General features: G+C 68.2%; 53 protein-coding genes (2 of these 53 running past the window's edge). 27 read left to right on the top strand and 26 right to left on the bottom strand.

Annotation, left to right across the window (positions count from 1 at the left end; translation table 11 throughout):
* Positions 1–22, top strand: partial view of a caspase family protein gene (locus tag ACQY9S_RS21180; RefSeq protein WP_428422499.1) — the end only. The gene continues 1,769 nt to the left of window position 1, outside the view; 22 of the gene's 1,791 nt are visible here — the last part of the coding sequence; its start codon lies beyond the left edge, outside the window; the stop codon is at positions 20–22.
* On the top strand, positions 19–909 hold the full coding sequence (locus ACQY9S_RS21175) for a hypothetical protein (RefSeq protein WP_428422498.1): 891 nt from the start codon (positions 19–21) through the stop codon (positions 907–909). The genes ACQY9S_RS21180 and ACQY9S_RS21175 overlap by 4 nt, the downstream gene beginning before the upstream one ends.
* A gap of 15 nt (positions 910–924) precedes the next feature.
* Here the strand turns inward: ACQY9S_RS21175 and ACQY9S_RS21170 are convergent, their stop codons facing one another.
* Entirely contained in the window at positions 925–1,467 is a 543-nt protein-coding gene (locus ACQY9S_RS21170) for a hemerythrin domain-containing protein (protein WP_428422497.1), read from the bottom strand.
* Between the two features lie 495 nt (positions 1,468–1,962).
* Between ACQY9S_RS21170 and ACQY9S_RS21165 the strand changes: the two genes are divergently transcribed.
* Genes ACQY9S_RS21165 through ACQY9S_RS21155 form a run of 3 tightly spaced genes read left to right on the top strand, consistent with a single transcriptional unit; the run spans position 1,963 to position 3,092 of the window.
* Positions 1,963–2,544, top strand: coding sequence for a hypothetical protein (locus tag ACQY9S_RS21165; RefSeq protein WP_428422496.1), 582 nt, complete (start codon positions 1,963–1,965; stop codon positions 2,542–2,544).
* A 48-nt stretch (positions 2,545–2,592) separates the two neighbouring features.
* Complete coding sequence (locus tag ACQY9S_RS21160; RefSeq protein WP_428422495.1) at positions 2,593–2,874, top strand: BrnT family toxin; 282 nt, start codon at positions 2,593–2,595, stop codon at positions 2,872–2,874.
* An 8-nt stretch (positions 2,875–2,882) separates the two neighbouring features.
* On the top strand, positions 2,883–3,092 hold the full coding sequence (locus tag ACQY9S_RS21155) for a BrnA antitoxin family protein (RefSeq protein ID WP_428422494.1): 210 nt from the start codon (positions 2,883–2,885) through the stop codon (positions 3,090–3,092).
* A gap of 60 nt (positions 3,093–3,152) precedes the next feature.
* On the opposite strand, the gene ACQY9S_RS21150 is transcribed toward ACQY9S_RS21155, so the two are convergent.
* The 3 genes from ACQY9S_RS21150 to ACQY9S_RS21140 all read right to left on the bottom strand — a co-directional run bounded on the left by ACQY9S_RS21150 (position 3,153) and on the right by ACQY9S_RS21140 (position 6,847).
* Positions 3,153–6,092, bottom strand: a complete 2,940-nt coding sequence (locus ACQY9S_RS21150) for an adenosylcobalamin-dependent ribonucleoside-diphosphate reductase (RefSeq protein ID WP_428422493.1) — start codon at positions 6,090–6,092, stop codon at positions 3,153–3,155.
* Between the two features lie 195 nt (positions 6,093–6,287).
* Positions 6,288–6,671: a SirB2 family protein gene (locus tag ACQY9S_RS21145; RefSeq protein ID WP_428422492.1), complete on the bottom strand. Its 384-nt coding sequence runs from the start codon at positions 6,669–6,671 to the stop codon at positions 6,288–6,290.
* A gap of 41 nt (positions 6,672–6,712) precedes the next feature.
* Positions 6,713–6,847 (bottom strand): hypothetical protein, encoded by a 135-nt coding sequence (locus ACQY9S_RS21140; RefSeq protein WP_428422491.1) that lies wholly within the window; start codon positions 6,845–6,847, stop codon positions 6,713–6,715.
* On the opposite strand from ACQY9S_RS21140, the gene ACQY9S_RS21135 reads away from it, so the two are divergent.
* Complete coding sequence (locus tag ACQY9S_RS21135; protein WP_428422490.1) at positions 6,846–7,457, top strand: nitroreductase family protein; 612 nt, start codon at positions 6,846–6,848, stop codon at positions 7,455–7,457. The two genes, ACQY9S_RS21140 and ACQY9S_RS21135, sit on opposite strands and share 2 nt — an antisense overlap.
* Positions 7,458–7,495: 38 nt before the next feature.
* On the opposite strand, the gene ACQY9S_RS21130 is transcribed toward ACQY9S_RS21135, so the two are convergent.
* The 3 genes from ACQY9S_RS21130 to ACQY9S_RS21120 are packed head-to-tail and all read right to left on the bottom strand — an operon-like array spanning position 7,496 to position 11,166.
* Complete coding sequence (locus ACQY9S_RS21130) at positions 7,496–9,271, bottom strand: ATP-binding protein (protein ID WP_428422489.1); 1,776 nt, start codon at positions 9,269–9,271, stop codon at positions 7,496–7,498.
* A 17-nt stretch (positions 9,272–9,288) separates the two neighbouring features.
* Positions 9,289–9,687, bottom strand: coding sequence for a response regulator (locus ACQY9S_RS21125; RefSeq protein ID WP_428422488.1), 399 nt, complete (start codon positions 9,685–9,687; stop codon positions 9,289–9,291).
* Positions 9,688–9,690: 3 nt separating this feature from the next.
* Positions 9,691–11,166 (bottom strand): PAS domain-containing sensor histidine kinase, encoded by a 1,476-nt coding sequence (locus tag ACQY9S_RS21120; protein ID WP_428422487.1) that lies wholly within the window; start codon positions 11,164–11,166, stop codon positions 9,691–9,693.
* 151 nt (positions 11,167–11,317) lie between these two features.
* On the opposite strand from ACQY9S_RS21120, the gene ACQY9S_RS21115 reads away from it, so the two are divergent.
* Positions 11,318–11,632, top strand: coding sequence for a hypothetical protein (locus ACQY9S_RS21115; protein ID WP_428422486.1), 315 nt, complete (start codon positions 11,318–11,320; stop codon positions 11,630–11,632).
* Positions 11,633–11,770: 138 nt separating this feature from the next.
* Here ACQY9S_RS21115 and ACQY9S_RS21110 read toward each other — a convergent pair whose 3' ends face one another.
* Both ACQY9S_RS21110 and icmF read right to left on the bottom strand, forming a co-directional pair.
* On the bottom strand, positions 11,771–12,616 hold the full coding sequence (locus tag ACQY9S_RS21110; protein ID WP_428422485.1) for a cobalamin-binding protein: 846 nt from the start codon (positions 12,614–12,616) through the stop codon (positions 11,771–11,773).
* A 402-nt stretch (positions 12,617–13,018) separates the two neighbouring features.
* Positions 13,019–16,393: a fused isobutyryl-CoA mutase/GTPase IcmF gene (icmF, locus tag ACQY9S_RS21105; RefSeq protein ID WP_428422484.1), complete on the bottom strand. Its 3,375-nt coding sequence runs from the start codon at positions 16,391–16,393 to the stop codon at positions 13,019–13,021.
* A gap of 158 nt (positions 16,394–16,551) precedes the next feature.
* Here icmF and ACQY9S_RS21100 point away from each other — a divergent pair, with 158 nt between their 5' ends.
* Complete coding sequence (locus ACQY9S_RS21100; protein WP_428422483.1) at positions 16,552–17,643, top strand: AraC family transcriptional regulator; 1,092 nt, start codon at positions 16,552–16,554, stop codon at positions 17,641–17,643.
* On the opposite strand, the gene ACQY9S_RS21095 is transcribed toward ACQY9S_RS21100, so the two are convergent.
* Together ACQY9S_RS21095 and ACQY9S_RS21090 are read right to left on the bottom strand one after the other, a co-directional pair.
* Positions 17,633–18,616 (bottom strand): MDR family oxidoreductase, encoded by a 984-nt coding sequence (locus ACQY9S_RS21095; RefSeq protein ID WP_428422482.1) that lies wholly within the window; start codon positions 18,614–18,616, stop codon positions 17,633–17,635. The two genes, ACQY9S_RS21100 and ACQY9S_RS21095, sit on opposite strands and share 11 nt — an antisense overlap.
* 10 nt (positions 18,617–18,626) lie before the next feature.
* A complete protein-coding gene (locus ACQY9S_RS21090) occupies positions 18,627–19,478 on the bottom strand; it encodes a 3-hydroxybutyryl-CoA dehydrogenase (RefSeq protein WP_428422481.1) in 852 nt (283 codons plus the stop codon).
* A 197-nt stretch (positions 19,479–19,675) separates the two neighbouring features.
* Between ACQY9S_RS21090 and ACQY9S_RS21085 the strand changes: the two genes are divergently transcribed.
* On the top strand, positions 19,676–20,662 hold the full coding sequence (locus tag ACQY9S_RS21085) for an NADPH:quinone reductase (protein ID WP_428422480.1): 987 nt from the start codon (positions 19,676–19,678) through the stop codon (positions 20,660–20,662).
* Positions 20,663–20,684: 22 nt separating this feature from the next.
* On the opposite strand, the gene hmgA is transcribed toward ACQY9S_RS21085, so the two are convergent.
* Positions 20,685–21,989 (bottom strand): homogentisate 1,2-dioxygenase, encoded by a 1,305-nt coding sequence (gene hmgA / locus ACQY9S_RS21080; protein WP_428422479.1) that lies wholly within the window; start codon positions 21,987–21,989, stop codon positions 20,685–20,687.
* A 292-nt stretch (positions 21,990–22,281) separates the two neighbouring features.
* On the opposite strand from hmgA, the gene ACQY9S_RS21075 reads away from it, so the two are divergent.
* Complete coding sequence (locus tag ACQY9S_RS21075; protein WP_428422478.1) at positions 22,282–22,719, top strand: DUF4148 domain-containing protein; 438 nt, start codon at positions 22,282–22,284, stop codon at positions 22,717–22,719.
* Positions 22,720–22,784: 65 nt separating this feature from the next.
* Here the strand turns inward: ACQY9S_RS21075 and ACQY9S_RS21070 are convergent, their stop codons facing one another.
* Positions 22,785–23,390 (bottom strand): TetR/AcrR family transcriptional regulator, encoded by a 606-nt coding sequence (locus ACQY9S_RS21070; protein ID WP_428422477.1) that lies wholly within the window; start codon positions 23,388–23,390, stop codon positions 22,785–22,787.
* Between the two features lie 151 nt (positions 23,391–23,541).
* Here ACQY9S_RS21070 and ACQY9S_RS21065 point away from each other — a divergent pair, with 151 nt between their 5' ends.
* Positions 23,542–24,468: a ketopantoate reductase family protein gene (locus ACQY9S_RS21065; protein ID WP_428422476.1), complete on the top strand. Its 927-nt coding sequence runs from the start codon at positions 23,542–23,544 to the stop codon at positions 24,466–24,468.
* A gap of 41 nt (positions 24,469–24,509) precedes the next feature.
* Here the strand turns inward: ACQY9S_RS21065 and ACQY9S_RS21060 are convergent, their stop codons facing one another.
* Positions 24,510–25,499, bottom strand: coding sequence for a virginiamycin B lyase family protein (locus ACQY9S_RS21060; RefSeq protein ID WP_428422475.1), 990 nt, complete (start codon positions 25,497–25,499; stop codon positions 24,510–24,512).
* Between the two features lie 190 nt (positions 25,500–25,689).
* Here ACQY9S_RS21060 and ACQY9S_RS21055 point away from each other — a divergent pair, with 190 nt between their 5' ends.
* On the top strand, positions 25,690–26,376 hold the full coding sequence (locus ACQY9S_RS21055) for a glutathione S-transferase family protein (protein WP_428422474.1): 687 nt from the start codon (positions 25,690–25,692) through the stop codon (positions 26,374–26,376).
* A 51-nt stretch (positions 26,377–26,427) separates the two neighbouring features.
* Entirely contained in the window at positions 26,428–27,141 is a 714-nt protein-coding gene (locus tag ACQY9S_RS21050; protein ID WP_428422473.1) for an SDR family NAD(P)-dependent oxidoreductase, read from the top strand.
* A gap of 82 nt (positions 27,142–27,223) precedes the next feature.
* Here ACQY9S_RS21050 and ACQY9S_RS21045 read toward each other — a convergent pair whose 3' ends face one another.
* Positions 27,224–28,165, bottom strand: coding sequence for a LysR family transcriptional regulator (locus tag ACQY9S_RS21045; RefSeq protein ID WP_428422472.1), 942 nt, complete (start codon positions 28,163–28,165; stop codon positions 27,224–27,226).
* A 119-nt stretch (positions 28,166–28,284) separates the two neighbouring features.
* Between ACQY9S_RS21045 and ACQY9S_RS21040 the strand changes: the two genes are divergently transcribed.
* Positions 28,285–29,037 (top strand): SDR family NAD(P)-dependent oxidoreductase, encoded by a 753-nt coding sequence (locus ACQY9S_RS21040; protein ID WP_428422471.1) that lies wholly within the window; start codon positions 28,285–28,287, stop codon positions 29,035–29,037.
* 63 nt (positions 29,038–29,100) lie between these two features.
* Here ACQY9S_RS21040 and ACQY9S_RS21035 read toward each other — a convergent pair whose 3' ends face one another.
* The gene (locus tag ACQY9S_RS21035) at positions 29,101–29,988 is read right to left on the bottom strand and encodes an alpha/beta fold hydrolase (protein WP_428422470.1); all 888 of its coding nucleotides are present in this window, start codon (positions 29,986–29,988) and stop codon (positions 29,101–29,103) included.
* Between the two features lie 401 nt (positions 29,989–30,389).
* Here ACQY9S_RS21035 and ACQY9S_RS21030 point away from each other — a divergent pair, with 401 nt between their 5' ends.
* The gene (locus ACQY9S_RS21030) at positions 30,390–30,854 is read left to right on the top strand and encodes a winged helix-turn-helix transcriptional regulator (protein WP_428422469.1); all 465 of its coding nucleotides are present in this window, start codon (positions 30,390–30,392) and stop codon (positions 30,852–30,854) included.
* A 57-nt stretch (positions 30,855–30,911) separates the two neighbouring features.
* Here the strand turns inward: ACQY9S_RS21030 and ACQY9S_RS21025 are convergent, their stop codons facing one another.
* Complete coding sequence (locus ACQY9S_RS21025; RefSeq protein ID WP_428422468.1) at positions 30,912–31,850, bottom strand: haloacid dehalogenase type II; 939 nt, start codon at positions 31,848–31,850, stop codon at positions 30,912–30,914.
* A 61-nt stretch (positions 31,851–31,911) separates the two neighbouring features.
* Positions 31,912–32,922 carry a LysR family transcriptional regulator gene (locus ACQY9S_RS21020; protein WP_428422467.1) on the bottom strand — a complete coding sequence of 337 codons (1,011 nt, stop codon included), beginning with the start codon at positions 32,920–32,922 and terminating at the stop codon, positions 31,912–31,914.
* Positions 32,923–32,952: 30 nt separating this feature from the next.
* Between ACQY9S_RS21020 and ACQY9S_RS21015 the strand changes: the two genes are divergently transcribed.
* From ACQY9S_RS21015 to ACQY9S_RS20995, 5 genes are all read left to right on the top strand, one after another.
* Positions 32,953–33,498 carry a carboxymuconolactone decarboxylase family protein gene (locus tag ACQY9S_RS21015; RefSeq protein ID WP_428422466.1) on the top strand — a complete coding sequence of 182 codons (546 nt, stop codon included), beginning with the start codon at positions 32,953–32,955 and terminating at the stop codon, positions 33,496–33,498.
* Between the two features lie 75 nt (positions 33,499–33,573).
* Positions 33,574–34,212, top strand: a complete 639-nt coding sequence (locus tag ACQY9S_RS21010; RefSeq protein ID WP_428422465.1) for a pyridoxamine 5'-phosphate oxidase family protein — start codon at positions 33,574–33,576, stop codon at positions 34,210–34,212.
* 472 nt (positions 34,213–34,684) lie between these two features.
* Positions 34,685–35,875 (top strand): hypothetical protein, encoded by a 1,191-nt coding sequence (locus ACQY9S_RS21005; protein ID WP_428422464.1) that lies wholly within the window; start codon positions 34,685–34,687, stop codon positions 35,873–35,875.
* A 38-nt stretch (positions 35,876–35,913) separates the two neighbouring features.
* A complete protein-coding gene (locus ACQY9S_RS21000) occupies positions 35,914–37,194 on the top strand; it encodes a hypothetical protein (protein WP_428422463.1) in 1,281 nt (426 codons plus the stop codon).
* Between the two features lie 159 nt (positions 37,195–37,353).
* Positions 37,354–38,286: a class I SAM-dependent methyltransferase gene (locus ACQY9S_RS20995; RefSeq protein WP_428422462.1), complete on the top strand. Its 933-nt coding sequence runs from the start codon at positions 37,354–37,356 to the stop codon at positions 38,284–38,286.
* 130 nt (positions 38,287–38,416) lie between these two features.
* Here ACQY9S_RS20995 and ACQY9S_RS20990 read toward each other — a convergent pair whose 3' ends face one another.
* The 3 genes from ACQY9S_RS20990 to ACQY9S_RS20980 form a co-directional block, all read right to left on the bottom strand.
* Entirely contained in the window at positions 38,417–38,953 is a 537-nt protein-coding gene (locus ACQY9S_RS20990) for a DUF4148 domain-containing protein (RefSeq protein WP_428422461.1), read from the bottom strand.
* Positions 38,954–39,296: 343 nt separating this feature from the next.
* A complete protein-coding gene (locus tag ACQY9S_RS20985; RefSeq protein ID WP_428422460.1) occupies positions 39,297–40,184 on the bottom strand; it encodes a metallophosphoesterase family protein in 888 nt (295 codons plus the stop codon).
* Positions 40,185–40,299: 115 nt separating this feature from the next.
* Positions 40,300–40,677, bottom strand: a complete 378-nt coding sequence (locus ACQY9S_RS20980) for a c-type cytochrome (RefSeq protein WP_428422459.1) — start codon at positions 40,675–40,677, stop codon at positions 40,300–40,302.
* A gap of 191 nt (positions 40,678–40,868) precedes the next feature.
* Between ACQY9S_RS20980 and ACQY9S_RS20975 the strand changes: the two genes are divergently transcribed.
* The 3 genes from ACQY9S_RS20975 (at position 40,869) to ACQY9S_RS20965 (ending at position 42,963) form a co-directional block, all read left to right on the top strand.
* Positions 40,869–41,447, top strand: a complete 579-nt coding sequence (locus tag ACQY9S_RS20975) for a sigma-70 family RNA polymerase sigma factor (protein ID WP_428422458.1) — start codon at positions 40,869–40,871, stop codon at positions 41,445–41,447.
* Positions 41,448–41,449: 2 nt separating this feature from the next.
* Positions 41,450–42,238, top strand: a complete 789-nt coding sequence (locus tag ACQY9S_RS20970; RefSeq protein ID WP_428422457.1) for an anti-sigma factor family protein — start codon at positions 41,450–41,452, stop codon at positions 42,236–42,238.
* A 131-nt stretch (positions 42,239–42,369) separates the two neighbouring features.
* Positions 42,370–42,963 carry a CGNR zinc finger domain-containing protein gene (locus ACQY9S_RS20965; protein WP_428422456.1) on the top strand — a complete coding sequence of 198 codons (594 nt, stop codon included), beginning with the start codon at positions 42,370–42,372 and terminating at the stop codon, positions 42,961–42,963.
* A gap of 203 nt (positions 42,964–43,166) precedes the next feature.
* Here the strand turns inward: ACQY9S_RS20965 and ACQY9S_RS20960 are convergent, their stop codons facing one another.
* Positions 43,167–44,123: a LysR substrate-binding domain-containing protein gene (locus ACQY9S_RS20960; protein ID WP_428422455.1), complete on the bottom strand. Its 957-nt coding sequence runs from the start codon at positions 44,121–44,123 to the stop codon at positions 43,167–43,169.
* A gap of 162 nt (positions 44,124–44,285) precedes the next feature.
* Here ACQY9S_RS20960 and ACQY9S_RS20955 point away from each other — a divergent pair, with 162 nt between their 5' ends.
* From ACQY9S_RS20955 to ACQY9S_RS20940, 4 genes are read left to right on the top strand one after another with little or no spacing between them, the layout of a single operon-like run.
* Positions 44,286–45,176, top strand: a complete 891-nt coding sequence (locus ACQY9S_RS20955) for an alpha/beta hydrolase (RefSeq protein ID WP_428422454.1) — start codon at positions 44,286–44,288, stop codon at positions 45,174–45,176.
* On the top strand, positions 45,173–46,411 hold the full coding sequence (locus ACQY9S_RS20950) for an efflux RND transporter periplasmic adaptor subunit (protein WP_428422453.1): 1,239 nt from the start codon (positions 45,173–45,175) through the stop codon (positions 46,409–46,411). Before ACQY9S_RS20955 ends, ACQY9S_RS20950 begins: the two co-directional genes overlap by 4 nt.
* 45 nt (positions 46,412–46,456) lie before the next feature.
* A complete protein-coding gene (locus ACQY9S_RS20945; protein WP_428422452.1) occupies positions 46,457–49,699 on the top strand; it encodes an efflux RND transporter permease subunit in 3,243 nt (1,080 codons plus the stop codon).
* A 41-nt stretch (positions 49,700–49,740) separates the two neighbouring features.
* Positions 49,741–51,231: an efflux transporter outer membrane subunit gene (locus ACQY9S_RS20940; protein ID WP_428422451.1), complete on the top strand. Its 1,491-nt coding sequence runs from the start codon at positions 49,741–49,743 to the stop codon at positions 51,229–51,231.
* Positions 51,232–51,320: 89 nt separating this feature from the next.
* Here the strand turns inward: ACQY9S_RS20940 and ACQY9S_RS20935 are convergent, their stop codons facing one another.
* The 4 genes from ACQY9S_RS20935 to ACQY9S_RS20920 all read right to left on the bottom strand — a co-directional run.
* Positions 51,321–52,235 (bottom strand): helix-turn-helix domain-containing protein, encoded by a 915-nt coding sequence (locus ACQY9S_RS20935; protein ID WP_428422450.1) that lies wholly within the window; start codon positions 52,233–52,235, stop codon positions 51,321–51,323.
* Between the two features lie 88 nt (positions 52,236–52,323).
* Complete coding sequence (locus ACQY9S_RS20930) at positions 52,324–52,722, bottom strand: c-type cytochrome (RefSeq protein WP_428422449.1); 399 nt, start codon at positions 52,720–52,722, stop codon at positions 52,324–52,326.
* A gap of 75 nt (positions 52,723–52,797) precedes the next feature.
* The gene (locus ACQY9S_RS20925; RefSeq protein WP_428422448.1) at positions 52,798–54,480 is read right to left on the bottom strand and encodes a pyrroloquinoline quinone-dependent dehydrogenase; all 1,683 of its coding nucleotides are present in this window, start codon (positions 54,478–54,480) and stop codon (positions 52,798–52,800) included.
* 159 nt (positions 54,481–54,639) lie between these two features.
* On the bottom strand, positions 54,640–54,920 hold the final stretch of the coding sequence (locus ACQY9S_RS20920) for a CobW family GTP-binding protein (RefSeq protein ID WP_428422447.1). Its footprint extends 1,099 nt past the window's final position; only the last 281 of its 1,380 coding nucleotides appear in the window; its start codon lies beyond the right edge, outside the window; the stop codon is at positions 54,640–54,642.

The following is a 54,920-nucleotide window of genomic DNA, read 5'->3' as shown; positions in this document are numbered from 1 at the left end:
GGTGGCAAGGAGACTGCAATGACCCGGCAACTCGTGTTCGTCCATGGCCGCGCACAGGAACACCTGGATTCCATCGGCCTGAAGAAGCAATGGATAGACGCGTGGACGCAGGGCCTGGCCCGGAGCGGCCTGGCGCTCCCGATCGCCGAGGACCAGATCCGCTTTCCGTACTACGGCGACACGCTGGACCAGATGGCCAACGGCCTGAGCGCGCAGGAAGCCGCCCGCATCGTCGTCCGTGGCGAACAGCTCGACCGCGAGGAAGAGGCCTTCATGCGGGAGTACCTGAAGGAAGTGCAGGAGCAGGCCGGCCTCTCCGACGCCGAGGTGGGCGCGCTCGTCGACCCGGCGGTCCGCGAGCGCGGCGTGCTGAACTGGGGCTGGGTGCAGGGCATCCTCGGTGCGCTCGACAGCCGGGTGCCGGGTGCGAGCGGCGCCAGCGTCGCGCTGTTCACGAACGACGTCTACCGCTACCTCAGCAAGCCGGCCATCCGCAGCGTGATGGACAGCGGCGTGCGATCGGCGTTCACGCCCGGCGTCGAGACCGTCGTCGTCGGTCACTCGCTGGGCACCGTGGTGGCGTACAACGTACTGAAGCAGGACGGCGCGGAGCGGGAGCTGAAGGTGCCGCTCTTCGTCACGCTGGGCTCGCCGCTGGCCGTCAAGGTCGTCAAGAAGGCGATCCGGCCGATCGCCCACCCGAAATGTGCGGCCCGCTGGTTCAACGCGATGGACGATCGCGACGTGGTGGCGCTGTTTCCGTTGGACGCCGACAACTTCGACGTGCAGCCCGCGATCGAGAACAAGACCGACGTCGACAACCCGACCTCGAACCGGCACGGCATCTCCGGCTACCTCGGCGACCCGGTGGTCGCGCGCCGCATCCACGAGGCCCTGCTGGCACCGTAGCCGCTCGCGCCCGAGTCAAGGGACTCGCCGCCGCCTTTGCATGCAGGCCGACATGGCGGCGAGCTGCGCCGCATCCAGCCGCGCCCGCGCGGCCGGGAACACGATGCCCTCCTCGGTCTGCAGGTGCGCGGCATACAAGCGCTCGAACTCCGCGGCGCACTGCCGCACCGCAGCGTCGACCGCGCCCGCCGCATCGGGCTGCGCCCAGGCCAGCAGCGGCGCACGAAGCTCGCCCCACAACGCTTCCATCCGCAGGTGGTCGCCGCGCAGGCCCGCGACCCGCGTGGCGAGCTCCGTGTTGCCGCTGCCGGCCAGCACCGCGAACACATGCAGCTCTTCGTCCTGGTGGTGCAGCGGCGCCGCCACGTCGAAGTAGCGCAGGACATCGGCTGCCGCCGAGCGCGACTTCGCGTCATGCCCGTGGGCAGCGATGTGCTCGATCAGCCGGCCCAGCAGCCCGAGGCTGCGCCGCACGCGCTCGTGGCAGGCCAGCAGCAACTCGAACGGCTGCTCGAACCCGGCCGCGGGCGAGCTGAAACCGGGGAATGCCGAGCTCATGGTTGCTGTGCGTTGAATCGCAGATCGCAAGGGGAAGTCTAAGCGCGGCAGGAACCCATGAAAACGAATGAACGCCCGCACCCAGTGGACGCAAGCCTCCTCGGTGCGCCGGCTGCAATGCAGGTGGCGGATGCGTTCGCGCAACGGGTCAAGCACCTTGACGGACCGCAGGGTCGACAACGGCCCGGACCGGGCCGGTGGCGCGTGCCGAGCGGCAGGCGCGAACATCGAATGCGCAACGAACCGGGGGCCTCAGAGGCGCTGGCGGCTTGGGCATGCAGACCTCCATCGGCTGCGCTCGGGGAAGGCAGAATCGCGCAGCGCAGCGACGGGAAATGCGCCGCTTTTGACATCTTGTCAGTACTGGATGGAATGCACCCGAAACCCAAGCCGCAAGCGCCCTACAAGCCGGTCAGCCCCTCAAAGTTGAGGAGACACTTGTCCGTGATACGCGGCAAAGCTATCGCCCAATAACACGTAGGCATCGCAAACACCATGTCCGCCACCGATTGGCCTGAAATCCAAAGCACGAAGCTCGACGCAGCACGCCGCCAGCTTGAAACCGCGATCGGCTTGCTGTTCTCGGGCGGAGACGCCATCTCAATCCACACGCTGGCCTATGCGGCCTTCGGCATCCTGAAAGATGTCGCGTCACATCGAGGCAAGACTCAGGTTCTGGCTGCCGCAGAAGCACTGGCCGCGGCAGGAAAGAAGGGTGAGTTCTGGAAGGGTTTCAATCGTGCGGGAAACTTCTTCAAGCACGCCGACCGGGATCCGGATGCAGTTCTTATCGGCATGCCTGAAGAGGAGAACGAAGCTCTCGTATCGATCGCGCTTTCGATTTACGACGGCCTCGGATGCACCAAGACTGTCGAGCTGACCGCATTCGCGCTGTGGTGGGCGTGCATCAACTTCCATGGAATCGAGAGCGTCGAAGAACCGTTTATCTCGTGGCTTTCGGCCAACCACCACCGCTTGCACGCAGAAACACGTCACGAACTGCTGGGACTAGGGCAAGAGCTTCTCGCTCTGCTGCGGTGCCAACCGCATCCGGAGCAGGGCCGCGGCGATGCCTAACGAGCGCCCCTCGTTGCAGCGTCCGTACATCGTACGTACAATGCACGCATGTCCTCCCTCCGGTTCGAGTGGGATCCAAAGAAGGCCGCCGTCAATCGGCAGAAGCATGGCGTGTCCTTCGAGGACGCGCAGACTGTCTTCACGGACGAACGCGCTCGCTTGATCGACGACCCCGACCACTCGGAGGACGAAGAACGTTTCCTTCTGCTTGGCCTGAGCAGCACGCTTCGACTCTTGGTCGTGGCTCACTGCTATCGAGCCGAGGGCAATGTCATTCGCATCATCTCTGCGCGAAAGGCCACGCGCGAGGAACAGGCCTACTACCCGTAGGAGTCACCATGCGCAAACAGTACGACTTCAGCGCCTCTCGGAAGAATCCATACGCCTCACAGCTCAAGAAGTCCGTGACCATCCGGCTCGACGAAGACTCGATCACCTACTTCAAGTCGATGTCTGAGCAGACAGGTATCCCGTATCAGAGCCTGATCAATCTGTACCTCAAGGAATGCGCGTCCTCGGGCAAGAAGCTCAACTTGGCTTGGAAGTGAGTCCAAGGTAGAGAATGTTCGAGCGGACCTCCAGATGGAGCCTGCGCCGCGCGGCGGGCATCAGCCGCACTGCCCCACATCGCCGCAGGCGGTGCAGAAGTCGCAGCCGTCCTTGTGGATGACGGTCGCGTTGCCGCATTCGAGGCAGACCTTGCCGGCGAGCACATGGCCGTGCTCGGCCGGATCGCTCGACGACTCCAGCACGCCCATGTCGCGCAGCGGGAAGCCGTCCTCGTTGAGCACGCCGAGCAGGGCGTAGCGGTGGATGATCAGCCGCGCCAGGTAGGCCACCGTCGAAGGCCAGGTCTGCTGGCGGCGCTCGCCGTGCGGCAGCCCGGGAACGAAGGCCATGAAGTGGCCCAGCGGCTCGGCGTAGTTGAGCAGCTTGCGCAGCTTCATGCCGATCCAGGCCGGGTCGATCACGCGCATGTCGAGCGACAGCAGCCGCGCCAGCCCGTCCAGCGCCCGCGGGTAGTTGCCCGAGAAGCCGACTGCACACGGCCGCGTGATCAGCGCGGCCGTTCCCTGCCCCTGGCGTGTCACGGCAACGCGGTCCAGGCCCGGCAGCGTGACCTCCTTCAGCGTCAGCGTGAACGCTTCGCCGGCCGCGGGATTGTCGATGTCGACGGCCCAGGCGAGCGTGCCGGACGGCCCCGTCTTCGGCTCCTCGATGCTGAACATCGCGTCCATCACCGGCGTCGGTCCGCCGCGGCCCAGGCGCGGCAGCGCCTTGAGCTGTTCGCAGCGCCAGCGGATCACGGCGGCGGTGGCCGCCACCACCCCCGGGAACAAGCGCCGTTCGCCGTCCGGCGGGAACGGCATCTCGAACGCACGCTCCTCGGCCACGGTGGCCAGCGCGTCGAGCTTGAGCTGCAGCCAGGCCGGATCGTTGGCGCGCAGGTCCATCGACAAGGTCTTCGCCAGCGCGCCCAGGCCGCGCGGCTGCTCGGCGCCGTTGACCCACACCTCGAAGGGCCGCGGCGCGCCGCCGGCGGCGTCGGCGAGTTCGCCGACGAACAGCGCGAACTCGCCGAACGGGTGGTGCACCATGAAGGTCCAGGCCGGGTTGCCGCCCGGCAGTTCGGGCCGCCCCGGCCAGCGCAAGGACGACAGCACCGGTGCGGGCAGGCGCTCCACGGCGAGGCGGCGGTTGGCTTCGTCGATCTGCAGGGCTTCGAGCGGCCCGGCCAGCGCGGCGGCCGGCGCCACGCTCAGCACCGACCCGAGCACGCTGTTGGGCCGGTAGGTGGCCAGCCCCTTCAGGCCCGATTCCCAGGCGTCGAGGTAGAGGTGCTGGAAGTCGGCGTACGGGTAGTCGGCCGGCACGTTGACGGTCTTGGAGATGGCGGTGTCGACATACGGCGCCACCGCGGCGACCATCGCCTCGTGGGCCTGCGCGCTCAGCTCCAGGGCCGTCACGAAGGCCGGCGTGAGCGCCGCGCGCTCGCCCTTGAGGTGGCGGTACAGGCGCCAGGCGTGGTCCTCCACCGGGTACTCCCTGGCACTGCCGTCCGGCAGGCGCTTCTTGCGCGTGTAGCTCCAGCTGAAGGCCGGCTCGATGCCGTTGCTGGCGTTGTCGGCGAACGCCAGGCTGATGGTGCCGGTGGGCGCGATCGACAGCAGGTGCGAATTGCGCAGGCCGTGGGCGCGGATGCGCTCGCGCAGGGCCGCCGGCAGGCGCGAGGCGAAGCTCGTTGCGCTGAGGTAGAGGTCGGCATTGAAGAGCAGGAAGGCACCGCGCTCGCGCGCCAACTCCATCGACGCCTCGTAGGCGGTGTCGCGCATCAGCTCTGCGATGCGCGCGGCCATCGCCCGCGCGGGCGCGGCGTCGTAGCGCAGGTTCAGCATCACCAGCGCATCGCCCAGGCCGGTGAAGCCCAGGCCGATCCGGCGCTTGGCGCGCGCCTCCTCCCGCTGCTGCGCGAGCGGCCACACCGTCACGTCGAGCACGTTGTCGAGCATGCGCACCGCCACTTGCGCGAGCGCCACGAACGCGGCCTCGTCGAAGCGGGCCTGGTCTTCGAAGGGGTCGCGCACGAAGCGCGTCAGGTCGATCGAGCCGAGGCAGCAGCAGCCATAGGGCGGCAGCGGCTGTTCGCCGCAGGGGTTGGTGGCGGCGATGCTCTCGCAGTACGCCAGGTTGTTGTCGCGGTTGATGTGGTCGAGGAACAGCACGCCGGGCTCGGCATGGTCGTAGGTGGACCGCATGATCTGGTCCCAGAGCTCGCGGGCCCGCCGCTTGCGGTAGACCCAGCTGCCGCCGGCCTGCCCGCGCCGGTAGGCGCCGGCCTCTTTCTGCGCCGGGCCGGGCTCGGCCCGGTGCACGAGCTCGATCTCGGCGTCGGCCTGCACCGCTTCCATGAACGCATCAGTCACACCGACCGAGAGGTTGAAGTTCTTCAGGTCGCCGGCGTCCTTGGCATGGATGAATTCCTCGATGTCGGGGTGGTCGCAGCGCAGCACGCCCATCTGGGCGCCCCGGCGTGCGCCGGCCGACTCGACCGTCTCGCACGAGCGGTCGAACACGCGCATGTAGCTGACCGGGCCGGAGGCGTTGCTCCGGGTGCTGCCGACCCACGCGCCGCGCGGGCGGATGCGCGAGAAGTCGTAGCCGACCCCGCCGCCGCGGCGCATGGTCTCGGCGGCCTCGGTGAGCGCCGTGTAGATGCCGGGGTGGCCGTCCTCCGTGTGCGAGATCGAGTCGCCCACCGGCTGGACGAAGCAGTTGATCAGCGTGGCCGACAAGCCGGTGCCCGCGGCCGACTGGATGCGACCCGCCGGCAGGAAGCCGGCCCGCAAGGCCTCGGCGAAGCGGGCCTCCCAGCGGGCCCGCTGCGCGGCGGGCTCGGCCTGCGCCAGCGCGCGCGCCACGCGACGGTTCACGTCGTCGATGCTTCGCTCGTCGCCCTTGGCGTATTTCTCCAGCAGCACGTCGGCACTGATGTCCTGTGCCGGCAGGGTCTGCGGCGTGTGCAACGCGGTCGGTTCGGCATGGCGCATGCAGAGGGCTCCTGTAGGGTGTGCGGTAGCCTAGACTGTTTGCGCGGGCCGCCTCGTTGATGCAGGTCAGGGTCCCTGCGGTCACCGGGGTCGATCGCCCGCCATTGACCCATTGCAAAACCCTGCTGCGTGCATGCCGATGCGCTGCACGCACCGCGCCAGCCCCGATGGCCGGCGCGCCGTTCACTGAGCGAACTACAGCAGCCCGAGCGTCACCGACCGGGTGCGCGCCACGGCGACGATGTAGCCCACGCTGGCCAGCGCCGCCGCGAACGCGGCGCGGCGACCCCACGGTGGGACGCTGCGCTTCAGCGCGAAGCGACCCAAGGCCACGTAGACACCCAGCGCCAGCAGCTTGGCGGTGAGCCAGGGCTGCACCAGCGGGTACTGGGCGCTCATCACCGCCAAGGCCACCGCGGCCGCGAGCAGCACGGTGTCGTTGAGGTGCGGCGCCATGCGCAACCAGCGCCAACGACGCCAGTCGACGCCGCCCAACTGCATCGCCCCGCGCGCGGCGAACAGGGTGATGCTGATGACGGCGCAGCCGATGTGGACGGCACGGACGGTCGGGTAGTCCATCGCGCTGCGATTCTCGCCGTTTCGGCGCGGACGGCCGTCCATCAGCCGGCGGCCGCGTCCGGCGGCGGGGGCCCGAGCGCCGCATCGATCTCGTTGAAGACCCAGCTGCCGCCTTCGAGCGGTGCGTCGCACCCGGCGCGGTATCGTGCGGCCGTCAAGCCTGCGACTGAAATCATGCCACCGCCCCAGCCCCCGCAAACCAGCGAGCTCGCCGAGCTGGCGCTCGCGCTGATCACGAGCCGCTTCTCGGTATCGCCCAAGCGCCTGGCGCCCCCCGGGCCGAGCGCGCTGCAGCTGCAGTGCATGGTCGAGGCCGCAGGCTGTGCGCCCGACCACGAGCTGCTCCGGCCCTGGCGCCTGGTGCGCATCGCCCCGGCGCAGCGCGCGGCGCTGGGCGACCTGTTCGTGCGGGCGCTGCTCGAGCGCGACCCCGCTGCGCCGCTCCCGGCGCAGGCGCAGGCGCGCGACAAGGCATTTCGCGCCCCCGAGCTGCTGTTGGCCGTGGCGCGGCTCGAGCCGGTGCATGCCAATGTGCCGCCGCCCGAGCGTTACGTCGCGCTCGGAGCCGGGCTCATGAACCTGCTGCTGGCGGCCCACGGCCAGGGTTTCGGCGCCATGCTGACGAGCGGGCTCGCGCTGCGCAGCGCGCACTTCGCCCAGGCCTTCGGTCTGGACCGTGGCGAGGAGGCCGTGTGCTTCGTTGCGATCGGCACCGCCACCGAAGTGCGCCGGCGCCGACGGCCGTCGGCCAATGAACTGATGACGGAGTGGTCGCCGAGCCCGTGAGGTCAGCCGGCCCGCATCAGCGACTCTCGCCCCCGGCCCTAGACGCTTCTCGGCGACCGGCTGCCGAACGTGAAATAGAAGGTCGCGCCGCGCCCGCGCTCGCTCTCGGCCCACACCTTGCCGCCATGTCGCTCGACGATGCGCCTGACGATCGACAAGCCGATACCGAAGCCTTCGAACTGGTTGCCGTGCAGGCGCTGGAACGGCTTGAACAGGCGCTGGGTCGGATCGGCGTCGAAGCCGACGCCGTTGTCGCGCACGAAGAAGACCGTGCCATCGGCCCCGGTGTCAGCGCCGACTTCGACGCGCAGCGGGGTCCCGCTGTTCGCGAACTTCAGCGCATTGCCGATCAGGTTCAAGAAGACCTGGCGCACGAGCACCGGATCGACATCCATCTGCGGCAACACGCTCACCACGGCCACCGGCGTTGCCGGACCAGCGAATGGAAGGGACTCGATGACTTCCTGCACCAATCGGTTCATGTCGACCGGCTCCGTCTTCAGCGTCGCGTCGCTCGCCCGCGCCAGCGCCAGCAGCGCACCGACCAGCTGCTCGGTGGTCGTTGCGCGCGCAGCGATCAACTGGAGCATGTGGTCCGCCTTGGCACTGTCGCCTTCGACCATGTAGTCGCGGGCGAGCCTGGCCCCGCCGGCAATGCCGCCCAGCGGGCCGCGCAAGTCGTGCGACACGATGCGGTTGAAGCTTTCCAGCCCCTCGATGGTTTCACGCAGTTCGGCCGTGCGCGCAGCCACACGCTGCTCGAGCAACTCGTTGGCGACGCGCAAGGCCGCGGCGACACGCTCGCGCTCGACCACCTCGATTCGCAACTGCTCCGCGGCGCGCTTCATCGCCGCATACAAGCTGCCGTTCTCGTAGATGCGACCGGCCTGCGCGGCGTGGATCGCGAGCAGGCGCTCGTCCTCCTCGGAAAAGCTCGACTCGCCCAGCTTGTCGATCAGGAAGATCCACCCATACGCGTTCTGCAGCGAGATGATCGGCGCGATCAGGCCGCAGTGCACTTCAGGGTAGGCCGCCGACAGCCCGACGGCCAGCGGATCGCCGCCCTCGTTGACGAACCGGTGTGCCGAGCGCTGCCGCATCGCGCGGCCCGGCATGCCGGCGTCGATCGGCTGGTCCGAGAGCCGGGCGGCTTCGACGATGCCGAGCCCCCAGGTCGCAACGTGCACCGCACCGTCGCCGGTCTTGTCCTTGACCGCGAGGACCGCGCACTTGGCGCCGATCAGATCGCGTGCGCCACGGCAGACCTTCTCGAGCAGCGCCCGGGGGTCGTGCTCCGATGCGAGCTGCAGGTTGAGCTCGGTCAGCGCGGAGAGCCGCTGGTTCGCGCGCTCCAGCTCGTCGACCTTCTCGACCAGCTTGTCGGTCAGCAGGCGCAGATGCTCGCGGTCGAAGTCTTCGGTGCTGATCACCTGCTCCGGCGCCGCCTCGCGTCCCAGCGCCCGCTGCACGGTTCGCAGGATCTCTTCGGGCTCGCAGGGCTTGACGAGAACGTGCAGCACGCCGCACGAACGGGCCAGCTGGCGCGCCTCGCGCTCCATGAAGGTGGCGGTGTAGAAGATCACCTCGGTGTGCGCGATCTGCGCGTCGCCGCGCAGTTGCCGCACGAACTCGTAGCCGTCCATGGTCGGCATCAGGATGTCGCAGATCACCAGGTCGGGCCGTTCGGCACGAACCTGGGAGAGCGCCTCCACGCCGTCCGCAGCTTCGATCGACTCGTGCCCGGCATAGCCGAGCAGGGTCGTGATCAGCTCGCGGTTCACCGGCTCGTCGTCGACCACGAGGATCCGCGCCATTGCCGGGGCGTCCGGAGTCATTGGTCCGCCGCCGGATGCCGCAAGCGCAGCAACGGCAGGAAGGATTCGATCAGCGCGACGAAATTCTCCGGTTCGATGGGCTTGGAGAAATAGGCATCGAACCCCGCCACCAACACCTTGCGCTGGTCGTCCGGCATCGAGAAGGCGGTCACCGCGACGATCGGTGTCCGAGCGAAGGCCGGATCGCTGCGCAGCCGCCGCAGGACCTCGTAGCCGTCCATCCGCGGCATCTGCAGATCGCAGATGACGAGGTTGGGCTGCTCCCGCTGCGCCACCGCCAGACCTTCGACGCCGTCAGAGGCGGTGAGCACCTCGTGTCCGCCGTGCTCGAGCAGGTACCGGGCCAACTCGAGGTTGGCGGCGTTGTCTTCGATGACCAGGATCCGCGCTGCCATGGCTCACTCCCCCGGCAGGGTCAGCGTGAAGGTGCTGCCCTTGCCGCTTTCGCTGACGAATGCAATGTGGCCTCCCAGCAGCATCGCGAGCTTCTGGCTCAGGTGCAGGCCGAGCCCGGTGCCCTCGGGCGCCCGGGGGCGCGAACTGGTGACCCGGCTGAAGGCGCCGAAGAGCTTGGACTGGTCTTCCACGGGAATGCCGATGCCGGTGTCGGCCACGCTGATCCGCGTCACGCCGGCGCCGCCCTCCTGCCGCAGCGTGAGCCGGATGCTACCGCTCTCGGTGAACTTGATGGCGTTGCCGGTCAGGTTGATGACGATCTGGCTCAGCGCACGCCGGTCGGTGTGCAACAGGCTCGGCGGCTCCGGCAGGTCGACGATCAGCTCGAGCCCCTTGCCTTCGGCCTGCGGGCGCAGCGTGGCGGCAACTTCCTCGATCACGGCCTTGCCGTCGATCGGCTCGATCTCGAGATCCACTTTGCCGGCTTCGATCTTGGCCACGTCGAGCAGGTCGTTGATCAGCGCGAGCAGGTGGCGGGCGCTGGTCTGGACGGTGCGCAACTGCTTGCCCTGTTCGTCGTTCAGGGGTCCGGGCAGCCGCATCAGCAGGGTCCCGGTGAAGCCGATGATCGCATTCAGCGGCGTGCGCAGTTCGTGGCTCATGCTCGCGAGGAAACGGTCCTTGGCCTGGTTGGCGCTGGCGAGCTCGTCGTTCTTCTCCTGCAAGGCCCGCTCGAAGCGCTTGCGTTCGCTGATGTCGCGGATCGCGCTCATCACGAACGCGCTCTCCTCGGTGCGCAGCGGACTCAGGCTGATCTCGATCGGGAATTCGGTGCCGTCCTTGCGCAGGCCGGCCAGATCCAGGCCCGACCCCATCGCCCGCTTGCGCGGCTGCAGAAAGTAGTTGGACCGGTGGGTGACGTGCGCACGGCGATAGCGCTCGGGCAGCAACAGGTCCACGGACTTGCCGCGCAACTCGCCGGGTTCATAGCCGAACAGCTTCTCCGCCTGGCTGTTGGCGATCACGACGTGCCCGGTCGGGTTGGCCATCACGATGCCGTCGGGCGTGGACTCGAGCAGATCGCGAAACCGCGCCTCCATCAGCTTGGCGTCACGCAGCACCTTGATGTGCGTCACATCCTTCTCGGTCGCGAGGACGAGCGGCTCCTCCCACCCGTCGCGCTGCAGCCTCTTGGTCGTGACGTCCACGTAGAGCAGCGATCCGTCTTTTCTGCGGCGCACCGATTCATAGGTCGCGCCCCCGAGGACCAGCGTCTCGCCGAGCATCCTGCCTTGCTCCGGCGCACCGCCGGTCGGAACGACGAGATCGGCCAGCAGCCGCCCCGTTGCCTCGTCACGGCCATAGCCGAAGATCGTCTGCGCACCGTGACTCCAGTGAACGATCTTTCCGATCGCCGTCATGACGACAAGGGCATCGGGGGATTCGTTCGAGAGCAGTTCGATCGGGTGCAAGTCCATCGTGGCATGTATCGACGAGGCAGTCGCCGGATATCAGCTGGAGCAGCAATGCACACGCTAGCACGTGCCCCGCGACGCGCGAGCCCCCTAGTCACAGTCAGGGTCAAAAGCACGGTGGTTGTCGTTTCACATCACCGGCTCGGAGCGCCGCATGGAATACAGTTTGCTGCACCGCATCAACCAGCCCCTGGAGGCGTCTATGTTGTCGTTCGATGCACTCGTACAGGGCCGCGTGACCTACGAAGGAGCACAAGGGCCGCCTTCGCGCATCCCCTTGGGGTGGTGCACCGCGCAGGCGCATGAGGGATTCGTGAGCCTGTCATGGACCGAGGGCGGAGAGGAGCGGGCTGCGGTCCTGAGCGTTCAGCAGTTCGAAGACCACCTCGAAGCGGGCTCCATCGTGATCGTGGAAGCGCCCCCGTTGCGCCCTCGGCGCGCACCGATCAGCCGCAGTTCAACGGACTGATACGGGATCAAACGCATCAGATCGAAGCTTGGCAGTCAGTGCCCTGAACAAGACACCGATGACCGCAACGAGCCGAAGAGCGCTGCCTGATTTGATCCGGGCGAACGCGACTTGGCATGAGCAGTCCGTTGCTCCGTCTCACGGAGCAGACCTCGTCTGCCTGCAGCGGGACGACCGAGCAGCAGCGGCCCTCGCCCACCGCGCGATGAGGGCGTGCAGCGCGTCCAGCCCGTCGGTCAGTGCCGCGGGGCCCGGCTGCAGGATCAGCGGCGACTTGATCTCGTGCAGTTCGCCGTCGCGCACCGCGGGCACCTGGTCCCAGCCGGGCCGCGCCGCCACCTTCTCGGGCCGGAACTTCTTGCCGCACCACGAGCCGATGACGATGTCGGGCGCGCGCGAGATCACCTCGCCGGGCGTCGCGAGGATGCGGTCGCGCGCGAGGGGGGCCATGGCGCGCTCGGGGAAGATGTCGTCGCCGCCGGCAATGCCGACCAGTTCGCTGACCCAGCGGATGCAGCTGATCTGCGGCTCGTCCCATTCCTCGAAGTAGACGCGCGGGCGGCATGGCAGTGCCGCAGCGGCTTGTCGCACGCGCTCGACGCGTTGCGACAGTTCGTCGGCGTACGCGTCGGCCCGGCCCACCGCGCCGACCATCGCGCCGAGCCGCCGCACATAGCCCAGGATGCCGTCGACCGAGCGGTGGTTGCTGATCCACACCTCCACGCCGCGCCGGATCAGCTCGCGGGCGATGTCGGCCTGGATGTCGGAGAAGCCGATCGCCAGGTCGGGCTTCAGCGCCATGATCGGCTCGAGCTTCGCGCTCGTGAAGGCCGAGACCTTGGGCTTCTCCTGGCGTGCGCGCGGCGGCCGCACCGTGAAGCCGGAGATGCCGACGATGCGGTGTTCTTCGCCCAGCGCGTAGAGCACCTCGGTCGGCTCCTCGGTCAGGCAGACGATGCGTTCGGGGAAGTGCGCTGCAGACATGGCATTCATTGTGGCGGGCGCTGGATCGGGGGCCGTATTGCGTTCATGTCCTCCGGCCCGGGCCTTCGACCCGGCCCTCCCCCTTTACTTCACTCCACACGGCCCCCGACCCAGCTCGAGCACCGCCGCGAATGACTCCAGACATCCGGCTCGCGCGACCCCGGTGCGCGGCGGCCAGGCTGTCGGGTGGGCGGCGCAGTGAGGTAGAGGAGGAGGGGTCGGCCGCGAGGCCGACCCGGGGGAGTGAAGCCGCGCGAGAGGCGCCGGAAGGCGCCTCTCGGCTGCTGAACGCCCGGCCGCGATACAAGCGGCCGGGCATGAACGAAGCCGCCCACCCGGCAGCTTGGCCGCCGCCGCTCGGTCCGCGCACACAGCGCAGCGCGCCAGGGGCCAGGCGGCGCCCTACATGCTGCGCCGGTACTGCCCACCCACCTCGAACAGCGCCGTGGTGATCTGCCCCAAAGAACACACCCGCACCGCATCCATCAGCACCTCGAAGACGTTGCCGTTGTCGATCACGGTCTGCTGCAGCCGCGCCAGCATCGCCGGCGCCGCGTCGGCATGGGTGCGGCGGAACTCGTGCAGGCGCTGCAGCTGCGACTGCTTCTCCTCGTCGGTGGAGCGCGCCAGCTCGATGTGGCCGGGCACCGGGTCGCCGTGCGGGTTGCGGAAGGTGTTGACGCCGACTACGGGCAACTCGCCGGTGTGCTTGAGCATCTCGTAGTGCATGCTCTCTTCCTGGATCTTGCCGCGCTGGTAGCCGGTCTCCATCGCGCCGAGCACGCCGCCGCGCTCGGAGAGCTTCTCGAACTCCGCCAGCACCGCCTCCTCCACCAGCTCGGTCAGCTCGTCGATGATGAAGGCACCCTGGTTGGGGTTCTCGTTCTTCGCCAGGCCCCACTCGCGGTTGATGACGAGCTGGATCGCCATCGCGCGGCGCACGCTCTCCTCGGTGGGCGTGGTGATCGCCTCGTCGTAGGCGTTGGTGTGCAGCGAGTTGCAGTTGTCGTAGATCGCGATCAGCGCCTGCAGCGTGGTGCGGATGTCGTTGAAGGCGATCTCCTGCGCGTGCAGGCTGCGGCCGCTGGTCTGCACGTGGTACTTCAGCTTCTGGCTGCGCTCGTTGGCGCCGTAGCGGTCGCGCATCGCCACCGCCCAGATGCGGCGCGCCACGCGGCCCATCACGGTGTACTCCGGGTCCATGCCGTTGCTGAAGAAGAAGGAGAGGTTCGGCGCGAAGTCGTCGATGTGCATGCCGCGCGCCAGGTAGGCCTCCACGAAGGTGAAGCCGTTGGAGAGCGTGAACGCGAGCTGGCTGATCGGGTTGGCCCCCGCCTCGGCGATGTGATAACCGCTGATGCTCACCGAGTAGAAGTTGCGCACGTCGTGGTGCACGAAGTACTCGGCGATGTCCCCCATCACCTTCAGGCTGAACTCGGTGCTGAAGATGCAGGTGTTCTGGCCCTGGTCTTCCTTCAGGATGTCGGCCTGCACCGTGCCGCGCACGTTGGCCAGCGCCCATTCGCGGATCTTCGCGGCCTCGGTGTCGGTCGGCTCGCGGCCGTTCTCGCACCTGAACTTCTCCAGGTTCTGGTCGATGGCGGTGTTCATGAACATCGCCAGGATGGCCGGCGCCGGGCCGTTGATCGTCATGCTCACCGAGGTGCTGGGGTGGGTGAGGTCGAAGCCCGAGTACAGCACCTTCAGGTCGTCGAGCGTCGCGATGCTGACGCCGGAGTTGCCGACCTTGCCATAGATGTCGGGCCGCAGGTCGGGGTCGTGCCCGTACAGCGTGACCGAGTCGAACGCGGTCGACAGCCGCTTGGCCGGCATGCCTTCGCTCACCAGCTTGAAGCGCCGGTTGGTGCGGAAGGCGTCGCCCTCGCCGGCGAACATGCGGGTCGGGTCCTCGCCTTCGCGCTTGAAGGCGAAGGTGCCGGCGCTGTACGGAAAGCTGCCCGGCACGTTGTCGAGCATCAGCCACTGCAGGATCTCGCCGTGGTCCTCGTAGCGCGGCAGCGCCACCTTGCGGATCTTGCTGCCCGACAGCGTGGTGTGGGTGAGCGCGGTGCGGATCTCCTTGCCCCGGATCTTCACCACGTACTCGTCGCCGGCGTAGGCCTTCTGCAGGTCCGGCCACATCGCGAGCAGCTTGCGTGCGCGCGGGTCCTGCCGCGCCTCGCGGAGCACAGCCTGCTCCTCGAGCGCGTCGCGCGCCTTGTGCTTGTCGGGAATGGCCTCGTGCAGCATGCGCGAGCTCGCGCGCAGCTGCTGGATCTCGCGCGCGAGGCGCGCCTGCTCGCGGGCATGCCGCTTGTAGCCGCGCACCGTGTCGGCAATCTCGGCCAGGTAGCGCACCCGCGCGCCCGGCACGATGGGCGTCTGGTGCGTGCTGTGGCGCGTGGCCACGGCCGGCAGCCGCCCCTCGCGCACCGGCAGGCCCAGGCCGGCGAGCCGTGCCTTCAGGGCCTGGTAGAGCGCGGTCACGCCGTCGTCGTTGAAGCGGCTGGCCATGGTGCCGAACACCGACATCTCCTCGGGCCGCTGCCTCCACGCCTCCTGGTTGCGCTGCACCTGCTTGGCCACGTCGCGCAGCGCGTCGGGCGCACCCTTGCGGTCGAACTTGTTGATCGCCACGAACTCGGCGAAGTCGAGCATGTCGATCTTTTCGAGCTGGCTGGCGGCACCGTACTCCGGCGTCATCACGTACATCGGCACGTCGACCAGCGGCACGATCGCCGCGTCGCCCTGGCCGATGCCGGAGGTCTCGACGATCACCAGGTCGAAGCCGGCCACCTTGGCCGCGGCCAGCACCTCGGGCAGCGCGGCGCTGATCTCGCTGCCGGTGTCGCGCGTGGCGAGGCTGCGCATGAAGACTCTTTGAGCCCCCACGCTTGCCCCTGTCGGGGCTGCGCTGCCCCCCGAGGGGGCTGATTGCCCTTGGGGCGGCCCGGCGGGCAATCGCGGCCCCCGGCTCCACGGCCCGATCGCGTTCATGCGGATGCGGTCGCCCAGCAGCGCGCCGCCGCTCTTGCGGCGCGACGGGTCGATGGAGATCACGGCGACGCGCAGCGCGTCGTCCTGGTCCAGCCGCAGGCGGCGGATCAGCTCGTCGGTGAGGCTGGACTTGCCGGCGCCGCCGGTGCCGGTGATGCCGAGCACCGGCACGTGGCGCTCCTGGGCCCGCGCGTGCAGCGCCTGCACCAGCGACGGATCGACCCGGCCGTTCTCCAGCGCAGTGATCAGCTGGGCCAGCGCGCGCCAGGCGGCCTCGCCATGGCCCGTGAGCGCGTCCAGCGCCGTCGGCGCATGCGGCGACAGGTCGCGGTCGCAGCGCATCACCATCTCGCCGATCATCCCCTGCAGCCCCATGCGCTGGCCGTCCTCGGGGCTGAAGATGCGCACGCCGCTGTCGGCCAGGTCGCGGATCTCGGCCGGCACGATGACGCCGCCGCCGCCGCCGAACACCTGGATGTGCTCGCCGCCGCGCGCCTTCAGCAGCTCGACCATGTACTTGAAGTACTCGACGTGGCCGCCCTGGTAGGAGCTGATCGCGATGCCCTGGGCGTCTTCCTGCAGCGCCGCGGTCACCACCTCGTCGACCGAGCGGTTGTGGCCCAGGTGGATGACCTCGGCGCCCATGCCCATCAGGATGCGCCGCATGATGTTGATCGCGGCGTCGTGGCCGTCGAACAGGCTCGCGGCGGTCACGAAACGCACCCGGTTCACCGGGCGGTACTCGGCCAGGGCCTTGAACTCGGCGGACAGGTCGGTCATCGTGGGTCTCCTTGCCGTGGCGCCCGGCGGTCGTCCGCGGGCTTCGGTCGGTCGTTGATTTTCGGCGCAGCGGCCGCCCGGCGACATGCCCCGAGCGTTCAAGCGCGGCGCGCGTTTTTGCCACCCGCGGCAGCCGCTCACTACACTGCCGGCTGCCGATGGACAAGGACACCGTCTCGATCTACTTCGTGCGCGCTGCGCTGGCGCATCTCTCACCCGATGCGCTGCCTGCGGTGCTGCGGGTGGCCGGCATCCCGGCCGAGATGCTGGCGCACCGCCAGGCGCGCGTGCCGGCCCGGGCCTTCGCGGCATTGTGGCTCGCGGTGGCCCGGCAGCTCGACGACGAGTTCTTCGGCCTCGACGCCCGCCGCATGAAAGTGGGCAGCTTCGCGCTGATGTGCCATGCGGTGCTGCACTGCGGCACGCTCGGCCGGGCCTTGCGGCAGTGCCTGCGCAGCTTCGCGATCTTCCTCGACGAGCTGCACGGCGAGCTCACCGACGACGGTGGCCAGGCCGTGATCACGCTGCACAACCGCATCGCCGACCCGGCCGACCGCCGCTTCGCCGAGGAGACCTACCTGGTGATGGTGCACGGCCTGATGTGCTGGCTGATCGGGCGGCGCATCCGGCTGTCGCACATCGCCTTCGGCCATGCGCAACCCGAGGAGGCGCGCGAGTACCGCGTGATGTACGGCGAGGACCTGGCCTTCGGTGCCGAACGCACCGCCGTGCGCTTCGACGCGGCGCTGCTGGAGGCGCCGGTCATCCAGACCGAGACCAGCCTGAAGAGCTTCCTGCGCTCTGCGCCGCAGTCGGTGTTCCTGAAGTACAAGAGCACCGACAGCTGGACGGCACGCGTGCGTCGCCGTCTGCGCCGCTGTCTCGGCGGCAACGCCGACTGGCCGACGCTGGACGACCTGGCCGGCGAGTTCCGCGTCGCGCCGTCGACGCTGCGGCGCCGGCTCGAGGCCGAGGGCGGCACCTACCAGCGCGTGAAGGACGACCTGCGGCGCGACGCGGCGATCCACCACCTGTGCCACAGCCGGCTCGGCATCGCCGAGATCGCCACGCTGCTGGGCTTCCAGGAGCCGAGCGCCTTCCACCGAGCGTTCAAGAAGTGGAGCGGCTCGCAGCCGGGCGAGTACCGCGCGCTGCGCAGCGGCCTGCAGGCAGCAGGGCAGCCCCCGGCGCGGCGACCCGCGGCGCGCCCGGCCGGGTCGGGCGCCCCGACACCGCGGCTCAGCGATTGACGTCGACCACGGTGCGCCCGCGCACCTTGCCGTCGAGCAGCGCGGTCGAATGCGCGATCACCTCGGACAGCCCGATCTCCTGCGTCATCTGCGCCAGCTGGTCGCTGCGCACATGCTGCGCCAGCAGCTCCCAGGCGAGGGCCCGCGTGGCCTCGTCGACCCGCATGCAGTTGATGCCGTACAGCGTGATGCCGCGCAGGATGAAGGGCATCACCGTGCCCGGCAGGTCGCCGCCCTGGGCCAGGCCGCAGGCGGTCACCGCGCCGTGCCACTGCGTCTGCGCGCAGGCATTGACCAGCGTGTGGCTGCCCACCGTGTCGACCACACCGGCCCAGCGCTCGCTCTGCAGCGGCTTGCCGGGCGCCGAGAGTTCCGCCCGGTCGAGGATCGCCGCGGCGCCGAGGAAGCGCAGGTACTCTGCCTCCGCCGGCCGCCCCGTCGAGGCAACGACACGAAAGCCCAGCCCGGCCAGCAGCGCCACCGCCACCGAGCCCACGCCGCCCGCCGCGCCCGTGACCAGCACCTCGTCGGTGCCCGGCTCGAGCCCGTGGCGCTGCAGCGCGATGACGCACAGCGCCGCGGTGTAGCCGGCCGTCGCGATCGCCATCGCCTCGCGCGTCGTGAAGGCCTGCGGCAGCCGCAGCAGGCCTTCCGGCGCCAGACGGGCCTTCTGCGCCAGCCCGCCCCATGCGGTCTCGCCCAGGCCCCAGCCGTTGACGACGACCCGCTCGCCCGGCTGCCAGGCCGGGTCGCTGCTGTGCTCGACCACGCCCGCCAGGTCGATGCCCGGCACCAGCGGCCAGCGCTGGACGATCGCGCCGCGCCCGGTGATCGCGAGCGCGTCCTTGAAGTTCAGGCTGGAGTATTCGACGCGGACCGTGACCTCGCCGGGCGGCAGCTGCGACTCGTCCAGCGCCACCAGCTCGGCGTGGGTGCGCCGGTCGACCTGCGTCAGCATCAGGGCGCGGAACATGGCGGCTGCCTCAGCCGTAGACGTGGAAGCCGCGGCCGCTCTTGCGGCCCAGGCGGCCCGCGGCGACCATCTCCTTCAGCAGCGGCGCGGGCCGGTACTTGGGATCGTTGAAGCCGTCGTAGAACACCTGCATGACCGCGAGCAAGGTGTCGAGCCCGACCAGATCGGCCAGCGCGAGCGGCCCGATCGGCTGGTTGCAGCCGAGCTGCATGCCGGTGTCGATGTCCTCGGCGCTCGCCAGCCCTTCCTGCAGGACGAAGATCGCCTCGTTGATCATCGGGCACAGGATGCGGTTGACGGCGAAGCCCGGGCTGTTGCGGACCGCGATCGGCTGCTTGCCGATGTCGCGGCACAGCGACTGCACCAGCGCCAGCGTCGCGTCGCTGGTCTGCAGCCCGCGGATGATCTCCACCAGCGCCATCAGCGGCACCGGGTTGAAGAAGTGCATGCCGATGAAGCGCTCCGGCCGCGACACCACCGCGGCCAGCTGCGTGATCGAAATCGACGAGGTGTTGGTCGCGATCACCGTCTCGGGCGTGACGATGGCGTCGATCTGCCGCAGGATGCGCAGCTTCAGGTCCAGGTTCTCGGTCGCGGCTTCGATCACCACGGCGGCACCCGACAGGTCTTCGTAGGCGGTCGTGCCCTGAACGCGCGCCACGGCGGCGTCCTTGTCGGCGGCGCCGAGCTTGTCCTTCTTCACGAGCCGGTCGAGGCTGACCGACAGCGCGGCCAAGCCCTTGGCGAGCGCCGCATCCGACACGTCGACCATCGTGACGGGCAGGCCCGCCACCGCACACACCTGCGCGATGCCGTTGCCCATGGTGCCGGCGCCGATGACGCCGATTCGTTGACCGCTCATTACAGAACTCCTTCGATGTGCACCCCGTCACTGTAGGCCCTGAGGGCCGGCGAACCGATGCCCGGACGCGTCGCAGGGGCTGGCGGGTTTTGCCACTGCGCAAGCGCCTCGTGTCAGGCACCATCGGCCAGTCCGATGCGGGCGTGCCGACCCGGCCGCCGCATCGCCACTGCCCACCTTCACCCCCTGCAAAGACCATGCGCGCTGCCTTCTACGACCGCACCGGACCCGCCCGGGACGTGCTGCAACTCGGCACCCTGCCCGACCCCGTGCCCGGCCCGGGCGAGCTGCGCGTGAAGCTGCAGTGGTCGGGCGTGAACCCCTCGGACGTGAAGTCCCGCGGCGGCCTGCGCAGCCCGGTCATGCCCTTCCCCCGTGTCACGCCGCACAGCGACGGCATGGGCGTCGTCGATGCCGTCGGCCCCGGCGTGAGCGCGGCGCGCCTGGGTGAGCGGGTGTGGCTGTGGAACGCCGCCTGGGCCCGGCCTTTCGGCACGGCCGCGCAGTACATCGCGCTGCCCGAGCGCCAGGCCGTGCCCTTGCCGGCCGGCGTGCCCGGCGAGGCCGGCGCCTGCTTCGGCATCCCCGCGCTGACGGCGCTGCACGCGCTGCGGGTCGACGGCGGCGTCGAGGGCAAGACGGTGCTGATCGCCGGCGGCGCGGGGGCCGTCGGCCACTACGCGGTGCAGTTCGCGCGCCGACTCGGTGCGAAGCACATCGTCGCCACGGTCAGCAGCGCGCAGAAGGCCGAACTGGTGCGCGCGGCCGGCGCCGACACGGTGATCGACTACAAGACCGAGAACGTGGCCGAGCGCGTGCGCCAGGCCACCGGCGGCCGCGGCGTGGACCGCGTGATCGAGGTCGATGTCGTCGCGAATGCGGCGCTGAACATGGAGGTCGTGCGCCCCGGCGGCGAGTGGGTCGTCTACGGCAGCGGCGCGGCGCAGTTCACGCTGCCGTTCTTCGCGCTCGCGGCGCGCAGCCCGCGCATCCGGCTCTTCATCGTCTACCTGCTCGACGATGCGGACCGGCAGCGCGCGATCGAGACGCTCGATGGTTTCCTGGCGCGCGGCGACCTGGTGCACCACATCGCCGAGCGCCTGCCGCTCGATCGCATCGTCGAGGCGCACGAACTCGTCGAGCAAGGCCGCAGCGTCGGCAACATCGTGCTCTCGATCGGGTGAAGCCGCAAGCGCTCCGGGGCCGTCAGCGGCGGCCGGGATCGAAGTGCTTCTTCAGACCCTGCCAGCAGCGCTGGTAGTCCGGCTGCCGTTCGGGCGAGTTCAGCGCGTGTGCGGTCGGGCGCCACACCTGGCGCGCCTCGAACATGAAGGCCATCGTGTCGCGGATCACGTCGGGCTTCGACAGGTCGGCCCGGCTCGCCCGCTCGAAGGTCTCGGCATCGGGGCCGTGGCCGGTCATGCAGTTGTGCAGGCTGGCACCACCGGGAACGAACCCCTCGGCCTTGGCGTCGTAGACGCCGTGGATCAGCCCCATGAACTCGCTGGCGACGTTGCGGTGGAACCAGGGCGGGCGGAAGGTGTCCTGCATGGCCAGGATGCGCGGCGGGAACACCACGAAGTCGATGTTGCTGGTGCCCGGCGTGTCGGAGGCCGAATGCAGCACCAGGAAGATCGACGGGTCGGGGTGGTCGTGGCTGATCGAGCCGATGGCGTTGAAGCGGCGCAGGTCGTACTTGTACGGCGCACAGTTGCCGTGCCAGGCGACCACGTCGATCGGTGAATGGTCCATCGCCGCGGACCACAGGTGGCCCATGAACTTGGCAAGGAGTTCGTGCGGGCCGTCGACGTCTTCGTAGGCCGCCACCGGGGTCAGGAAGTCGCGCGCATGGGCCAGGCCGTTGGAGCCGATCGGGCCGAGGTCGGGCAGGCGCAACGGGGCGCCGTAGTTCTCGCACACGTAGCCGCGACCTTCGCCGTCCGGCAGCTCGACGCGAAAACGCAGGCCGCGCGGGATGACGACGATCTCCTGCGGCTCGGCGTCGATGACACCGAGCTCGGTGACGAAGCGGTGGCGGCCGTGCTGCGGCACGATGAGCAGCTCGCCGTCGGCGTCGTAGAAGCTGCGGTGCTGCATCGAACGGTTGGCGGCATACAGGTGCACGGCGGCGCCGGCCTGCAGCTGCGGCGCGCCGTGGCCGGCCATCGTCACCAGGCCTTCGACGAAGTCGGTCGGCAGGTCCGGCAGCGGCAGCGGGTTCCAGCGCAGCGGGTCGGGCGGTGTGACCGGCACGCTGAAATCGCTGACGATGCGGCCGTCGGCCGCGCGCTCGAAGGGCCGGTGCATCGCCGACGGGCGGATGCGGTAGAGCCAGGAGCGCCGGTTGTCGGCGCGCGGCGCGGTGAAGGCGGTGCCGCTCAGTTGCTCGGCGTACAGGCCATAGGGGCAACGCTGGGGCGAGTTGCGACCCTCGGGCAGCGCACCGGGCAGCGCCTCGGTGGCGAATTCGTTGCCGAAGCCGCTCTGGTAGTGCAAGGGCGCTGTGCTCATCGGGGTCTGCCCCACGCAAGGGTCGAATCCAGCTCGGGGCCGGCATCGGTGCAAAGCTTCATGCGCTGGCTGCGCTTGGCAACACCGGCACCGATTGTCGATGAAAACCCGAGACCGGCCGCTCGACGAGGCCGGCCATCGCACCGAGAGCCCTCGAAGGCCTGGCGTCGGCCGCGGGACTCCGGACGTTCGGAATTTCCGGTGCCTCGCACCGGTACTGCACATCAAGGCCGACGTGCCGAGTCCCACGCCACGCTTCGGATCGATGCCGACCCCATGCACGCTCCGGACCGTGGAAACCTTCACCGCCCCCTCACCTCCGAAAGCCGCCACCATGAAGCTCACACGCATCACCAGCATGCTCTTTCTTTTCGCAGCGCTTGGCACGACTGCACACGCGCAGGCCGGCAAGTCGCGCGAACAGGTCAAGGCCGAACTGGCCGAGGCCATTCGAACCGGGGACATCATCTCCAGCGAAAGCGGCCTGACGCTCAGGGAACAGTACCCGGCGAACTATCCCAACCGTCCGGCGGCGACGGGCCTGACCCGTGCCCAGGTGAAGGCCGAACTGGCCGAGGCCATTCGCAATGGCGACATCGTCAGTGGCGACAGCAGCCTGAAGCTCAATCAGCTGTCCCCCGAGCGCTACGTGAAGCCGCGCGCGCCGGACGCGGACACAGCACGGCAGGCCGCCGCGGCGGCTTCGGCCCCCGGCACCGCGACGCGCTGACGCGTCGGCCGAGCCCGCCGTCGCCTTCGCGGGGCGATCGCCACCGGAATCACCCGAGGGCGCCGCTAGCGACGGGCCGACGGCGCAGGGATCGACAGAGCGCCGAGCGCCACCGCGACGACCGTCTCCAACACCCGTCGCTCGGGACGCGTCTTCGCCAGGACGTTGAGGCCCTGGACGGTGCACACCAGGAAAGTCGCGGCCTGAGCCGCCGGCACGGCGCGCACCAATTCGCCGCTGCGATGGGCCCGCTCGATGGCCCCGGCAAAGGAGGCTTCGAGCCGCGCGAAGTGAAGCCGGTAACTCTCGGCAATCTCGGCGTCGCGCAGGCTGAACTCGACGACGGAGTTGGTGACGAGGCAACCCCATTTGCGCTTGCCATGGACCATGCCGTCGATCAGGGTGGAGAAGTAGTCGTGGATGCCGTCGAGGCCGGAAGGATTGCCGCTCAGGCGCTCTATCGCGCGATGGGACACGACGCGCATGTAGCGCTGCAGTGCCTGGACGAACAAGCCCCGCTTGTCGCCGAATGCGGCGTAGAGGCTGCCGGAGTTCAGGCCCGTGGCACGGCAGAGCTGCTGCACCGCCGTGGCATCGAAGCCTTGCGCCCAGAACACGTCGATGGCCCGATCGAGCACCTCGTCGGTGTCGAATTCTCGAAGTCTTCCCATGGTGAAATTGTAGATTGCTTGTTCACGTTATTGGGCAGGCAACGATGCCAACGATATGACCATGCCGGATACAAGCCTATGAATTCCCCGCGCTGCAATGGTTCGAGCAGGCCTCTATATTTGTTGATTGTCTGATCAACAAATGAACAACATGAAGATTGCAGTCATGGGCACGGGCGGCGTGGGCGGCTATTTCGGCGCCCGGTTGGCCCAGAGCGGTTGCGACGTGACTTTCATTGCCCGGGGTGCCCACCTCGCAGCCATTCGGGCCCACGGCCTGAAAGTCACCAGTCCGCTGGGTGACGTGCACCTGGCAGACACGCGGGCCACTGACGATCCACGCGAGATCGGTCCCGTCGATGTGGTCCTGTTCGCAGTGAAGCTCTGGGATACGGAATCCGCAGTGCAGGCGATCCGGCCGCTGGTCGGTGACGACACGGCGGTGATTTCGCTCCAGAACGGTGTCGTCAAGGATGACATGCTGATGGCCGCGCTCGGCGAGCACGCAGTCGTGGGCGGCGTCTGCTACATCGCGGCCTCGATTGCCGAGCCCGGCGTCATCGCACACTCGGGCACGCTGCAAAAGCTCGTCATCGGCGAGTACGGCGGCAGTCCGTCCAAGCGCGTCCAGCGCTTCCACGACGCCTGCCGGCGCGCCGGAATCGACACCGAGATCAGCGTCGACATCGGCAGGACGATCTGGGAGAAGTTCGTCTTCCTGGTGGGAATGTCGGCGGCGACCTCCTCCACCCGCTGCCCGATCGGGCAGGTGCGGTCCGATCCGCACGCTCGCCGCTTGCTGGCAAATCTCCTGCAGGAAGTCGTGGATGTCGGAGCCGCGCTGGGAATACAGCTCGATCGAGACTTCGCCGAGACCAGGCTGCGCCTGTGCGACCAGTTGCCAGCCGACATGACCTCGTCCATGCACCGCGATCTGGAACGCGGCAACCGCCTGGAGGTGCAGTGGCTGAGCGGCGACGTGAGCCGGCGAGGCAGGAGCGTGGGCATACCGACGCCATTCAACACGGCGGTCCACGACATCCTGGCGATTCACGCGGCGGGCGCGAAAGCGGCCTGAAAGAATCGCCGCTCGATGAGCCGGACGCCGCGGCAAGCGGTTCAGGAAGTTCGTATCACCGAGACATGCTCCGTACCGCTCTCCGGCAACCACACCTCGCCCGCATGGCCGAGCATTTGTCGAACGCCGGCCGCCTCGCGCGCGAAGGCGAAACGCTCGAAGCGCTCGCTGTCCGGGTCGAAGCGGAATACCGCATTGCCGCCAAAGTCGCTGACCCAGACCTTGTCGCGCTCGTCGACGTAGACGGCATAGGGGCGCGGACTGCCGCCGGGCAGCCGCCAGGCGCGCCATGAGCCATGGGCCGGGTCGTGTCTCGACAGGTTGCCGCTGAGCCATTCGCTGACCCACAGGCGACCGCGGCTGTCGCTCCACACGCGGCGCGCACCCTGGTTTCTCGTGGGGGGCTCGACGATCGTCGAGTCGCCGGTGCGCCGGTCGATGCGCGCGATGAACGAGCCGGCCAGCGAACACCACCACACGTCGCCCCGCGGCGTGGTGCAGATCCCGTAGGGCCCGCGCCCTCGCGGCGCGCCCCTGACCGTGACGGTCGCGCTCTTCACCACGAGCTTGCCGATGACGCCGCTCTGTCCGGTGAACCACAAATTGCCGTCGGCATCGAAGGTCGCGGTATTGAGGTTTGCAGGGGGGGCGCCGGCTGGCAGTGCGAAGAATCGCATGGTGCGATCGGGCCAACTCACGCGGACGATCGCTCCCAGGCCGCCGTCGGTGATCCAGGCCGCCTTGTCCGGCCCCTGGATCACGCCGTGCGGCGCAGACCCGGCGCCGAGCGCGATGAGTTCGCTGCGGCCGGTGCCCGGGTCGAACCATCCCAGGTGTCCGCTTCGCTGCGCGGTGAACCAGACACCACCGTCGGGCGCCGGGGCCACGTCATGGATACCGGTAGGCTGCGACGTGCCGAGCGGCCACGACTGCATCGATGCCGCCCATGCGGCCGACGGCACCAGAGCCGGACCGGAGAACACGGCAGCGGCCAGAACGCCGCAGGACTGCCGCCGCGTGATCGATTGCATGCGTTCAGCTTAGAGCGTCGTGGCCGCGTCGAATCCCGGCGCACCGTAAACCTCATGGCGGCGAGGGGAATGTCCGATGGCGCAGAGGCCGCGGAACCGAGCGCGCAGCAGGGTTACGACGGGCGACCTCTGCAGCGAAGCTGCTGCCACCACAGAATCGCTGCGCCCCCCGTCATCGAAAGGATCTGGCGTGATCAAGTTCTACTACCACCCCTCCCCGAACCCTGCCAAGGTCGCGCTCTACCTCGAAGAAGCCGGCCTGCCCTACGAGCTGGTACCGGTCGACACGCGCAAGGGCGAACAGCACGCCCCTGGCTACACCGCGATCAATCCGAACGCCAAGACGCCCGCGCTGGTGGATGGCGACAGCACGGTCTTCGACAGCAACGCGATTCTTCTCTACCTGGCGGAAAAGACGGGCCTGTTCCTGCCCGACAACACGGCCGCGCAACGCGCGCAGATGCACTCCTGGCTGATGTTCGTGGCCAGCGGTATCGGACCGTACTCCGGACAATGCGTGCACTTCAAGCACTACGCACCGGAGCCCGATACGTATGCAGTGAATCGCTACGACTTCGAGGCATGGCGCCACTGGGGCATCGTCGATGCCCGGCTCGCCAAGCATCGCCACATGCTGGGTGATGCGTACACGCTGGTGGACATGGCCGTCTGGGGCTGGGCGCGCGCGGTGCCCTTCGTTCTGGGCGCCAACGCATGGGACAAGCTGCCCCATGTCAAGCGGCTGCTGGACGAGATCAATGCCCGCCCCGCGGCCCAGCGCGTCGAAGCGCTGAAGACGCGCCACGCGTTCAAGACCGAGATGGACGAGAGCGCGCGCACGGCACTGTTCCCGCAGAACCTGCGCATCGGTTCCTGACCCGCAAGAGAGTCGCCGATGATCGACCTCCACGACCGGAGCACCCCGAACATGGACATCCCCTACCGCAGAGCATTGATCGTCGGTGCCGGCAACGGCCTGGGCTCGAGCCTGGCACGCGTCTTCGCGCGTGAAGCTGGCCTGCAGGTGGTCCTGGCGGCACGTCACCCCGACAAGCTGAGGCCGGTTTGCGAAGAGCTGGGGGCCACCGCCCTGCGCTGCGACGCGACGGACGCGGCCGAGGTGGCGGCATTGTTCGAGCAGGCCACCGAGAAGCTTGCCGGTGCGCCGGATGTCGTCGTGTACAACGCCAGCCAGCGGGTGCGCGGCCCGCTCGTCGAAGTGGACGCAGGTGCCGTGGCGCAAGCAGTGGCGGTCACGGCGTACGGAGCCTTCCTGGTCGCGCAACAGGCGGCGCGCCGCATGCTGCCCGCGCGCCAAGGCGCCCTGCTGTTCACCGGCGCCTCCGCCGGCGTGAAAGGCTATCCGCAGTCGGCTGCCTTCGCGATGGGCAAGTTCGCCCTGAGGGGTCTGGCACAGAGTCTGGCCCGCGAACTCGCCCCGCAGGGCATCCACGTCGGCCACGTGATCGTGGACGGCATCATCCGGCAGCCCCCGATTGCACCAGCTGCTGCACTTTCCGATGACCGCGATGACCAGCTCGATCCGCAGGCCATCGCAATGACCTATCTGCACCTTCTGGCTCAACCGAGAAGCGCCTGGAGCTGGGAGGTCGAAGTCAGGCCCTGGGTGGAGCGCTTCTGAGCTCGGCCGGCCTTCGACGCATTTCGACGGACAGGGCGGAGAGCTGCCCGCAGGCGTGATCCTGCGCCCGAGTCGGAACCCTTCACGTGGTGTCGGCACGCCGACCCGTCGGGCCGCGGTCGAGCGCTTCGGCCAGGCCCTTGGCGACGTGCTCGCCGAAAGCGCGAACCTTGGCCGAATGCCGGAGCTGCAGCGGACTCACCAGGTGCACCGGCAGCGGCCGAAGGGGCCATCCGGTCATCAGGCGCCGCACGTCGCCGCTGGCCAGTTCCTTGTCGAACAGCCAGGTCGGTGAGTAGCACACGCCCATGTCCGACAGCACGGCCGCACGGACCACCTCCGAGCTGTTGCTCTGCAGATTCCCCTTCACGCGCACCGTCGCACTCGCGCCGCCGGGCCCATCGAACTGCCAGGCGTCACGCACGGCCAGTTCGGTGTAGACGATGCAGTTGTGATGCGCCAGATCGGCCGGCGAGCGCAGCGTGCGCAGCGCCCTCGGCAGGCCTTCCACGTAGCGCCGGCTGGCCATCAGTGCGCGGTGCGTCGTGCCGATGCGCCGTGCCACGAGGCTGCTGTCGGCCAGCTCCCCGATGCGCACCGCGACATCGATGCCTCGCTCCACCAGGTCGATGAATCCGTCGTCGAGCCGCAGGTCGATGCGCACGTCCGGATGCGCCGCGAGAAAACTCTTCACCTGCGGCATCAAGGCCGTGCGCCCGTAGCCCACCGATGCGGCAACGCGCAGCAAGCCGCTGAGCTGCTGTTCGCCGCGCCGGACCACGGCTTCGGCTTCGCTCACCTCGGCCACCAGGCGGCGCGCTTCTTCGAGGTAGCGCTGGCCGGCTTCGGTCAGCGCGAGATGGCGCGTGCTGCGGGTGAGCAATGAAGCGCCGAGATGCCTCTCCAGCGCAGCAACCTGCTTGCTGATCGCGCTTTGCGTGCTGCCCAGTTCACGGGCCACCGCCGAGAAGCTGCCGGCGTCGGCCACACGCACGAAGGTCTGCATTGCGAGGAAACGGTCCATGACGGTTCGATTGATTCCACTCGGGAATTTATGTTAGGCCGAAGTCCCCCCTACCGGAGCCAAGTGGAATCAAGCATCGTGGGGCCGTTGACAACAAAGCCGCTGACCAGGAGACCGCCTTGACCATACCCCCCATCGTCCTCATCACCGGCGCACTGACCGGCATCGGCCGCACCACGGCCCTCGCGTTCGCGAAGGAAGGCGCCCATCTGGTGGTGTCCGGCCGTCGCGACGAAGTCGGCCAGGCGCTGGCCGCCGAGCTTCGCGACCTGGGAGTGCAGGCGGAGTACATCCGCGCCGACGTGCGCATCGAACAGGACGTTGCGGGCCTGGTCGCACGCACCCTGGAGCGCTTCGGCCGCATCGACGTGGCGGTCAACAACGCCGGCACCGAGGGCCACACGGGCATGCTTGCCGACCAGACGGTCGACAACTACCGCAACACCTTCGACACCAACGTGCTGGGCACCTTGCTGAGCTTGAAGCACGAACTGCCGGTGATGCAGGCCCAGGGCGGCGGGAGCATCATCAACCTGTCGTCGATCGCGGGGCAGGTCGGCTTTGCCGGCGCCTCGGTGTATGTGGCGAGCAAGCACGCCGTCGAAGGCCTCACGAAATCAGCGGCCCTGGAGGCCGCGGCCTTTGGGGTGCGGGTGAACGCCGTCGCGCCGGGGCCGATCGAGACCGACATGCTGGACCGCTTCACCGGCCGCAATGCCGAAGCGAAGGCCGGGCTGGTGAGCGTGGTGCCCGCCAAGCGCGTCGGCCATCCCGAAGAGATCGCCGACGCGATCGTCTTCCTCGCGTCGAACAAGGCACGCTACCTCACCGGACAGTGCATCGCCATCGACGGCGGCTACACGGCTCAGTGACGCCTGCCTGCTCTCGGGCGGGTCGCGAGCCGCTGGCGAGCGGCCCGCCCGGTGGCCGCTGCTTCAGCCTCGGAGCAGTCGATCGATCGCGGCGGCGATCGGATCCACGTGGGTCTCGAGCGCAAAGTGCCCTGCGTCGAGCAACTCCACCCGCGCATTGGGATTGTCCCGCTTGAAAGCCTCGGCACCGGCCGGGATGAACAGCTCGTCGTGCTTGCCCCAGATCGCCAGCATCCGAGGCTTCGCGGTGCGGAAATAGGCTTGGAAGGCCGGATAGAGCTTCACATTCGACGCGTAGTCGAGAAAGAGGTCGAGCTGGATGTCGGCGTTCCCCGGACGCGCCATCAGCGCGGCATCGAGCGTGTAGGTCTCGGGCGCCACGGCGTCGGGCCTGGCGAGGCCGTGCGTGTAGGCCCAGCGCGTCGTCTCCAGCGTGAGCGCTTCGCGCAGGGCCTGCCGGTTGGGCTGCGTGGGCTCGCGCCAGTACCGCTGGAATGGCGCCCAGGCTGCGCCCAGGCCTTCCTCGTAGGCGTTGCCGTTCTGCGAGACGATGGCCGTCACCCGCTCGGGATGGGCCATCGCGAGCCGCAAGCCGACGGGCGCGCCGTAGTCGAACACATAGAGCGCATAGCGCCCGAGGCCCAAGGCATCGACGAAGGCCTGCGTGGTCCGGGCCAGGGCGTCGAATGAGTACACGTAGTTGCGCTCGGCCGGCACCGTCGTGAAGCCGAAGCCCGGGAAGTCCGGTGCGATCACCCGGTAGCGATCGGCCAGGCGCGGGATCAGCTCGCGGAACATGTGAGACGAGGCGGGAAAGCCGTGCAGCAGCAGCAGCACCGGCGCGTCAGGTGCGCCGGCTTCGCGGTAGAACACACTCACGCCGTCGGCGGTGACGGTCTTCAGCGTGGCGCGCGTCAGCACAGTCGGGGCGGAGGTTGGAGCGATCGGCATGGCAGTGTCCTTGCTGGTGTTGCGCGTTGCTTGAGAGCGGGCGTGAGCTTCGGTGGCCGACGCTTCGCTCGCGACGAGCAGCGTGGCCGTGGTCTTGACTGCGGTAAGCAGCACGGAACGACGCGACGGGTGGTGTTTGAGTGGCATGACGGTTCGATGGACTCCGTGGTGGGTGGTTGGAATATTGGTTGCATTACGAAACCATGCGGATGCTACGCAGTTTGGTTTTATGATGCAACTATCGTGTGGAAAATCGGGTGCACCGCGGCGAATGCCATTGCCGGGGCGTGGCTTGCTGCGCATGCCGCCGCGCGAGTCAGCCGACCGGCGCTGCGGGTCTGACGGCGCTCGCAACGGCAAACGAAGAGATGACCTGGATCGCGACGGTCCGAGGAGCAGAGATGGTCAAGCGCAAGAGTCTTGCGGGAGCGGAATGTCCCGTCGCCAGAGCCCTGGACGCCATCGGCGACTGGTGGTCACTGCTGATCGTTCGCAATGCCTTCGACGGGATGAGCCGCTTCGGCGAGTTTCAGAAGGACCTGGGCCTCGCGAAGAACATCCTCGCGGCGCGGCTGCGCACGCTGGTCGCCCACGGCATCCTGGACGTGGTCCCGGCGTCCGACGGCAGCGTCTACCAGGAGTACGTGCTGACCAGGAAGGGCCGAGGGCTCTTCCACGTGGTGGTCGGCCTCAGGCAGTGGGGCGAAGACCACTTCTTTGCGCCGGGAGAGCCGCACTCGGTGATGGTGGACAGCAAGGCGGGACGCTCCGTGCGCAGGCTGGAACTGCGCTCCGCGGATGGGCGGCTCCTGGGACCCGCCGATGCGGTCGTTAGGAAGCTGCCCGCGCGGCGTCCGCGCCCCTGAGCCGGCTCGCAGATCCGTCCCGCACGCGAGACGGCGCACGGTCCGGCTGCCGCATCATCAGCTGCCCAATGCCCAAAGCAGCAGCGCTTCGAAATTGCTGCCCTGGGCATCGGCCATGCTGCCCAGTTGTTCGGTCGCCTGCTGTGTCCGGTTGACCCAGAAGGTCGGGTAGCCGAAGGCCTTGGCCCCCGCCGCATCCCAGCCTCCGAAAGCGGCAAAGCCGATCTGCTCGCGCGGCAGGCCGAAGGCATCGACGCCCATCTGGTAGGCCCTGGGGTGGGGCTTGAAGACGCGCACGCGGTCGGTGCTCAGATGCGGGTCCAGCAGGTCTGCCAGCCCGGCGCTGTGGCTGGCCGCATCGAGCATGCGATCGGTGAAGTTCGACAGAAAGGCCAACCGGATACCGGCCTCGCGCAGCGCGACAAAGGCGGCTCGCACGTCGGGCCAGGCCTTCAACGACAAGAAGGCCTGCATCAGCTGGTCCCGTTGCGCCGGACGCAATTCGAGCTTGAGTTGCTGGGTGGCGAACACCAGTGCTTCTTCAGTCACCTGCCAGAAATCGGCATAGCGGCCCATCAGGGTGCGCAGCCATGAGTACTCGAACTGGCGCGTGCGCCAGAGCGACGACAGCTCCGCGCCACGGCCTGGAAACAGCTGCTCCGTCAAGGCGAGGATGGGGCGTGGGTCGAATGTCGTGAACCCGTCGATGGCGAGAGCCTTCAACGGGGGCGTGCGTGCCGCCCGTGCGAGTCCGGGTGCCGACGCGAGGGCCGTGGTGGCCAGCGATGCCGCGCCGGCCTGCAGGAATCGTCGCCGATCGGCGATGCTGGTGTTCAAGATGCTCTCCCTGATCCGCCATGGTGGCGTCAAAACAGTGGCGGAGACTTCGTCGTGAAGCCCGCCTCGGCGCAAACCATAGGTCCCACCTGTCTTCCGCACAATCCACAGCGGGCGAAATTCACCAGACCGCATTTCGAAACGACCGAGGACTTGCACGCCGTGCGGAGCTTTCCGCCGTCCGCGCTGGTTCGCGGGCCGAACCGACGGCGAACAAGGCTCAGTTCACCGCCGGGTTCTCGCGCAGACGCTCGATGGTCAGGTCGAGGAAGGCACGCACCTTCTGCGAAGCGTGTCGACCTTCGCGATGCACCACGTGGACCGGCATCACGTCCGACTCGAATTCCCGCAAGATGGCCTGCAAGGCACCCGAGCGGAGGTGATCCGCGACCTGGTAGGACAACACCCGGGTGATGCCGAAGCCGGCGACGGCGGCCGACAGCGCGGCCTCGTTGGTGGAGGTGCTCATGCGCGGACTCAGCCTGACAGTCTGCAGACCGCTCTTGCCGCGCAGACGCCACTCGGGCATCGGTGTCACGGGATTGGCCGAGATGATGACGTGCTGCTGCAGGTCGGCGGCCTCGACCGGCTCCGGATGACCCTCCAGGTAGATCGGTGACGCGCAGATGACTCTGCGCACCTGACCGACACGAACGGCCTTGAGCGTCGAATCCGGCAGCGCGCCGATGCGAATCGCCACGTCGACGCCTTCGTCCGCGAGGTTGACCACCCGGTCGACAAACCAGCAGGCGGCACTGGCCTGCGGGTAGAGCCGCAGGAACTCCGTCACGATGGGCGCGACATGGGTGTTGCCGAAGATGGCAGGCGCCGTGACGGTAATCAGGCCGCGCGGCGCGGCATGCGTGCCGCAGGCGGCTTCGTCGGCCTCGTCCGCTGCGGACAGGACGCGTCGGCAGTCCTCGACGTAGCTCGCCCCGGCGTCCGTCACGCGCACCGTCCGCGTGGTGCGCGACAGCAGGCGCACGCCCAGCCGGGCTTCTAGATCGGAGATGGCGCGCGTCACCGCGGGAGGCGAGATGCCCAGCTTGCGCGCCGCCGCGGCAAAGCCGCCGCAATCGACCACTGCAACGAACACACTCATCGCGTGCAACCGATCCATATTGTTCCTTCGCGCGAAACGGTCTCTTGGCACCGCCGGGCATTCTATTTTTCCCAGCGGTCGACCACAGTTCCGGTCAGCCGCTGCGGCATCACCTTCAGCGGCCAGCACCACAGCCTCTTCGTCAAAAGGAACTCGACCATGTCCCGCATCGCCAGCCTCAGTGCCGACCAAACACCCGCCGACTCCCGACCCCTGCTCGACGCCGTGAACCGCCAGCTCGGCATGGTGCCCAATCTGATGAAGGTGGTCGGCCACAGCCCGGCTGCACTCGAAGGCTACTTGAGCCTGAGCGGTGCATTGGCCAAGGGGTCACTCGGCGCGGGGCTGCAGGAGCGGATCGCCCTGGCGGTGGCCGAAGTGAACCAGTGCGACTACTGTCTTGCCGCACACACCTACCTCGGCAGCAACGTCGCGAAGCTGAGCGACGCGGAGATCCAGGCCGCGCGCGACGGCGATGCCGCGGATCCGAAAGTGGCCGCCGCAGTCGGCTTCGCGCAACTCGTCGCCAGCTCGCGCGGTCGCGTATCGGACGCAGAACTCGCGTCGCTGCGCGCAGCGGGCTTCGGTGACGCCGAGACGGTCGAGATCGTCGTGAACGTGGCCCTGAACGTGTTGACCAACTACATCAACAACGTTGCCAGGACGGACATCGACTTTCCTCAGGTCAGCCGCCGGGCTGCCTGAGCCCATGCTCGCCGCGGGCCGCAATCCTCCGCCACCGGCCCGCGGCGCAGTCAATATCCAGATGGGTGGATCCTCATGAGCCGTGCCTACGCCGACCTTGCCTTCACACCTGCCGTCCGAGCCCTGCAGACGCAGGCGGGCAGCCGCACGCACTACGCGCGGCTCGACCACCTCGAAGACCGCGGTGACTCGCTGACCGACGACGAGGTGGCGTTCATCACCGCGCGAGACGGCTTCTACCAGGCCACGGTGAGCGAAACCGGCTGGCCGTACGTTCAGTACCGCGGGGGAGCGAAGGGCTTTCTCGAAGTCATCGACGACAAGACGCTGGGCTATGCGGACGTGCGTGGAAACCGGCAATACATCAGCGCCGGCAACTTGACGAACGACGACCGCGTGGCGCTGTTCCTGATGGACTACGCCACGCAACGGCGCCTGAAGATCATGGGACGCGCCCTGCTGCTCCCCGCCGAGGAAGGCCGGGACCTGTTGAGCTTGCACGACCTGCGCAACAAAGCGTCGCGGGTCGAGCGGGTGGTGATGATCCGTGTCGAGGCCTTCGACTGGAATTGCCCGCAGCACATCACGCCGCGGTTCACCCTCGCCGAGGTCGCGGAGCTCGTCGCACCATTGCAAGAAGAAGTGCAGCGCCTGCGACAGGCCCTCTCACTGCATCAGGCCACCGCCGCGCCCAGCCCGGGCGCTCGCCTCTGACCGAGCGAACGGCACTGCGATCAACGGCGGGCGCTCGCCCGCACCTCCGCGGCTCGGACACCACTGGCTGCCGAGCCGGTGCCTGCGCGCCGGAAGCCTTTTCACGAGACACCGAACTCCTCGCCCCTCGTTGAGCGGCGAGGCGCTGCTTCTCGCGACCGCTTCTCACCCGCACTCGGTCTTTCTGACCAAGTCGCACGCTTGCATTTCACTTCTATTCCCGACCCACTGGTTCAGATCCCACCTTGCCCCATTGGGGGGCAATCCACACCGACAAAATAATTCCCTGTCGACTTCCTTATTTTTTCTATGAGAACGATAGGAATAGACGTCGTAAGGACATGGTCGCTGCGCAGACCTACAGAGTCCGCATCTTCTGTACGCCGGTTTGAATCTGATCCAGGGATTCGTCGCCTCTGTTCAGTGCGGACAAAGCCACACACCTTTGTCGTTCCACTCCACCGGAAATAGCATGAAGAAACGTCTCGCCCTACTCAGCTTGGCCTGCATCGCAGCGTCCGCCTCTGCGCAGAACTTTCCTCCACCGACTCCCATCACGGAGATACAGCCGTCGCCCGCATCGATCGGTGCCGACGTTCCGGCCACCTATTTCGGAACCGCTCCTTCGACCGTTCAGAAGGAGCTGATCGGCCCGTACCAGCTTCTCAAGGCAGGGACGCTGGATCAGCAGGCAGGGACCATCACCCTGCCCCTGTACAAGGGCCAGCTCGGCAGCGGCGAGTCGGTCTGGTATGTGCTCACGGACACCACCGACGAACGGAATGCCGAAGCACTGGGCTTGAACTTCGCCTCCAAGCTGGTCTACGCCGACGTAGGCAGGGGCGCACGCAAGGCCACGCAACAGTTGATCAACGGGAAGACGGTTGTCGTCTTCGAGAGCGGTCGGGTGGACTTCTCGCCGGTGCGCTCCGTGACGCCTGGCGCGGCACCGAACTATTTCCCACCGGCGGCAGCCCAGCCGGGTTCGGTCGGTGACGCGAACTACAGCCCCTTGGCCAAGATCGGCGGCTTCATCTACAACGCGCCGATGGTGGCTTTCAACGTGAGCGAGGAAACGCTCAACGGGTACTGCAACGGCAATGCCGATCACAACATCGTGCATGACAAGGTGGTATCGATCTGCCCGCGAGATGGCGTCGTGACACTGGCGTTGACAACGGGTTTCAGCTTCGCCCGCCCGGTCTTGTACTTGAGCATGGAAGCCAACAACGCGCTGCCCGCAGCGCTGGAAGGCGCCACGCTTGCTCCCGGCCTGACCGACATCAAGGTGGGCAGTGACGACAGCGCATTCAGCGCGGTGGAGCGGCTCTTCACGATCACCAACGGCCCGGTCAATGTCGAGGCGAATGTCGTGAATCCGCAGCGCCAAGGCCTCAACAGCGCAGTCAAGGGAGACACCGGTGGCCCGCTCAACGTCCTGGGTGGCATCCCGACCATTGCCACCGACTACAGCCCGTTGTGGGACCTGAACGTCGGAGAGTGGACGCAGCACGCCATTGACAGCCACTACCGCTCGCGCGTGCGCGAGGAATTCCAGATTCTCGGCCTTGTGAGATCTGGCTGGATGACCGGCCCAGGGGGCAAGGCCTTCGGCTCGAGCGGACTGATCGTGAACTGCCCGATCGTCTTCCGCTTCCTGTAATTCACACCACCCTATCCCCAAGTTTTCGGAGAATCACTATGCGCAAGCCATTTCTACTGACGGTGCTCGCCACCAGCATCCTCGTCGCCTGCGGCGGCGGTGGCGGCGACTCGCCGTCCACGGGCGGCACCTCACCGTCTCCTGATGTGAGCCCCGGTGCCGCCACTGGCGATTTCACGAGCGGTGTGGTCGCCATCGCCAATCCCACCCCGATCACCGAGATCCAGCCGTCGCCCGCGTCCATCGGCGCCGATGTTCCCGCCACCTATTTCGGCACGGCTCCTTCCACCGTGCAAAAAGAGCTGATCGGTCCCTACCAACTGCTCAAGGCCGGAACGCTGGACGAAGAAGCGGGTACGCTGACCCTGCCGCTCTACAAGGGGCGCGTTGCAAGCGGTCAGACGGTCTGGTACATCCTCACCGACACCTCGGACGAGAAGAATGCAGCGGCACTCGGTCTCAACTTTTCCGCCAAGCTCGAGTACGCAGACGTGGGTCGCGGCGTGCGCAGGGCGACACAGCAGCTGATCGATGGTGAAACCGTGGTGGTATTCGCCAATGGCACGGTAGATTTCTCTCCGGCCGTCTCGGTCACGCCCGGCGCAGCACCTCGCTATTTTCCGCCGACGGCCGTTCAGCCCGGGTCCGTGGGTGACGCCGACTACAGCCCACTGGCGAAGATCGGCAACTACATCTACAACGCGCCGATGCTTGCCTTCAATGTCGACGAAGCGACGCTCAACCAGTACTGTGACGGCTCTGCAGACCATCGGGTGGTGCACGACAAGGTGGTCTCGATCTGCCCGCGCGACGGTGTCGTGACCCTGGCGCTGACGAAGGGCTTCAGCTTCGGGCGGCCCGTGCTCTATCTGAGCACCGAAGCCAGCGATCCGCTGCCCGCGAGCCTCGAGGGTGCCACCTATGCCGCTGCTCTGACGGACATCAAGGTCGGCAGCGACGACGGCGCCTTCAGCGCCGTGGAGCGTCTCTTCGCCATCGTCAACGGCCCGACCAACGACGTACCCGGAGAGATCAACCCGCAGCGCCAGGGCTTCGACAGCGCACTCAAGGGAGATGGTGGCCCGCTGAACGTGCTGGGAGGCATTCCGACCGTGGCCACCGACTACAGCCCGCTGTGGGACCTCAATGTCGGAGAGTGGACACAGCATGCGATCGACTTCGACTATCGATCGCGCGTGCGTGAAGAGTTCGAGGTGCTCGGCTATGTCCGTGCCGGTCACTTGACTGCGCCGGGAGGAGCCCCGTTCGGTTCGAGTGGCCTGATCGTCAACTGCCCGATCGTCTTCCGATTCCTCTAGGACGACTTCGCCCCCGGGGCCAGCGCGGGCGGTGACGCCCGCCGGAGTGTCCGATGTCCAGCGGAGCAGGCTCCGTCCGCTTGACATCGATGCCCGATCGCTGCGCCCCCCAGCGCAGGCCGCTCGCCCCGCCAGCGCGCCTGACCAACCTTCGAAGCCGTGGCCTGGCTGCCCTCAAGAGCGGCGGCATCAGAAGGCCTCGATCCACCTACCCAGTTCACGACCGACTTGTCGAACCGCCTCAGCCGAGGCCACCGGGCTCACGCCGCGGCCGTCTTCTGCGGGCTGTACGATGACTCAGTTTCGCTCGAGGAGCGTTCAATGAATCCGCACCGGCGCCGCCAGCTCATCCTGTACTCATTGATGGCACTGGGCGAATCCTGGCCCTCGCCGCATGCGTTCGCCGCTTCGGACGCCGACTTCATGGCCGTTATTGCGAGCCCGTTGCGAAGCGAGGACGATCGCAAGGCAGACGAGAACCGCAAGCCGCTTGCCCTCTTGCGATTCGCGCAATTGCAAGCAGGCATGACCGTTCTCGACATTTCGGCCGGCGGCGGATACACCACCCAGTTGATGGCGCTGGCTGTCGGCCCTCGGGGCAAGGTCTGGTCCCAATTGGAACAACCGCGCCCCGCTCTCGACCAGCGACTTGCCGAACATCCGCAGGCGAATATCGAAGTCCTGCTCAGACCGCTCGAGGACCCATTCCCGGCCGCTGCACCGCGCGTCGATCTCGTGACCCTGGTGCTGTCCTATCACGACATCGCCTATGCACCAGTGAACCGGAGCAGGATGAATCGCGCAATCTTTGCCGCGCTCAAACCCGGTGGTCACCTGCTTCTGATCGACCACGCCGCCAAACCGGGGCACGGGTTGAGCGACGTGAAGACTTTGCACCGTATCGACAAACGAACCGTGCGCAGCGAGATCGAATCCGTCGGGTTTGTCTTTGAAGCCGAAGCCGACTTTCTGCGCAACCCGAAGGATCGTCGCGAACGAGCCTTCTTCGACATGACGACTCCGACCGACCGGTTCGTGTTGCGATTCGTCAAACCATGCCGTGGCGGCAGGCCCGGTCCTTGTTCTGGTTGAATCACTGAACGCCAGGACCGATTCGAATCAGCCCTGGCGGCAAGCCGAGGCTGCCCTCTCGCTCACCACCAGGGAACGCCCGTTCTCACACCACTTGCCGGCATGAGAAGCGACCGCTATCGACTCAATGTCACTGACTCGATCCATCAACCGACGGCCCATTCAGAGCGCCGACCTGCTGCGCTTGCGGCATGCTGGACATCGTGGTCTTCGGGTACAGATTCGGCCAGAGCTCGTTGAGCTTGCGACCGCTGTCGCCATTGCCGACGATGTCGCCGGTACGGATGGCTTCCGCCAGTTCGGCGCGCACCTGCGCACGCGTAAGCCCGGGCGCTTCGGGTCGGGCCGGATACGCGCCCGGGTTCAATTCGCGCAGGGATGCAGAACCCTCGAAACTGCGGATCTCGCCGGTCCGGATCGCCTCGGCCAACTCCGCTCGAACCTGCTCTCTCGTCAGCGGCGTCGCTGCAGCCTGACTTGGGTAGCGCTGCGGAAAGAGCTCCCGCAGCGTCAGGCTCGTGTTGCCGGCGGAGATGTTGCCGGTGCGAATGGCTTCCGCCAGTTCGGCCTTGACTTCATCTCGAGTCTTGCCGGGCGATGCATGCGCGACTGTGACGCTGGCCGCCGCGGCGAGGACGAGCAAGCCGGTGATGCGATTCAATTTCATGATGATCCTTTCAGGTGATGAATGACTCCGGGAACGCGGCAGACGCTCAATTGCGTCTTGCCGAAACGTGACCAGACAAACGAATGACAGACAGAAGCGTCGGAAAGTACCCAATGAATCGAGAGCGATCCAATTCAGGGACAGACCTTATTGCTATTGACTCTTCGTGCTGTTCTGTCGCCACAGTCGCGACGTTCCTTACAGCCATGCAACCCGGCTGACAAGCGGCCGCACGAATTCGGATGGCGCGATCGCGCTGGAACACCGGGTGTCAGCGGCAACCGATCCGCTTGCCTCTTGCAAGTCGGGGAGGCCCCGTCACACGGACGGGGCCGCAACCGGGCTAGCCCTTGCTGACCGGCAGCTCCGTGAGCGTGTAGGAGGATTCCTTGAGCTCGGCCTCCACTTCGCGGAATCCCAGACCCTTGTTCGGCATGGCGGCATCCCAGGGCAGCGGCGTGCGCTTTTCCTGCGATCCGGGAGCCGGCAGCGGGAAGATCAGGGACTTGGCGGCGTGATGCGCCACCTGTCCCGTCATGTGATGGTGCTCCTGATGGATGTGGCCGTAGAAGACGGTCACGTGCTGGTACGGCGTCATCAGCTCGATGGCCTTGGCGCCGTCGCTCGTCGCCCAGTCCCATTGGGGGGCCAGGGCGAACAAGGGCCGGTGGGTGAACACGACGATGCGGGCATCCTTGGCCTGCCTGGACAAGTCGTTCTTGAACCAGTCGAGCTGCACGTCGCCGAGTCCGGCGCCGATGTCGGACACGTTGTCCAGCGTCACGAAGTGAACGCCCTTGTGGTCGAACGAGTAGTAGGTCTTGCCGAACTGCTCCTTGAAGGCGGCGCCATTGTCCTGCGACGCGTCGTGCTCTCCGGGGATGAACTTGACATCCTTGACCTTGAGCTGGCTGACGATGTCGCGGAACTCGGCCAGGCGCCGGCGGCGCTCGGCGGGATCGTTCGTGGTGTGCGTCAGGTCGCCGGTGAAGATGATGAAGTCGGGGGTCTGCTCGAGGGCATTGACCGTGGCCACGGCCTTCTTCAAGGTGTTCGCGGCGTCCGGATTGGCCGCACCGCTGTAGCCCCAGTGGGTGTCGGACAACTGGACGAAGAAGAAGTCGTCGTAGCTGTCCTTGCCGGCCGCGCGCGCCGGGCCGTACAGCCCCGACATGAAGACGGCCCCGCCGCCGACGGCGGCAAGTTGCATGAATTTTCTGCGATTGGTCATGTGGTGTACCTCGTGTGTTGGTGAAGCGACCCCGCTCGAACCCAGGGTCGCGAAGGGTGGAGAAAACGTCCATGGAGGCACCGGCGCGTCGGCCGGGCCGGCACTGCCGCAAGCGCTACGGCTTCGATGCCTCCTGCTTCAGGTAGGCGATGAGATCGAGCCGGTCCTGCTCCGACGGCACGCTCACGTTCATCTGCTGCCCGGGAATGAGCTTCTCGGGGCCGGCCAGCCACTTGTCGAGGTTCGCTTCCGTCCAGACGACGCCGGAGGACTTCACCGCGGCCGAGTACGAGTAGTCGCTCACGCTGCCCGCCTTGCGGTTGAATACGCCCCGGTGGCGCGGCCCCAGCTCGTTCTCGTCGAACGAGTGACAGGCGGCACACTTGCCCTGGTACAGCTTGGCGCCGTTCACGGCATCGCCGGCGGCGAACGCCGCGCCGCACCAGCCGATGGTCAGGCTCAGCGTCAAGCTCAGTGATAGGTATTGCTTCATGGAGTGTCGAATCAGGGTTGAGGGGTCGATGTCGCCGCGGCGCTTGCCGCCTTGCAGTGCCATACCGGCAGCCCGGCGCAAATATTCCGGGTCCCGCGGTCCGGCGGTCCGGCGCACGGCGAGCGAGCCGTCGGCGCGTTCAGGGAATAAAACCGGCACGATCCGGGTATGCCCATCAGGAGGGGCTTCGTGTGAACGCAAACTCAGGCAATGACGAGGGTCGGGCGCGCTTCCAGCGGCTCGTCCTGCCGCACCTGGATGCCGCCTACAACGTGGCGCGCTGGCTCACGCGCAATGACCATGACGCGCAGGACGTCGTCCAGGACGCCTGCTTGCGCGCCATGCGCTACTTCGACACCTTCCGAGGCGACCAGGTGAGACCGTGGCTGCTGCAGATCGTCCGGCACACCTGCTATTCATGGCTGCGCGAGAACCGGCCGGCCGAAGTGGTCGCCTTCGACGACGACGAAGGCGAGGCCGAGATGGCGGCCCCTGCGGCGGACGAGCCCCTGGTCATCGCGCTGCGCAATGCGCAGCGCCAGCAGATCAACCACGCGATCTCGAGCCTCCCGATCGCGTTCAGGGAAGTGCTGATCCTGCGCGAACTCGAGGATCTGTCTTACAAGGACATCGCCCGCATCGCCGACGTCCCGGTCGGCACGGTGATGTCGCGCCTGTCGCGAGCGCGCCTGATGATGCAGAAGGCGCTGTCGCCGGAGGGCCGGCCCGTGCTGCGCACCGTACCGCGATCGGCCACCGGGGGAGCATGAACATGAAGCCTGAACAAAGCCTGCGGCAGCTCAATGCCTTTGTCGACAGCGAGCTCGAGCTGGGACAGCAGATCCAGATGGAAGCGCAGATCGCGGCCGATCCCGGACTGGCCGCCCAGGCGGCGAGTCTTCGCGCGCTGCGCGACGCCATCCGGCAGGGCGCGGACTATCACGCCGCGCCGGCCGCTCTGAAGGCCGGCCTGCAGGGCTTCGCTCGGGTGCCCCCGGCGGCGAAGCCGGCCGCGAAACCGGTCGAGCACTTTGCCGGCATCAGACGGTGGCTGACGTGGCGTCCGCCGATGTGGGCGTTCGCGCTGACCAGCCTGCTGGTGGCCGGCGGGAGCTTCGTGGCCAGCTCGCCGAGCCGGGACGATCGCCTGGCGCGGGACGTGATCGCCAGCCATGTGCGTTCGACGCTGGGCTCGCACCTGCTCGATGTCGCCTCGTCGGATCGGCACACGGTCAAGCCGTGGTTGTCGTCCAAGCTCGACTTCTCGCCGCCGGTGGCCGATCTGCAGGTGTCGGGCGCGACTTTCGATGGCGGGCGCGTCGACTACGTGGACGGACATGCCGTCGCGGTGCTCGTGTACAAGCGCCGCGAACACGTGGTCAACACCTTCGTCTGGCCGACGCGCGAAGCGGATGCCACGCCCCGGGTGCTGGCACAACGGGGCTTCAACATCGTCCATTGGACACGCGCCAGCATGACCTACTGGATGGTGTCGGACCTCAACAAGGACGAGCTCCTCGGCCTGGCCTCGGCGCTCGACCACGCCGGCATCGAGCGCTGAAGCAACGGGCGATCGCCGGGGCCCGCGACACCCGGCGCACACCACCTGAGTAATGCGTCAAATCTGTTTTATCTAGTTACGTTAGAATCCGCCTCGAGCGCCCGCAGCGCGTGCCCGCAAGGCCCACCGTCATGACTCCCCTGTTCCTTGGCGGCCAACCGGCTGCCGACTTCCTCAACACCGTGATCAGCCCCAACGGGACCACGGTCGAGTTCATCGGCGACGGCGCGGCTTTCCTGGCGTGGCTGGTGGAGGCCGGACTGCTCGATGCGGACGTGGCCGAGACCCTGCGGCGACGCTTCAGCGCCAAGTCTCTGGATGCGGCCGCTGCCGAGGCCCGGGAGGTCCGCGAATGGGCGCGCAGGTGGATCGCGCGCTGGCGAGTCGCGCCGCACGACAGCTACGAGAAGGAGTTCATCGCCCTGAATCGCCTGCTCAAGCGCGCCAGCACGTACCGGGCGGTGGCGCCATCCGCAACCGGAGCGCAGATGGTCGAGCGCTACCGGATCGAGTCTGCGGAAGACCTGATTTCGCTGGTCGCCACGGAAATCGGCCTGCTCGTGACCACCGAGGATGCCGCCCTGATGAAGCAGTGCATGGGAGCCGGCTGCAGCCTGTGCTTCCTGGACAGGACGAAGGCACACCGGCGCATGTTCTGCAGTGCCGCGCTGTGCGGAAACCGGGCCAAGGTCGCAGCGTTTCGCGAGCGCCACCGCAGCGCGTGAACGTGATTCAGAAGAGCCCGTACGGTTCTCGCCGTCGCTCGTTCTCGTTGATCCGCAGCGGTCGGTCCAGCGCCGGAAAGGCACGCGCCTGAAGACCCGCCGCGACTGTCCGCAGACCGAAGGAGCGCTGCGCCACATGGTGGAGGCGGCGCGGGAGCTGCGGCGGACAGAAGGCCCGCTTACCTGACTCACCCGCGCCGCGGTCAGCGCGCGAACCGCACCGTCGGCTGGACCCGCGGCAGGCTGCTCTTGCGCTGCATCAGGTCGTCGCGTGCGAACAGCTCGGCCACCCAGTCGACGAACACCCGCAACTTGGCGCTGAGGTGCCGGTTGGGCGGGTAGACGATGTGGATCGGCAGCGGCTCCGAGCACCAGTCGGCCAGCACCGGTTCCAGCTCGCCGCTGCTGATGTGCGACTGGAGCATGAAGGTCGCGGCCTGCACGATGCCCAGCCCGGCCAGGCCGGCCGCCACGAAGGCGTTGGAGTCGTTGACCGAGAGGACGTAGCGGCCAGACACCTCGATGCGCTCGCCATCCTTGTGGAAGTCGAACGGGTACGGCCTGCCGGTGCGCGCAGAGAAGAAGCCCACGACGGCGTGGTCGGCCTCCAGGTCGCGCGGATGACGCGGCACGCCATGACGCTTCAGGTAACCGGGAGAAGCGGCCGCGAGGAACTGCAGCTCGCCGACACGGCGCGCCACCAGCGACTGGTCGATCAGCTCGCCGCCGCGCAGCACGCAGTCGACGTTCTCGCTCAGCAGATCGACCGGGCGGTCGCTGACGCCGAGGTCGATCTGGATGTCGGGATAGAGCGCGTGGAACTGCGGCAGCGCCGGGATCAGCACCAGCGTGCCGACCGAGGACCCCACGTCGATGCGCAGCCGCCCGCGCGGGTTGGCCTTGGCGTGCGACATGCTCGATTCGAGCTCGTCGATGTCGCCCAGCAGCCGGATCGCGCGGTCGTAGTAGGCCGCACCGTCGGGCGTGACCGTCACGCGCCGCGTCGTGCGGTTGAGCAGCTTGGTCTGGAGTTGCGCTTCCAGCATCTGCACCAGACGCGTCACCGTGGGCTTGGGCAACTGCAGCGAGTCGGCCGCCTTCGTGAAAGTGCCCGCTTCGACCACGCGCACGAAGGCCTGCATCGCAGAGAACTTGTCCATGGGCTGCCGCCTCCGACGGCCGTCACGCCGCGTCGATGCGGCCACCGATTATTGCGTTGGTGAAATAAAGCATGAGCGAACGGGCTATTTATTAGCCACGCAGCAGCCTCTATCTTCTGCTGCATCGCAACACGCTCTACGCCGCTCCGTCGGCTCGACGCCATGTCCACCCTCTCGTCCCGCCACGCTCCCGCTGCGCCCACCGGCGCCGGCACCCGCGCGGACCAGTTGATCCCCATCGGTTCCGACGAGCCGCTGAAGGCGCGCGTCTACGGCAGCCGCCCCCGCGGCAGTTCGGCGCCGCTGGTGCTGCACTTCCACGGCGGCGCCTTCGTGGCCGGCGGGCTGGACAGCGGCGCGGCCATCGCCGGCCTGCTGGCCGAGGCCGGCGCGGTGGTCGTCTCGCTCGACTACCCGCTGGCACCCGCCCACCCCTTCCCGGCCGCCGTCGAAGCCGGCCATGCCGCGCTGACCTGGGTGCACCGCCACCGCGGCCGCCTGGCCGGCCAGAGCGCGACGGTCTGGGTCGCCGGTGAAGAGGCCGGTGGCAACCTGGCTGCGGCCGTGGCGCTGATGGCCCGCGACCGGCACGGCCCGCCGCTGGCCGGCCAGATCCTGCTGTCGCCGATGCTCGACCCCTGCGTCGCCACCGCGTCGCTGCGCGATGCGGCGGCGGGCCCGGTCGGCTGCCGCTGGGCCGACGGCTGGCACCACTACCTGCCCAACGTGGCCGACGCCGACCACCCGTATGCGGCGCCGGCCTCGTCGATGCGCCTGGCCGGCGTGCCGCGCACCCTGCTCATCACCGCGCAGGACGACCCGCTGCGCGACGAGGCTCTGGCCTATGCGCAGCGCTTGCGCGACGCCGGCGTCGAGGTCGACGAAGCCTTTCTCGCCCAGCCCACCGGCTGGCCCTGCGCCTGCAAGCAGCCCGACAGCGCCCAGGCCGCATGGGCCCCGGCGGTGCGCGAGCACTTTCAGAGCTTTCTCCATCGTCCCTTCAGTCCTGCTTCTTCTTCCCTCCAAAACAACCATCCCGGGAGTCCCTCATGAACCAGCTGCCTCTTCGCTCCCGCCGCCGCCTGTGGGCCGCCGGCACGGCCTTCACCGCGCTGATCGCCGTGACGGCCACCTTCTTCGGCCTGAACAGCCCCAGCGCCGAAGCGACCACCGCGCCGAGCGCGCCCGCCGCCACGCCGGTCTCGGTGGCCACGGTCGTGCAAAGCCAGGTGGCCGCCTGGGACGAGTTCTCCGGCCGCCTGGAAGCGGTGGAACGCGTCGACGTGCGCTCGCGCGTCGCCGGCGCCGTGCAGTCGGTGCAGTTCCGTGAGGGCGCCCTCGTCAAGCAGGGCGACTTGCTGATCACGATCGACCCGGCACCGTATGCGGCCGATGTCGAGCGCGCCGACGCCCAGGTCGTGGCCGCGCAGGCGCGTGTGGCCTACGCGCAGAGCGAGCGCGACCGCGCCCAGCGGCTGTGGGACGAGCGCGCGATCGCGCAGCGCGAGTTCGACGAGCGCCTCAACGCCAGCCGCGAGGCCGATGCCAATCTGCGCGCCGCGCAGGCCGCGCTGCAGTCGGCACGCCTGAACCTCGGCTACACCCAGGTGCGCGCGCCGGTGGCCGGCCGCGTCGGCCGCCTCGAAGTGACCGTCGGCAATCTGGTCGCGGCCGGCCCGGGCGCGCCGGTGCTCACCACGCTGGTGTCCGTCAGCCCGATCTACGCCAGCTTCGATGCCGACGAACAGGTGGTCGCCCGCGCATTGAAGGGCCTACAAGGCATCGACAAGTCCGGCCAGAGCACGCGCGGCCTGCTCGAACGCATCCCGGTGCAGATGGGCACCGCAGCGAGCAGCGACACGCCCTTCACCGGCCGGCTGCAACTGGTGGACAACCAGGTCGACGCCAGGAGCGGCACGGTGCGCGTGCGCGCCGTGTTCGACAACGCCGACGGCAGCCTGATGCCCGGTCAGTTCGCGCGGCTGCGCATGGGCCAGGCCCGCAACGCCAGCGCGCTGCTGGTCAACGAGCGCGCGGTCGGCACCGACCAGAGCAAGAAATTCGTGATGGTGATCGGCGCCGACAACCGTGCCGAGTACCGCGAGGTGAAGCTCGGCGCCCACGTCGACGGCCTGCGCGTCGTGACCGACGGGCTCAAGGCCGACGAGCGCATCGTCGTGGGCGGCCTGCAGCGCGTGCGCCCGGGCTCGTTGGTCGAACCCAAGCCGGTGGCGATGGACGCCAAGGCCGAGGTGCAGGCACGCGGCGACGACGCGGCGCACTCCTGATCGGGGCGACGACCCCGACACCCGCCAGACCCGAGGGAGGAAACCATGAACCTGTCCAAGTTCTTCATCGACCGGCCGATCTTCGCCGGCGTGCTGTCGCTGCTGATGCTGATCGCGGGGCTGATCGCGCTGCGCGGCCTGCCGATCTCCGAGTACCCCGAGGTCGTGCCGCCCTCGGTGGTGGTGCGCGCGCAGTACCCCGGCGCGAACCCGAAAGTGATCGCCGAGACCGTGGCCACACCGCTCGAAGAGGCCATCAACGGCGTCGAGGGCATGCTCTACATGGGCAGCCAGGCCACCACCGACGGGCTGATGACGCTGACCGTCACCTTCAAGCTCGGCACCGACCCCGACAAGGCGCAGCAGCTGGTGCAGAACCGCGTCTCGCAGGCCGAGCCGCGGCTGCCGGAAGAGGTGCGCCGCCTGGGCATCACCACGATCAAGAGCGCGCCGGACCTGACGATGGTCGTGCACCTGCTGTCGCCCAACGACCGCTACGACATGACCTACCTGCGCAACTACGCGGTGCTCAACGTCAAGGACCGGCTGGCCCGCATCGACGGCGTGGGCCAGGTGCAGCTGTTCGGCTCGGGCGACTACTCGATGCGCGTCTGGCTCGACCCGCAGAAGGTGGCCGAGCGCGGCCTGTCGGCCAGCGACGTGGTGCGCGCGATCCGCGAGCAGAACGTGCAGGCTGCCGCCGGCGTGGTGGGCGCCTCGCCGGGCCTGCTGGGCGTGGACCTGCAGCTGTCGATCAACGCGCAGGGCCGCCTGCAGAACGAGGACGAGTTCGGCGACATCATCGTCAAGACCGGCGCCGACGGTGCCGTGACGCGGTTGCGCGACCTGGGCCGCATCGAGCTCGGCGCGGCCGAGTACGCGCTGCGCTCGCTGCTCGACAACAAGTCGGCGGTGGCGGTGCCGATCTTCCAGGCGCCGGGCTCGAACGCCATCGAGATCTCGAACCACGTGCGCGAGACCATGGCCGAGCTCAAGCAGTACATGCCCGAGGGCGTGGACTACGAGATCGTCTACGACCCGACGCAGTTCGTGCGCGCGTCGATCGAATCGGTGATCCACACGCTGCTCGAAGCGGTGGCGCTGGTGGTGCTGGTGGTGATCCTGTTCCTGCAGACCTGGCGCGCGTCGGTCATCCCGCTGCTGGCAGTGCCGATCTCGGTCATCGGCACCTTCGCGGTGATGCATCTGTTCGGCTTCTCGATCAACGCGCTGAGCCTGTTCGGCCTGGTGCTGGCGATCGGCATCGTGGTCGACGACGCGATCGTGGTGGTCGAGAACGTGGAGCGCAACATCGAGGCCGGCCTGAGCCCGCGCGAGGCCACCTACCGCGCGATGCGCGAGGTGTCGGGGCCGATCATCGCGATCGCGCTGGTGCTGATCGCGGTGTTCGTGCCGCTGGCCTTCATCAGCGGCCTGACCGGGCAGTTCTACCGCCAGTTCGCACTGACCATCGCGATCTCGACGGTGATCTCGGCGATCAACTCGCTCACGCTGTCGCCGGCGCTCGCCGCGCTGCTGCTGAAGGGCCATGGCGCGCCGAAGGATGCGCTGACGCGCGGCATGGACCGCGTGTTCGGCCGCTTCTTCGCGCTGTTCAACCGCGCCTTCAAGCGCGGCGCCGAGGGCTACAGCGGCGGCGTGACGCGCGCCATCTCGCACAAGGCCGTGATGGTCGGCGTGTACCTGGTGTTCCTGGCGGTGACGGTGGGCCTGTTCAAGGCCGTGCCGAGCGGCTTCGTGCCGGCGCAGGACAAGCAGTACCTGATCGGCTTCGCGCAGCTGCCCGACGGCGCCACGCTCGACCGCACCGAGGACGTGATCCGCCGCATGGGCGAGATCACGCTGAAGCAGCCGGGCGTCGAGCACGCGGTCTCGTTCCCGGGCCTGTCGATCAACGGCTTCACCAACAGCTCGAACTCGGGCATCGTGTTCGCGACGCTCGCGCCCTTCGAGCAGCGTCGCGACCCGAGCCTGTCGGGCGCCGCGATCGCACAGCAACTGAACCAGAAGTACGCGGCGATCGAGGACGCCTTCATCGTGATGTTCCCGCCGCCGCCGGTGCAGGGCCTGGGCACCACGGGCGGTTTCAAGCTGCAGCTCGAGGACCGCGGCTCGCTCGGCTACGAGGCGATGGACGCGGCGGTCAAGGCCTTCATGGCCAAGGCCCAGCAGGCACCCGAGCTGGCCGGCCTGTTCTCGAGCTACCAGGTCAACGTGCCGCAGCTCTACGCCGACATCGACCGCACCAAGGCGCGCCAGCTCGGCGTCGCGGTGACCGACGTGTTCGACACGATGCAGATCTACCTGGGTTCGCTCTACGTCAACGACTTCAACAAGTTCGGCCGCACCTACACCGTGCGCGTGCAGGCCGATGCCTCGCACCGCGCGCGCGCCGAGGACGTGGGCCTGCTGAAGGTGCGCTCGGCCTCGGGCGAGATGGTGCCGCTGTCGGCGCTGATGAAGGTGCAGCCGAGCTTCGGCCCGGAGCGCGCGATGCGCTACAACGGCTACCTCGCCGCCGACATCAACGGCGGCCCGGCGCCCGGCCATTCCTCGGGTCAGGCGCAGGACGCGGTCAAGCGCATCGCCGCCGAGACGCTGCCGCCCGGCATCAGCTACGAGTGGACCGAGCTGACCTACCAGGAGATCCTGGCCGGCAACTCGGCGCTGTGGGTGTTTCCGCTGGCGATCCTGCTGGTGTTCCTGGTGCTCGCGGCGCAGTACGAGAGCCTGACGTTGCCGTTGTCGATCATCCTGATCGTGCCGATGGGCCTGCTCGCCGCAATGACCGGCGTGTGGCTCGACGGCGGCGACAACAACGTGTTCACGCAGATCGGGCTGATCGTGCTGGTGGGCCTGAGTGCGAAGAACGCGATCCTGATCGTCGAGTTCGCCCGCGAGCTGGAGTTCGCCGGCCGCACGCCGGTGCAGGCGGCGATCGAGGCCAGCCGGTTGCGGCTGCGCCCGATCCTGATGACCTCGCTGGCCTTCGTGATGGGCGTGCTGCCGCTGGTGCTCTCCAGCGGCGCCGGCGCCGAGATGCGCCAGGCGATGGGTGTCGCGGTGTTCGCCGGGATGATCGGCGTGACCGCCTTCGGCCTCTTCCTCACGCCGGTGTTCTACGTGCTGCTGCGCCGGCTGACCGGCAACCGGCCGCTCAAGCTGCACGGCGAGGTGCCGCATGTCGAGGCCTTCGCCGGCACGCCCGGCGCCGGCGGCGCGGGCCTCAAGCCGCTGCCGGCCGCGCCGCTGGGTCACCACGAGTGAGCCGCCGTCCTGCACTCCACTTCCTGCCAGCAGAGAACGCCATGAAACTCCCCTCCCTCACCCGCCGCCCGCGGCGGGTCTCCCGGGCCGTGCTGGCCCCGCTGTTCGCAGCCCTGGTGCTGGCGGGCTGTGCGACCGCCCCCGCCATCGACCCCGCGGCACTGCCGGTCGCGCCCCCCGCCGGTTTCAAGGAAGGCGACGGCCGCTGGACCACGGCCGCACCCGCCGAGGCCCAGCCACGCGGCGCGTGGTGGAAGGCCTTCGCCGACCCGGCGCTCGACGAGCTCGTCGAGCGCGCAGGCCAGGCCAACAACAGCATCCAGGTCGCCGCGGCGCGGCTGGCCCAGGCACGTGCCCTGGTGCGCGCCGCCGACGCCAACCGCGCGCCCCAGGTCGGCCTCGGCGCCGGCGCCTCGCGCGGCACCGAGGCCGGCGCCGGCCCGGCCGCGACCACGCTGCTCAGCGCCGGTGCCAGCCTGAGCTACGAGGTCGACCTGGTCGGCCGGCTGCGCGCCACGAGCGATGCGGCCTCGCTCGACGCCCGGGCCCGCGAGGCGCTGCTGCAGAGCACCCGCCTGCTGGTGCAAGCCGATGTGGCGCAGGCCTATCTGGTGCTGCGCGCGGTCGACGAGGAGCGGGCCCTGGTGCGCAAGACCGTCGTGGCCTACCGCGACACGCTCAAGCTGACCGAGCGCCGCTACCAGGCCGGCGACGTGGCCGAGCTGGACGTGGCGCGCGTGCTCACCCAGGTCGCGGCGACCGAGTCGGAGGCGCTGGCGCTCGACCGCCGGCGCGCCGAACTCGAGCACGCGCTGGCGGTGCTGGTCGGCGCGGCCGCATCCGACTTCCAGCTTCCGATGGCCGGCTGGGCGACGGCGCTGCCGGTGATCCCGGCCGGCGTGCCCGGCACGGTGCTGGCGCGCCGACCGGACGTCTCGGCCGCGCAGAGCTCGATGCTGGCCGCGCAGCTGCGCGTCGGCGTCGCGCAGGCCGCGTGGTTCCCGGACCTGACGCTGACCGCCACCGGCGGCCATGCCTCCACGGAACTCGGCGACCTGTTCCAGTGGTCGGCCCGCGCCTGGGGCGTCGGTGCGCTGCTGTCGCTGCCGCTGTTCGACGGCGGGCGGCGCGAGGCGGGCGTGCAGAACGCGCGTGCCGAGCTGGACGCTGCGCTGGCGGGCTACCGCGAGCAGGTGCTGGTCGCCTTCCGCGATGTCGAGGACCAGCTCTCGGCGCTGCGGCTGCTGGCCGAGCAGTCCGAGGCGCAGTCCCGGGCGGTGGCCTCGGCGGCGCGGGCCACGGTCTTGTCGGACTCGCGCTACCGCAACGGGCTGGTCAGCCAGCTCGACCTGCTCGATGCGCAGCGCAGCGAGCTCGCCAACCGCCGGCAGGCGCTGCAGGTCAGGTCGGCCCAGTACCAGGCGACCGTGGGCCTGGTGAGGGCCCTGGGCGGCGGATGGGACATCGCGGACGCGCAGCGGGCGCCGGCCGGCGTTGTCGGCGCGGCCCAGGCGCGGGCTGCGGGCGGTTGAGCGGCGGGAACGGCGGCAGCGAGCGACCCGTCGAAGAACACGGTCACGGGCAGCCGGCGATCCGTCGCTCGGCGCCCCTCAGGCGAGGCTCATCGGGAGCCGCCGCGCAGTTCGTTGGGACTCAGCCCGAAGTGCTGCTTGAAAATCCGGCTGAAATGAGCCGGCGCGGGGAAGCCCCACTGATGGGCAATCTCGGCGACGCTGCGCGCTCTGTAGGCCGGATTCGCCAGGGCCTCTCGGCAGCGATCGAGGCGCTGCTGGCGGATGTAGCAGGACACGCTCTGGCCCGTCTGCGAGAACAGCAGGTGCAGGTAGCGCGGGGACATGTTGTGAGCCTGCGCGATGCTCGCGGGACCGAGCCCTTCTTCCTGCAAGTGGTCGAGGATGTAGTTCTGCAGGCGGATGAGGTATTGATGCGACAGCCCGAGCTGCGGTGTCGTGCTGATCCGGTACAGCATCGCGGCCGCCAGCAGCTCGACCGTTGCGCGGCGAACCGCCGACAGGTCCGAGCCTTCCAGCCAGTCGGCCTGCCTCGCCAGCGTGTCGACATGCGAATACAGCACGGCACCCAGTCCCGAGCGGCTGTCGAGCACCGCGCCGCGAAAGCCGCCGATGCGCGGCAGCCGCTCCTTGAGTTCGACCCAGGGCACGACGAGCGAGACCTTGTGAAGACGCTCGGTCGACGTCAGCTCGATCGGCGCCTGGCTGGTCCAGATCACCAGATCCTTCGGCCCGACGAAGCAACGGTCCTCGCCGCACCGGAACGACTCGCATCCCGACTTGGTGATCTGCACACCGATGCAAGCCAGCCTCTCCTCGCACACCAGCTGCTGGAGCCGATCCTGTTGGTGAGGCTCGACCCTGCATTCGACGACACGCAGGCCCGCGATCTCGCGGCTGACGAAGCGCTCGTCGCTCGCGCAGTCTGCCGAGGCGGCCTCGTGCCAGGCGGGGTCGCGAAGCACGACCGCCTCGGTTCGATCGGCCGGGGCACTGCCGTCCATTGCATCGTCCATACGCGGCCCCCGGACAGTCGGCCGGCCTAGGGCCTGTTCACGCTACCGGAGGGCACACGCCTTGACCTGCCATCCCTCACTGCGAGGCTCTCGGCTTGCCGCCAAGCGAGAGGATGTAGGCCGTGATGCGCCAGACTTCGTCGTCGGAGATCGCGCCCTGCCAGGCCGGCATGACGTTGGCGCCGCGCCTGCGCCCGTTGGTGATCACGTCGTGGATCTGGGCTGGATCCCAGTCGAGGTGTTCGCGAAACGGCACATGCTTGCCGGCGTCGCCTTCGTAGCCGTGGCAGTACGCGCAGGTCTTCACGAACCGCACGCGGCCCGCTTCGATCCACTCGGGGTTGCGGAGCGCTTCGGCCCCGGGGGGCGCAACGGGTTCCTGCGCGCCGGCGCAGACAGCCCAGAGCAGGCCCGTCGTCAGCGCGCAGGCGCGCGCCCATGCGGCCAGGCGCTTGCGATCGATCATTCGGCTCATCGTGAGGTTCGAGTTCCATTGACGTTCGCAGGAGCGGCGCGAAGCCGCTCCCGCGGGCAGGCATTCAGGCCGGACTCAGTCCAGCGTGAACGCGATCAGCGCGGCACCGCCCCGGGCCCCCTTGAACTCCGGCCACACGCCCGACGAGAAGGCCGGGAACAGCGAGCCGAAACCGGTCGACGCGACGATGTACTGCTTGCCGCCCGCCCAGTAGCTGACGATGCCGCCGCGCATGCCGGAGCCGACGTTGAAGTTCCACAGCTCCTTGCCCGTCTGGTCGTCGTAGGCCGACAGGATGCCGCGCGGGCTGCCGTTGAAGATCAGCCCGCCGCCGGTGGCCAGCACGTTCGACAAGCCCGGCACCTCGAACTCGATCTTCCAGGCCTGCTTGCCGGTGATCGGGTCGTAGGCCGCGAGGCGGGAACCCGCCTTCTTGCCCGGCGGCGCGATGACCTCGAACTCGGTGAAGTCGAAGTAGGGCTGCCCGTAGGCCAAATCCGCAGGCTTCTGCTCGTTCATCACGACGCGGTTGCAGATCTCGTGGCCGTTCGTGTACCAGAGCCTGGTCTTCGGGCTGTAGGCGCCGGCGTTCCAGCTGCGAGCGCCCAGCACGCTGGGGCAGAACACCCCGCTCTTGCCAACCTCGGGCGGATTGCGACCGATCAGCGCACCGGTCTTGCGGTCGATGCTCTTGACCCAGTTCACTCCTTCGGCGAACTGCCAGACGTCCTGCACCTCGCCGGTCTTGCGGTCGAGGACGGTGACGAAGCCGCCCTTGTTCAGATGCGTCAGCAGGTCCTTGCCGTTCTTCTCCAGCATCAGGAACTCGTAGGCCGAGTCGTTGTCCCAGCTGTCGTTGGGCGACTCCTGGTGATGCCACTTGATCTTGCCCGTCGCCGGCTCGATCGCCAGGATGGACGCGGAATAGAGGTTGTCGCCGGCGCGCTTGGCGCTGTTGAAGTCGGGCGCGGGGTTCGAGGTGCCGACGAAGAAGGTGTCGTTCTTCTCGTCGTACTGACCCGGCAGCCAGGCGCCGCCGCCGCCGACCTTGATGGTGTCGCCGGGCCAGCTCTTCGGATCGTCCTTGAGCAGGTCCAGGGTCCACGCCGGCTCACCGCTGTCGGCGTTCACCGCATAGAGCTTCGAGCGCTGCGCCAGGTCGCCGCCGGTCGGCCCGATGATCAGCACGCTGCCGGCCAGCTGGGGCGGCGAGGTGAAGTTGCAGCCGTGGCAGGACTTCGGGTCGGTGAGCTTGGTCTTCCACAGCTGCTTGCCGGTCTTCTGGTCCAGCGCGATGAGGTGCCCGTCGGAGGAGCCGATGAAGACCTTGCCGCGAGCCACCGTGACGCCACGGTTGTAGAAGCCGAACAGGGACTTTTCCTGGATGGCATCGAGCTCGGGAATGAACTGCCAGAGCTGCTTGCCGCTGGCCGCATCGACCGCGAAGGTGCGGTTGTTCGAGGCGCTGTAGTACAGCACGCCGTCGAGTTCGATCGGGGTGGCCTGCAAGCCCTGGGCGATCTCGCCGGGCTGGTGGATCCACGCCACCTTGAGCTTCTTGACGTTCTTCTTGCTGATCTGGTCGAGCGGGCTGTAGCGCCAGCCGCGCCAGTCGCCGTGGTAGCCGGGCCAGTTCTTGCCGGCTTCGTCGGCCGCATTCGCGCCGCCCGCCAGGCCGAGCAAGACCGCTGCTGCGGCAGCCAGGCCGGTTCTCTTCAGCAGGCCCATCTTGCGGTGATCATTTTTCGTCGATGTCAATTCGGTCTCCTTTTTTCGACTTGAAATACCGGTCCCGCACTTGGCATGCAGGACCCCTTGTGCGACTCGAGGTCGCGCCACGCTCGAATGACTTCAATGCCAGGGTCGGCGCCTCATGCCCAGCTCGTGGGTCGCGGTCGGTCAGCCGACACGGCGGGTTCATCCACGAACGACCCGGCTCCCCATGTGCCTGGACTGCACGAACCAGCCGTCGTGCCGAAGCGCATCGGGCACCGTCACCGGCATGCGTTGCGACAGCCAGCAGCGGGTGGGCAGCGTCAAATCTCCGGCGCTCGTGCGCAAGGCTGCGGCGTCGGCCGGCAAGGACACGAACGCGCACCGGATGGCCTCGACCTGCTCGCCGCTCAGATCACGGGCGATGAACACCAGCCTCCCGCGGCGATCACGGAACGGACCCTCGTCCGGCCACCGGGGCAGGC

The organism is Methylibium sp., from assembly GCF_965279545.1.
In the GTDB taxonomy this organism is placed as follows: Bacteria; Pseudomonadota; Gammaproteobacteria; order Burkholderiales; family Burkholderiaceae_C; genus Methylibium.
Note: the sequence above shows the minus strand (reverse complement) of the source record. Positions and strands in the feature narration are given on the sequence as shown.

Excerpts from the sequence above, each read along its gene's own strand:
- ACQY9S_RS21175 (WP_428422498.1), top strand. The coding sequence starts at position 19 with ATGACCCGGCAACTCGTGTTCGTCCATGGCCGCGCACAGGAACACCTG.
- ACQY9S_RS21170 (WP_428422497.1), bottom strand. The coding sequence starts at position 1,467 with ATGAGCTCGGCATTCCCCGGTTTCAGCTCGCCCGCGGCCGGGTTCGAG.
- ACQY9S_RS21165 (WP_428422496.1), top strand. The coding sequence starts at position 1,963 with ATGTCCGCCACCGATTGGCCTGAAATCCAAAGCACGAAGCTCGACGCA.
- ACQY9S_RS21160 (WP_428422495.1), top strand. The coding sequence starts at position 2,593 with ATGTCCTCCCTCCGGTTCGAGTGGGATCCAAAGAAGGCCGCCGTCAAT.
- ACQY9S_RS21155 (WP_428422494.1), top strand. The coding sequence starts at position 2,883 with ATGCGCAAACAGTACGACTTCAGCGCCTCTCGGAAGAATCCATACGCC.
- ACQY9S_RS21150 (WP_428422493.1), bottom strand. The coding sequence starts at position 6,092 with ATGCGCCATGCCGAACCGACCGCGTTGCACACGCCGCAGACCCTGCCG.
- ACQY9S_RS21145 (WP_428422492.1), bottom strand. The coding sequence starts at position 6,671 with ATGGACTACCCGACCGTCCGTGCCGTCCACATCGGCTGCGCCGTCATC.
- ACQY9S_RS21135 (WP_428422490.1), top strand. The coding sequence starts at position 6,846 with ATGCCACCGCCCCAGCCCCCGCAAACCAGCGAGCTCGCCGAGCTGGCG.
- ACQY9S_RS21140 (WP_428422491.1), bottom strand. The coding sequence starts at position 6,847 with ATGATTTCAGTCGCAGGCTTGACGGCCGCACGATACCGCGCCGGGTGC.
- ACQY9S_RS21130 (WP_428422489.1), bottom strand. The coding sequence starts at position 9,271 with ATGGCGCGGATCCTCGTGGTCGACGACGAGCCGGTGAACCGCGAGCTG.
- ACQY9S_RS21125 (WP_428422488.1), bottom strand. The coding sequence starts at position 9,687 with ATGGCAGCGCGGATCCTGGTCATCGAAGACAACGCCGCCAACCTCGAG.
- ACQY9S_RS21120 (WP_428422487.1), bottom strand. The coding sequence starts at position 11,166 with ATGGACTTGCACCCGATCGAACTGCTCTCGAACGAATCCCCCGATGCC.
- ACQY9S_RS21115 (WP_428422486.1), top strand. The coding sequence starts at position 11,318 with ATGGAATACAGTTTGCTGCACCGCATCAACCAGCCCCTGGAGGCGTCT.
- ACQY9S_RS21110 (WP_428422485.1), bottom strand. The coding sequence starts at position 12,616 with ATGTCTGCAGCGCACTTCCCCGAACGCATCGTCTGCCTGACCGAGGAG.
- icmF (WP_428422484.1), bottom strand. The coding sequence starts at position 16,393 with ATGACCGACCTGTCCGCCGAGTTCAAGGCCCTGGCCGAGTACCGCCCG.
- ACQY9S_RS21100 (WP_428422483.1), top strand. The coding sequence starts at position 16,552 with ATGGACAAGGACACCGTCTCGATCTACTTCGTGCGCGCTGCGCTGGCG.
- ACQY9S_RS21095 (WP_428422482.1), bottom strand. The coding sequence starts at position 18,616 with ATGTTCCGCGCCCTGATGCTGACGCAGGTCGACCGGCGCACCCACGCC.
- ACQY9S_RS21090 (WP_428422481.1), bottom strand. The coding sequence starts at position 19,478 with ATGAGCGGTCAACGAATCGGCGTCATCGGCGCCGGCACCATGGGCAAC.
- ACQY9S_RS21085 (WP_428422480.1), top strand. The coding sequence starts at position 19,676 with ATGCGCGCTGCCTTCTACGACCGCACCGGACCCGCCCGGGACGTGCTG.
- hmgA (WP_428422479.1), bottom strand. The coding sequence starts at position 21,989 with ATGAGCACAGCGCCCTTGCACTACCAGAGCGGCTTCGGCAACGAATTC.
- ACQY9S_RS21070 (WP_428422477.1), bottom strand. The coding sequence starts at position 23,390 with ATGGGAAGACTTCGAGAATTCGACACCGACGAGGTGCTCGATCGGGCC.
- ACQY9S_RS21065 (WP_428422476.1), top strand. The coding sequence starts at position 23,542 with ATGAAGATTGCAGTCATGGGCACGGGCGGCGTGGGCGGCTATTTCGGC.
- ACQY9S_RS21060 (WP_428422475.1), bottom strand. The coding sequence starts at position 25,499 with ATGCAATCGATCACGCGGCGGCAGTCCTGCGGCGTTCTGGCCGCTGCC.
- ACQY9S_RS21050 (WP_428422473.1), top strand. The coding sequence starts at position 26,428 with ATGGACATCCCCTACCGCAGAGCATTGATCGTCGGTGCCGGCAACGGC.
- ACQY9S_RS21045 (WP_428422472.1), bottom strand. The coding sequence starts at position 28,165 with ATGGACCGTTTCCTCGCAATGCAGACCTTCGTGCGTGTGGCCGACGCC.
- ACQY9S_RS21035 (WP_428422470.1), bottom strand. The coding sequence starts at position 29,988 with ATGCCGATCGCTCCAACCTCCGCCCCGACTGTGCTGACGCGCGCCACG.
- ACQY9S_RS21030 (WP_428422469.1), top strand. The coding sequence starts at position 30,390 with ATGGTCAAGCGCAAGAGTCTTGCGGGAGCGGAATGTCCCGTCGCCAGA.
- ACQY9S_RS21015 (WP_428422466.1), top strand. The coding sequence starts at position 32,953 with ATGTCCCGCATCGCCAGCCTCAGTGCCGACCAAACACCCGCCGACTCC.
- ACQY9S_RS21010 (WP_428422465.1), top strand. The coding sequence starts at position 33,574 with ATGAGCCGTGCCTACGCCGACCTTGCCTTCACACCTGCCGTCCGAGCC.
- ACQY9S_RS21005 (WP_428422464.1), top strand. The coding sequence starts at position 34,685 with ATGAAGAAACGTCTCGCCCTACTCAGCTTGGCCTGCATCGCAGCGTCC.
- ACQY9S_RS21000 (WP_428422463.1), top strand. The coding sequence starts at position 35,914 with ATGCGCAAGCCATTTCTACTGACGGTGCTCGCCACCAGCATCCTCGTC.
- ACQY9S_RS20990 (WP_428422461.1), bottom strand. The coding sequence starts at position 38,953 with ATGAAATTGAATCGCATCACCGGCTTGCTCGTCCTCGCCGCGGCGGCC.
- ACQY9S_RS20985 (WP_428422460.1), bottom strand. The coding sequence starts at position 40,184 with ATGACCAATCGCAGAAAATTCATGCAACTTGCCGCCGTCGGCGGCGGG.
- ACQY9S_RS20980 (WP_428422459.1), bottom strand. The coding sequence starts at position 40,677 with ATGAAGCAATACCTATCACTGAGCTTGACGCTGAGCCTGACCATCGGC.
- ACQY9S_RS20970 (WP_428422457.1), top strand. The coding sequence starts at position 41,450 with ATGAAGCCTGAACAAAGCCTGCGGCAGCTCAATGCCTTTGTCGACAGC.
- ACQY9S_RS20965 (WP_428422456.1), top strand. The coding sequence starts at position 42,370 with ATGACTCCCCTGTTCCTTGGCGGCCAACCGGCTGCCGACTTCCTCAAC.
- ACQY9S_RS20960 (WP_428422455.1), bottom strand. The coding sequence starts at position 44,123 with ATGGACAAGTTCTCTGCGATGCAGGCCTTCGTGCGCGTGGTCGAAGCG.
- ACQY9S_RS20955 (WP_428422454.1), top strand. The coding sequence starts at position 44,286 with ATGTCCACCCTCTCGTCCCGCCACGCTCCCGCTGCGCCCACCGGCGCC.
- ACQY9S_RS20950 (WP_428422453.1), top strand. The coding sequence starts at position 45,173 with ATGAACCAGCTGCCTCTTCGCTCCCGCCGCCGCCTGTGGGCCGCCGGC.
- ACQY9S_RS20945 (WP_428422452.1), top strand. The coding sequence starts at position 46,457 with ATGAACCTGTCCAAGTTCTTCATCGACCGGCCGATCTTCGCCGGCGTG.
- ACQY9S_RS20940 (WP_428422451.1), top strand. The coding sequence starts at position 49,741 with ATGAAACTCCCCTCCCTCACCCGCCGCCCGCGGCGGGTCTCCCGGGCC.
- ACQY9S_RS20935 (WP_428422450.1), bottom strand. The coding sequence starts at position 52,235 with ATGGACGGCAGTGCCCCGGCCGATCGAACCGAGGCGGTCGTGCTTCGC.
- ACQY9S_RS20930 (WP_428422449.1), bottom strand. The coding sequence starts at position 52,722 with ATGAGCCGAATGATCGATCGCAAGCGCCTGGCCGCATGGGCGCGCGCC.